At 68.5% G+C, this 55,859-nt stretch carries 51 protein-coding genes and 1 pseudogene (2 of these 52 only partly in view); 22 read left to right on the top strand and 30 right to left on the bottom strand.

Features of this window, described 5'->3' with window-relative positions:
- The 3 genes in view from ACWPN5_RS26345 to ACWPN5_RS26335 are tightly spaced (at most 55 nt apart) and all read left to right on the top strand, a layout consistent with a single transcriptional unit that may run on beyond the window.
- Positions 1–183 carry the final stretch of a tripartite tricarboxylate transporter permease gene (locus tag ACWPN5_RS26345; protein ID WP_014241796.1) on the top strand. Its footprint begins 1,353 nt before the window's first position, so the window shows 183 of its 1,536 coding nt (coding positions 1,354–1,536); its start codon lies off the left edge, out of view; it ends in the stop codon at positions 181–183.
- Positions 180–1,094: an SMP-30/gluconolactonase/LRE family protein gene (locus ACWPN5_RS26340; protein WP_492298298.1), complete on the top strand. Its 915-nt coding sequence runs from the start codon at positions 180–182 to the stop codon at positions 1,092–1,094. Before ACWPN5_RS26345 ends, ACWPN5_RS26340 begins: the two co-directional genes overlap by 4 nt.
- 55 nt (positions 1,095–1,149) lie before the next feature.
- The gene (locus ACWPN5_RS26335; protein WP_200476401.1) at positions 1,150–1,926 is read left to right on the top strand and encodes an SDR family NAD(P)-dependent oxidoreductase; all 777 of its coding nucleotides are present in this window, start codon (positions 1,150–1,152) and stop codon (positions 1,924–1,926) included.
- Positions 1,927–1,972: 46 nt separating this feature from the next.
- On the opposite strand, the gene ACWPN5_RS26330 is transcribed toward ACWPN5_RS26335, so the two are convergent.
- Both ACWPN5_RS26330 and ACWPN5_RS26325 read right to left on the bottom strand, forming a co-directional pair.
- Positions 1,973–2,410, bottom strand: a complete 438-nt coding sequence (locus ACWPN5_RS26330; protein ID WP_145681783.1) for a hypothetical protein — start codon at positions 2,408–2,410, stop codon at positions 1,973–1,975.
- Positions 2,407–2,667, bottom strand: coding sequence for a hypothetical protein (locus ACWPN5_RS26325; protein WP_247888189.1), 261 nt, complete (start codon positions 2,665–2,667; stop codon positions 2,407–2,409). The genes ACWPN5_RS26330 and ACWPN5_RS26325 overlap by 4 nt, the downstream gene beginning before the upstream one ends.
- Positions 2,668–3,069: 402 nt before the next feature.
- On the opposite strand from ACWPN5_RS26325, the gene ACWPN5_RS26320 reads away from it, so the two are divergent.
- The gene (locus ACWPN5_RS26320; RefSeq protein ID WP_492298295.1) at positions 3,070–4,299 is read left to right on the top strand and encodes a sensor histidine kinase; all 1,230 of its coding nucleotides are present in this window, start codon (positions 3,070–3,072) and stop codon (positions 4,297–4,299) included.
- A 37-nt stretch (positions 4,300–4,336) separates the two neighbouring features.
- On the opposite strand, the gene ACWPN5_RS26315 is transcribed toward ACWPN5_RS26320, so the two are convergent.
- From ACWPN5_RS26315 to ACWPN5_RS26295, 5 genes are all read right to left on the bottom strand, one after another.
- Entirely contained in the window at positions 4,337–4,744 is a 408-nt protein-coding gene (locus tag ACWPN5_RS26315; RefSeq protein ID WP_492298294.1) for a response regulator, read from the bottom strand.
- 42 nt (positions 4,745–4,786) lie between these two features.
- Complete coding sequence (locus tag ACWPN5_RS26310; protein ID WP_492298292.1) at positions 4,787–7,828, bottom strand: response regulator; 3,042 nt, start codon at positions 7,826–7,828, stop codon at positions 4,787–4,789.
- A 13-nt stretch (positions 7,829–7,841) separates the two neighbouring features.
- On the bottom strand, positions 7,842–8,678 hold the full coding sequence (locus tag ACWPN5_RS26305) for a substrate-binding periplasmic protein (RefSeq protein ID WP_492298290.1): 837 nt from the start codon (positions 8,676–8,678) through the stop codon (positions 7,842–7,844).
- Between the two features lie 7 nt (positions 8,679–8,685).
- Complete coding sequence (locus tag ACWPN5_RS26300; RefSeq protein ID WP_247888187.1) at positions 8,686–9,450, bottom strand: substrate-binding periplasmic protein; 765 nt, start codon at positions 9,448–9,450, stop codon at positions 8,686–8,688.
- A 278-nt stretch (positions 9,451–9,728) separates the two neighbouring features.
- Positions 9,729–11,165 carry a methyl-accepting chemotaxis protein gene (locus tag ACWPN5_RS26295; RefSeq protein WP_492298719.1) on the bottom strand — a complete coding sequence of 479 codons (1,437 nt, stop codon included), beginning with the start codon at positions 11,163–11,165 and terminating at the stop codon, positions 9,729–9,731.
- Between ACWPN5_RS26295 and ACWPN5_RS26290 the strand changes: the two genes are divergently transcribed.
- The 3 genes from ACWPN5_RS26290 to ACWPN5_RS26280 all read left to right on the top strand — a co-directional run bounded on the left by ACWPN5_RS26290 (position 11,062) and on the right by ACWPN5_RS26280 (position 12,539).
- On the top strand, positions 11,062–11,370 hold the full coding sequence (locus tag ACWPN5_RS26290; RefSeq protein WP_492298728.1) for a hypothetical protein: 309 nt from the start codon (positions 11,062–11,064) through the stop codon (positions 11,368–11,370). The genes ACWPN5_RS26295 and ACWPN5_RS26290 overlap by 104 nt on opposite strands.
- A 261-nt stretch (positions 11,371–11,631) precedes the next feature.
- Entirely contained in the window at positions 11,632–12,102 is a 471-nt protein-coding gene (locus ACWPN5_RS26285) for a MarR family winged helix-turn-helix transcriptional regulator (protein ID WP_247888568.1), read from the top strand.
- A 35-nt stretch (positions 12,103–12,137) separates the two neighbouring features.
- A complete protein-coding gene (locus tag ACWPN5_RS26280) occupies positions 12,138–12,539 on the top strand; it encodes a DUF1398 family protein (RefSeq protein ID WP_492298289.1) in 402 nt (133 codons plus the stop codon).
- A gap of 22 nt (positions 12,540–12,561) precedes the next feature.
- On the opposite strand, the gene ACWPN5_RS26275 is transcribed toward ACWPN5_RS26280, so the two are convergent.
- Positions 12,562–13,647, bottom strand: a complete 1,086-nt coding sequence (locus ACWPN5_RS26275) for a hypothetical protein (RefSeq protein ID WP_492298287.1) — start codon at positions 13,645–13,647, stop codon at positions 12,562–12,564.
- Positions 13,648–13,919: 272 nt separating this feature from the next.
- Here ACWPN5_RS26275 and ACWPN5_RS26270 point away from each other — a divergent pair, with 272 nt between their 5' ends.
- On the top strand, positions 13,920–16,010 hold the full coding sequence (locus ACWPN5_RS26270; RefSeq protein ID WP_492298285.1) for a methyl-accepting chemotaxis protein: 2,091 nt from the start codon (positions 13,920–13,922) through the stop codon (positions 16,008–16,010).
- A 24-nt stretch (positions 16,011–16,034) separates the two neighbouring features.
- On the opposite strand, the gene ACWPN5_RS26265 is transcribed toward ACWPN5_RS26270, so the two are convergent.
- Positions 16,035–17,186, bottom strand: coding sequence for a DUF2325 domain-containing protein (locus ACWPN5_RS26265; RefSeq protein ID WP_247888186.1), 1,152 nt, complete (start codon positions 17,184–17,186; stop codon positions 16,035–16,037).
- Positions 17,187–17,354: 168 nt separating this feature from the next.
- Complete coding sequence (locus ACWPN5_RS26260; protein ID WP_145681762.1) at positions 17,355–17,747, bottom strand: GreA/GreB family elongation factor; 393 nt, start codon at positions 17,745–17,747, stop codon at positions 17,355–17,357.
- Positions 17,748–18,043: 296 nt separating this feature from the next.
- On the opposite strand from ACWPN5_RS26260, the gene ACWPN5_RS26255 reads away from it, so the two are divergent.
- From ACWPN5_RS26255 to ACWPN5_RS26245, 3 genes are all read left to right on the top strand, one after another.
- On the top strand, positions 18,044–19,303 hold the full coding sequence (locus ACWPN5_RS26255) for a Glu/Leu/Phe/Val family dehydrogenase (RefSeq protein ID WP_492298283.1): 1,260 nt from the start codon (positions 18,044–18,046) through the stop codon (positions 19,301–19,303).
- 145 nt (positions 19,304–19,448) lie between these two features.
- Positions 19,449–21,107 carry an ATP-binding protein gene (locus ACWPN5_RS26250; RefSeq protein ID WP_492298282.1) on the top strand — a complete coding sequence of 553 codons (1,659 nt, stop codon included), beginning with the start codon at positions 19,449–19,451 and terminating at the stop codon, positions 21,105–21,107.
- Positions 21,091–21,717: a response regulator transcription factor gene (locus ACWPN5_RS26245; protein ID WP_145681757.1), complete on the top strand. Its 627-nt coding sequence runs from the start codon at positions 21,091–21,093 to the stop codon at positions 21,715–21,717. The genes ACWPN5_RS26250 and ACWPN5_RS26245 overlap by 17 nt, the downstream gene beginning before the upstream one ends.
- Before the next feature lie 100 nt (positions 21,718–21,817).
- On the opposite strand, the gene ACWPN5_RS26240 is transcribed toward ACWPN5_RS26245, so the two are convergent.
- The 3 genes and pseudogenes from ACWPN5_RS26240 to exbB all read right to left on the bottom strand — a co-directional run bounded on the left by ACWPN5_RS26240 (position 21,818) and on the right by exbB (position 24,053).
- Entirely contained in the window at positions 21,818–22,663 is an 846-nt protein-coding gene (locus ACWPN5_RS26240) for an energy transducer TonB family protein (protein WP_492298279.1), read from the bottom strand.
- Positions 22,660–23,083 (bottom strand): annotated as a pseudogene (gene exbD / locus ACWPN5_RS26235) (TonB system transport protein ExbD). The gene ACWPN5_RS26240 and the pseudogene exbD overlap by 4 nt, the downstream one beginning before the upstream one ends.
- A 4-nt stretch (positions 23,084–23,087) precedes the next feature.
- The gene (gene exbB / locus ACWPN5_RS26230; RefSeq protein ID WP_492298278.1) at positions 23,088–24,053 is read right to left on the bottom strand and encodes a tonB-system energizer ExbB; all 966 of its coding nucleotides are present in this window, start codon (positions 24,051–24,053) and stop codon (positions 23,088–23,090) included.
- 154 nt (positions 24,054–24,207) lie between these two features.
- Here exbB and ACWPN5_RS26225 point away from each other — a divergent pair, with 154 nt between their 5' ends.
- Positions 24,208–24,468 carry a hypothetical protein gene (locus tag ACWPN5_RS26225; RefSeq protein ID WP_145681753.1) on the top strand — a complete coding sequence of 87 codons (261 nt, stop codon included), beginning with the start codon at positions 24,208–24,210 and terminating at the stop codon, positions 24,466–24,468.
- Positions 24,469–24,492: 24 nt separating this feature from the next.
- On the opposite strand, the gene ACWPN5_RS26220 is transcribed toward ACWPN5_RS26225, so the two are convergent.
- From ACWPN5_RS26220 to ACWPN5_RS26205, 4 genes are all read right to left on the bottom strand, one after another.
- Positions 24,493–25,314, bottom strand: coding sequence for a hypothetical protein (locus tag ACWPN5_RS26220; protein ID WP_492298276.1), 822 nt, complete (start codon positions 25,312–25,314; stop codon positions 24,493–24,495).
- Between the two features lie 75 nt (positions 25,315–25,389).
- On the bottom strand, positions 25,390–25,746 hold the full coding sequence (locus tag ACWPN5_RS26215) for a Lin0512 family protein (protein WP_119508166.1): 357 nt from the start codon (positions 25,744–25,746) through the stop codon (positions 25,390–25,392).
- Positions 25,747–25,836: 90 nt separating this feature from the next.
- Positions 25,837–27,510, bottom strand: a complete 1,674-nt coding sequence (locus tag ACWPN5_RS26210) for a reprolysin-like metallopeptidase (protein WP_492298275.1) — start codon at positions 27,508–27,510, stop codon at positions 25,837–25,839.
- Between the two features lie 80 nt (positions 27,511–27,590).
- A complete protein-coding gene (locus ACWPN5_RS26205; protein WP_492298274.1) occupies positions 27,591–27,950 on the bottom strand; it encodes a hypothetical protein in 360 nt (119 codons plus the stop codon).
- A 269-nt stretch (positions 27,951–28,219) separates the two neighbouring features.
- Here ACWPN5_RS26205 and ACWPN5_RS26200 point away from each other — a divergent pair, with 269 nt between their 5' ends.
- From ACWPN5_RS26200 to ACWPN5_RS26175, 6 genes are all read left to right on the top strand, one after another.
- On the top strand, positions 28,220–28,678 hold the full coding sequence (locus ACWPN5_RS26200) for a septal ring lytic transglycosylase RlpA family protein (RefSeq protein WP_200477311.1): 459 nt from the start codon (positions 28,220–28,222) through the stop codon (positions 28,676–28,678).
- Positions 28,679–28,831: 153 nt separating this feature from the next.
- Complete coding sequence (locus ACWPN5_RS26195) at positions 28,832–29,242, top strand: hypothetical protein (protein ID WP_145681748.1); 411 nt, start codon at positions 28,832–28,834, stop codon at positions 29,240–29,242.
- A gap of 121 nt (positions 29,243–29,363) precedes the next feature.
- Positions 29,364–31,073, top strand: a complete 1,710-nt coding sequence (locus ACWPN5_RS26190; protein WP_145681746.1) for a sensor histidine kinase — start codon at positions 29,364–29,366, stop codon at positions 31,071–31,073.
- Positions 31,070–31,789 carry a two-component system response regulator BtsR gene (gene btsR / locus ACWPN5_RS26185; RefSeq protein ID WP_014241759.1) on the top strand — a complete coding sequence of 240 codons (720 nt, stop codon included), beginning with the start codon at positions 31,070–31,072 and terminating at the stop codon, positions 31,787–31,789. The genes ACWPN5_RS26190 and btsR overlap by 4 nt, the downstream gene beginning before the upstream one ends.
- 265 nt (positions 31,790–32,054) lie before the next feature.
- On the top strand, positions 32,055–33,866 hold the full coding sequence (locus tag ACWPN5_RS26180; RefSeq protein WP_035679491.1) for a carbon starvation CstA family protein: 1,812 nt from the start codon (positions 32,055–32,057) through the stop codon (positions 33,864–33,866).
- 229 nt (positions 33,867–34,095) lie between these two features.
- Positions 34,096–35,349 carry an MFS transporter gene (locus tag ACWPN5_RS26175; RefSeq protein ID WP_145681744.1) on the top strand — a complete coding sequence of 418 codons (1,254 nt, stop codon included), beginning with the start codon at positions 34,096–34,098 and terminating at the stop codon, positions 35,347–35,349.
- Positions 35,350–35,356: 7 nt separating this feature from the next.
- Here the strand turns inward: ACWPN5_RS26175 and ACWPN5_RS26170 are convergent, their stop codons facing one another.
- The 4 genes from ACWPN5_RS26170 to pdxR form a co-directional block, all read right to left on the bottom strand.
- On the bottom strand, positions 35,357–36,517 hold the full coding sequence (locus ACWPN5_RS26170; protein WP_492298273.1) for an osmoprotectant NAGGN system M42 family peptidase: 1,161 nt from the start codon (positions 36,515–36,517) through the stop codon (positions 35,357–35,359).
- 15 nt (positions 36,518–36,532) lie between these two features.
- Positions 36,533–38,314: an N-acetylglutaminylglutamine synthetase gene (gene ngg / locus ACWPN5_RS26165; RefSeq protein ID WP_492298272.1), complete on the bottom strand. Its 1,782-nt coding sequence runs from the start codon at positions 38,312–38,314 to the stop codon at positions 36,533–36,535.
- A gap of 7 nt (positions 38,315–38,321) precedes the next feature.
- Complete coding sequence (locus ACWPN5_RS26160; protein ID WP_492298271.1) at positions 38,322–40,097, bottom strand: N-acetylglutaminylglutamine amidotransferase; 1,776 nt, start codon at positions 40,095–40,097, stop codon at positions 38,322–38,324.
- Between the two features lie 313 nt (positions 40,098–40,410).
- A complete protein-coding gene (pdxR, locus tag ACWPN5_RS26155) occupies positions 40,411–41,853 on the bottom strand; it encodes a MocR-like pyridoxine biosynthesis transcription factor PdxR (protein ID WP_492298269.1) in 1,443 nt (480 codons plus the stop codon).
- Positions 41,854–41,953: 100 nt separating this feature from the next.
- On the opposite strand from pdxR, the gene ACWPN5_RS26150 reads away from it, so the two are divergent.
- On the top strand, positions 41,954–42,679 hold the full coding sequence (locus ACWPN5_RS26150; protein ID WP_492298267.1) for a pyridoxamine 5'-phosphate oxidase family protein: 726 nt from the start codon (positions 41,954–41,956) through the stop codon (positions 42,677–42,679).
- Between the two features lie 9 nt (positions 42,680–42,688).
- On the opposite strand, the gene ACWPN5_RS26145 is transcribed toward ACWPN5_RS26150, so the two are convergent.
- The 3 genes from ACWPN5_RS26145 to ACWPN5_RS26135 form a co-directional block, all read right to left on the bottom strand.
- Positions 42,689–43,156 carry a DUF4112 domain-containing protein gene (locus tag ACWPN5_RS26145; protein WP_145681736.1) on the bottom strand — a complete coding sequence of 156 codons (468 nt, stop codon included), beginning with the start codon at positions 43,154–43,156 and terminating at the stop codon, positions 42,689–42,691.
- Positions 43,157–43,355: 199 nt separating this feature from the next.
- Complete coding sequence (locus tag ACWPN5_RS26140; RefSeq protein WP_145681734.1) at positions 43,356–43,916, bottom strand: hypothetical protein; 561 nt, start codon at positions 43,914–43,916, stop codon at positions 43,356–43,358.
- Positions 43,917–44,026: 110 nt separating this feature from the next.
- Entirely contained in the window at positions 44,027–44,941 is a 915-nt protein-coding gene (locus tag ACWPN5_RS26135; RefSeq protein ID WP_492298265.1) for a LysR family transcriptional regulator, read from the bottom strand.
- Between the two features lie 125 nt (positions 44,942–45,066).
- Here ACWPN5_RS26135 and aptA point away from each other — a divergent pair, with 125 nt between their 5' ends.
- Complete coding sequence (gene aptA, locus ACWPN5_RS26130) at positions 45,067–46,428, top strand: omega-aminotransferase AptA (protein ID WP_492298718.1); 1,362 nt, start codon at positions 45,067–45,069, stop codon at positions 46,426–46,428.
- 16 nt (positions 46,429–46,444) lie between these two features.
- Positions 46,445–47,944: a CoA-acylating methylmalonate-semialdehyde dehydrogenase gene (locus ACWPN5_RS26125; protein ID WP_492298263.1), complete on the top strand. Its 1,500-nt coding sequence runs from the start codon at positions 46,445–46,447 to the stop codon at positions 47,942–47,944.
- A 138-nt stretch (positions 47,945–48,082) separates the two neighbouring features.
- Here the strand turns inward: ACWPN5_RS26125 and ACWPN5_RS26120 are convergent, their stop codons facing one another.
- The 6 genes from ACWPN5_RS26120 to ACWPN5_RS26095 form a co-directional block, all read right to left on the bottom strand.
- A complete protein-coding gene (locus ACWPN5_RS26120; RefSeq protein WP_145681726.1) occupies positions 48,083–48,841 on the bottom strand; it encodes a GntR family transcriptional regulator in 759 nt (252 codons plus the stop codon).
- A 36-nt stretch (positions 48,842–48,877) separates the two neighbouring features.
- Positions 48,878–49,564: a CBS domain-containing protein gene (locus ACWPN5_RS26115; protein ID WP_492298262.1), complete on the bottom strand. Its 687-nt coding sequence runs from the start codon at positions 49,562–49,564 to the stop codon at positions 48,878–48,880.
- Positions 49,565–49,922: 358 nt separating this feature from the next.
- Positions 49,923–50,627, bottom strand: coding sequence for a TerC family protein (locus ACWPN5_RS26110; protein ID WP_492298260.1), 705 nt, complete (start codon positions 50,625–50,627; stop codon positions 49,923–49,925).
- Positions 50,628–50,724: 97 nt separating this feature from the next.
- Positions 50,725–52,215, bottom strand: a complete 1,491-nt coding sequence (locus tag ACWPN5_RS26105) for a tripartite tricarboxylate transporter permease (protein ID WP_247888183.1) — start codon at positions 52,213–52,215, stop codon at positions 50,725–50,727.
- Positions 52,216–52,424: 209 nt separating this feature from the next.
- Positions 52,425–52,931, bottom strand: coding sequence for a tripartite tricarboxylate transporter TctB family protein (locus ACWPN5_RS26100; RefSeq protein WP_145681714.1), 507 nt, complete (start codon positions 52,929–52,931; stop codon positions 52,425–52,427).
- Between the two features lie 84 nt (positions 52,932–53,015).
- Complete coding sequence (locus ACWPN5_RS26095) at positions 53,016–54,089, bottom strand: Bug family tripartite tricarboxylate transporter substrate binding protein (protein WP_200477323.1); 1,074 nt, start codon at positions 54,087–54,089, stop codon at positions 53,016–53,018.
- Positions 54,090–54,597: 508 nt separating this feature from the next.
- Between ACWPN5_RS26095 and ACWPN5_RS26090 the strand changes: the two genes are divergently transcribed.
- Positions 54,598–55,859, top strand: partial view of a right-handed parallel beta-helix repeat-containing protein gene (locus ACWPN5_RS26090; protein WP_492298258.1) — the 5' portion only. 442 nt of this gene lie beyond the right edge of the window; only the first 1,262 of its 1,704 coding nucleotides appear in the window; its start codon is at positions 54,598–54,600; the stop codon falls past the right edge of the window.

Genomic DNA, 55,859 nt, shown 5'->3' with positions numbered 1-55,859 from the left:
CGCGCCCTGTCGCTGTCGGGCGGCAGCCTGGACTTCCTCTACACCCGTCCGATCACGCTCGGCCTGCTGACCGTCGCGGTCATCACCCTGGCGCTGCCGCTGCTGCGCTACTTCCGGGGCAACGGCGGCAACGGTCCGACCGCGGACGGCGCGGCCGCCGGCACCGTGGGGTCCGCGAAATGACGACCGTCACGAGTGTTGGCCTGGAGGCCGTCTTCGATCCCGAGTTGCGCAACGGCACTGGCGAGAACCCGGTCTGGGACGCCGAGCAAGGCTCGTGGACCTGGATCGACATCCCGGCGCGGACCATCCACCGGCTCGACCCCTCCAGCGGCGCCCACCGCCGCTGGACCCTGCCGGAGATGATCGGCAGCCTCGTCCTGCGTCCGGACGGCGGCGCGGTCTGCGCCTGCGAGACCGGCGTCTTCGACGTCGATCTGCCGGGCGAAGGCGGGGAGGCGGTGGTCACCGCCCTCGCCACCCACCGCTTCCCCAAGGAGGGCATGCGCTTCAACGACGGGCGCTGCGACCGGCAGGGGCGGTTCTGGCTGTCCAGCATGGTCATGGACATCAGCAAGGGCGACGCCTCCGGCCTGTGGCACCGCTTCACGCGGGCCGACGGGCTGACCGAAACCGGGACCGGCGGCTACATCATTCCCAACGGCTCCGCCTTCAGCCCGGACGGGCGCACGCTCTACGCGTCCGACAGCCACCGCGACGTGCGGATGGTCTGGGCCTGGGACTACGACACGGACACCGGCACCGCCGTCAGCCGCCGGCCCTTCGTCGACATGCGGGCGATGGTCGGGCGTCCCGACGGCGCCGCGGTGGACGTCGACGGCTGCTATTGGATCTGCTGCCTGGACGAGGGCTGCATCAAGCGCTTCACCCCGAACGGCGACCTTGACCGCCGCATCGAGGTGCCGATGCGCAAGCCGACCATGTGCGCCTTCGGCGGGCCGGACCTGCGGACGATGCTGGTCACCTCGCTCAGCCGCGGGCCGGCGGACCTCGCCGAGGACCCGCATGGCGGGCGCGTCCTGATGTTCGATCCCGGCGCCCAGGGCCTGCCGGAACCCCGCCTGGCTGTTTGAACCCTCTCCCCGGAGGGGAGAGGGAACGTCAAGACCAAGACACGAGAGGCAAGGAATGTTTGACGATCTGAAGGGCAAGCGCGTTCTCATCACCGGTTCCACCCAGGGCATCGGCCTGGCGGCGGTGGAGGCGTTCGCCCGCGCCGGCGCCAAGGTCGCCATGAACGGCCGCCGCGTTCCGGCGGACCTGGAGGCCACGCTGGCCCGTCTGAACGGGCTGGGCGGCGAGGTCGTCTTCCTCCAGGCCGACGTGTCGGACAGCGCGGCGTGCGGTACGCTCGTCGAGGCGTTCGTGGAGCGCTTCGGCGGCATCGACGTGCTCGTCAACAACGCGGGCGGCCTGGTCGCGCGCAAGCCGCTGCCGGAAATCGACGACGCGTTCTTCGACGCGGTGACCGACCTGAACTCCCGCTCCGCGCTGATGGTGACCAAGCACGCGTTGCCGCACCTGAAGGCCGCGGCGGCGCAGAACGGCACCACCTCCTCCGTGATCTCGGTCGGCTCGGTCGCCGGCTACACCGGCGGCGGTCCGGGCGCCGGCCTGTACGGCGCGGCCAAGGCGTGGCTGCACAACATCCAGAAGAACTGGGTGGCCTTCCACACGAAGGATGGCATCCGATTCAACATGGTGTCGCCGGGGACCTTCGACACGGCCTTCCACGCCGACAAGGACGAGGACACCAAGGCCCGCATCGGCGCCGGCTTCCCGATGGGCCGCTTCGGCCGCCCGGAAGAGTGCGCTCCAACCTTCCTGTTCTTCGCGTCGCACGCCTGCAGCGGCTACATCACCGGGCAGGTTCTCGACGTCAACGGCGGCCAGTACATGCCGTAACGGGCACAGGCCGCAATGATCGGCTGTCCCGTCCGTGTCCGCTTGCTCAAAGCGGGCGCGGCGGGATCGCGGCGGTGAAGGCCGCCGTTTTGGCGGCGATGGCCGGCAGGGTGGGGAAGGGCACGCCGTCCTCGCACCGCAACTGCCGGGCCACCGCGTGCAGGGTGCCGTGATGGCGGCGGCAGAGGATGCCGTCGGCGTCGCGGTCGTAGAGCCGGACGAACTGGACGGGCGCCGCGCCCTCCTCCGCATGGACCTCCACCTCCACCAGATGGGTGCAGAAGGAGCAGGCGGTCAGCGGGTCCGTCGAATCGAAGGCCACGCCGGCCTCCAGGCAGCGCCGCGCGAAGGCCTCCAGAAGCACCGACGCGCTGTCCACCGTCTCCAGCCCACGCAGGGCACGCACGACGTCACGCATCTGGCCGACCTCCGGCAGGATCAGCCCGGCGGCGGAATGGCGGTCGTGGATCACCAGCTTCATCATGATGCGCAGGCCGTCTCGAACAGGGTGGGCTCGAACTGGGTGGGGCGGTGGTTGGCCGTGCCGTTCGCAGCGGCATAGCCGGGCCGGCTCGACCAGACCCGCTGGCGGATGCGGATCTGCGTCCGGCAGTCCGCCGAGCAGTAGAGCGGGGCGGGGCCGCGGCCGGAGGCGCGGGTGAACGGACGCCCGCAGCAGGCGCAATGCAGCGTCTGTGCGGAGGCGGGCTGGATCATTCGGGTGTGTGTCGGCGTCGGCATGGCTGGATTCACGAGGCATTTCCAAAGTTGGACGGACTATACGAGCGGTCTGTGACAGTTTGACGGGTGGGGGCGGGCTACCACTTTTTCGCGCCGCGGCCGCCGCCTGCGGACACGGAAACGCCTCTGGGCGCCGGCCGGTTCCCCCGCCGGATATGGCGGTTTGTGAATTAGGGAGATGCGTAAAATTAAGTTGTTTTTTCTTCAGGTAATGAGAATTCGGGAGAGTGTTGCGCCCAACCGGCACCGATAAATTGTCTTGGACGATAAAAAATCGCGTTGTAAGGTCTCTTTCGGCGGACGAGGGTGTTTCTGCAGGCTGGAGAAGCGCTGGTTGTGGCCGGCGCCCCCAAGCGGGGGAGTGCCGGATCGTCTTTTCCGCCGCAAGAGGAAGGGGCGGATATGGGAGCACCGACGAAGGCGACGATTCTCATCGTGGATGACACCGCCGACAACCTGTCGCTGCTGAGCAGCCACCTGAAATCCATTTATACGGTCAAGACCGTGAACAACGGAGACGCCGCCCTGCGCATCGCCTTTTCCGACCAACCGCCCGATCTGATCCTGCTCGACGTCATGATGCCGAGCATGGACGGCTATGAAGTGTGCCGCCGCCTCAAGGCCGATCCGCGGACAAGCGACGTTCCGGTGATCTTCCTCACCGCGCGCACCTCGGTGGAGGACGAGAAGTTCGGTCTCGATCTGGGTGCCGTCGATTACATCAGCAAGCCGATCAGCCCCCCCATCGTCCTGGCGCGGGTGAAGAACCACCTGTCGCTGAAGGCCACCGCCGACTCGCTGCGCGCCACCGTCGAGGAGGTGCGGGCCGCGCACAGCCGGCTGGAGGAGACGCAGCAGCACCTGATCCAGACGGAGAAGATGGCGGCGCTGGGCCTGCTGGTGTCCGGCGTCGCGCACGAGATCAACACGCCGATCGGCGTGGCGCTGACCGCGGTCTCCCATCTCTCCGGACTGGTCGAATCGCTGGCCTCGCAGTTCCAGAGCGGGGCGATCCGCAAGTCCGACCTCGCCCGCTTCCTGGAGAACGCGCGGGAAGGGGCGTTGCTGGTCACCACCAACATCGTGCGCACGGCCAACCTGATCCAGAGCTTCAAGCAGGTGGTGGTGGACCGCGCCGGGTCGGAGCGGCGGGTGTTCGACCTGAAGGACTATCTGTCCGACGCGCTGTTCGGGCTCGATCCCCACCTGCGAGAAGGCGGGCACAGCCTCACCGTCTGCTGCCCCGCCGGCCTGACCATCGACAGCCATCCCGGCCCGCTGTCGGAGGTGCTGTCCATCCTGATCCGCAACGCCGTGGACCACGCCTTCCGTCCGGGTCAGAGCGGGCGGGTCACCCTGTCGGTGACACCGCGGGAGGAGGATTGGGTGGAACTGCGCCTGTCCGACGACGGCAAGGGGATCGACCCGGAACATCTGCCCAAACTGTTCGACCCCTTCTTCACCACGCGCCGGGGCATCGAGTTTCCGGGGTTGGGGCTCTACATCGCCTTCAACCTCGTCCATCAGGTGCTTCAGGGAACCATCGAGGTGGAAAGCCTGCCCGGCGGCGGCGCCACCTTCGTCGTGCGCATGCCGCGGCGGGTGTCCGCCCTGGCGGAGGTGTCGGCCTGAGGCTGGTTCGGACGGCGGCTGGCGCGAAGGGCGGCGGTCAGGATACCGGAAGCCGTGCGGCGACCCGCTGCAGCACCGTCGGCGGATCGACCGGCTTGGCGATGTAATCCACCGCCCCCAGGGCGAAGCCGCGCTCCCGGTCGGCCTCGTCGGCCCGCCCGGTCAGGAAGATCACCGGGATGTTCCGGGTTCCCGGCGCCTCCTTCAGGGCGGCGCAGACCGCGTAGCCATCCATCTCCGGCATGACCACGTCCAGAAGGATCAGGTCGGGCGCGGGCGACGCGCCGGCGATCTCCAGCGCTTTTCGCCCGTTGTTGGCGACCTTGATCCGGTAGCTGTCTTTCAGCAGGCCGCTGAGCAGCTTCAGGTTGTCGGGCGTGTCGTCCACGATGAGGATCGTGGCCTTCGGCGCAGCGGGGGCCGGTGCGGCCGATGCGATGTCCATGAAATCGTTCCGATGTGGGGGAGCCGGCGGGCCGGCGTCTGATCAGGAATGCGCGGCCACGCCGCGCCCGGCCAGGGCCGCGTCCAGGGTCGCGGCGGCCTCGTCGAAGTCGAAGTTGCGGATCTGGCTGGCGATGGCCTCGAACCGGTCGGGGAAGGCGGCTTGCAGCAGGCCGGCGTTCGCCGTCAGCGCCTCCTCGGCGTCCGGGTCGCTGTCGACCAGAAGCTGGCGGAGCCGGTCGCACAGGGCGCGGAGTTCGTCCGCATCGACCGCGATGGCGTCGGCTCCGGACGGCGTGCTGGCGCCCGCCGGTGCCAGCGCCGCCTCCAGATGGGCGAGGAGGGCGCCGAGCGGCGGCTCCAGCGTGGCCAGCCGCGCGTCGATCTCCGGGCGTGGCCGGGCGTTGCGGATGACCGCCTCCAACCGCTCGGCGGCGTCCTGGACGGGGTGGGCGCCGATGTTGCCGGCGGTCCCCTTCAAAGTGTGGGCGCAGCGCTCCGCCGTGGCGAGGTCGCCCGCGTCCAGCGCCGCGCGGATGGCGGCCGTCGCACCGCGCTGCCCGGCGGTGAACTTGCGCAGCAGGTCGAGGTAGAGGCGCCGCTTGCCCAGCACCCGGGACAGTCCGGTGGCGGTGTCCAGCCCGGGAACGCCGACGGGCAGGTCGCCCTCCTCCTCCGCCATCCGGACGGGGAGGGGAAGGGGAGCCTCGGCGCCGAGCCCCGGGCGGGGCATGATCCAGGCCAGCAGTGTGGCCCACAGCGCCTCCGGATCGATGGGCTTGGCCAGATAGTCGTTCATGCCCGCGTCCAGGCAGCGGTCGCGGTCGGCCTGCATGGCGTTGGCGGTCATCGCGACGATGGGCAGAGCGTCGAAGCCCAGCCGGCGGATTTCCAGGGTCGCGGCAATGCCGTCCATGACCGGCATCTGCATGTCCATCAGCACGAGGTCGTAGGATGCCGCCTGCACCATGGCCACGGCGATGGCCCCGTTCTCCGCGACCTCCACCACCAGTCCGGCGTCGCCCAGCAGTTCGCAGGCCACCTGCTGGTTCAGGTCGTTGTCCTCGGCCAGCAGGATGCGCGCGCCGCGCAGGCGCGACAGATCAGCGGCCGGCGCGTCGGCCGGCGCCGGGGCGACGTCCGTCGCCGCCTCGTCGGCGCCGAGAACCCGCATGATGCCGTCGAACAGGGCCGACGGGTTGACCGGCTTGAACAGAACCTCTTCGATGGCTGTGTTCTCGGCGCCCTTCAGCACCTCCTCCCGGCCGTAAGAGGTGACCATGATGTGGTGGGGGGCCAGTTCCAGCTCCAGCGCGGCGAGGCCGGCGGAGGTCTCCAGCCCGTCCATGCCCGGCATCTGCCAGTCGAGCAGAACGACGCGGAAGGGCCGGCCGTCGCGCGCCGCGAGCCGTGCCGCCTGGATGGCCGCCTGACCGGATTCGACGGCCTCGGCGGTGAAGGACATGGCCGCGAGCATGTCGGTCAGTACGATGCGGGCGTTCTCGTTGTCGTCCACCACCAGGCAGCGCAGGCCGCGCAGATCGGGCCGCGGCAGCAGAACGCGGCGCGGCTTGTCGCGGCCCAGCCGGGCGGTGAACCAGAAGCAGGAGCCGCGGCCCGGCGCGCTCTCCACCCCGACCGCGCCGCCCATCAGCTCGGCCAGCCGCTTGGAGATGGCCAGACCCAGGCCGGTGCCGCCGTATTTGCGGGTGGTCGAGGCGTCGGCCTGCTGGAAGCTCTGGAAAAGCTGGTTTTTCTGTTCGTCGCTCAGTCCGATGCCGGTGTCGCGCACCTCGAAGCGGACGAGCAGCTCCTCGCCGGCCTCCTCCTCCAGCCGGACGATGATGGCGATCTCGCCGCGCTCGGTGAATTTGACCGCGTTGTTGGCGTAGTTGACCAGAATCTGCCCGATGCGCAGCGGATCGCCGATGAGGTCGCTCGGCACGGTCTGGGCGACGTCGAAGATCAGCTCCAGACCCTTGGCTGCGGCCTTCTCGGCGATCAGGTCGGCCAGCGTGCCGAGCACCTTGTCGAGATGGAAGCCGGTGCGCTCGACGCTCAGCTTCCCGGCCTCGATCTTGGAGAAATCCAGGATGTCGTTGATGATGCCCAGCAGATGCTGGCCGGACTGGCTGATCTTGAGCACGTAATCGCGCTGGCGCGGCGTCAGGTCGGTCTTCAGCGCCAGATGCGACAGGCCGATCACCGCGTTCATCGGGGTGCGGATCTCGTGGCTCATGTTGGCGAGGAAGCTGGCTTTGGCCTCGGACGCCGCCTCCGCCCGGTCGCGGGTCAGGCGCAGCTCCTCGGCCTGGGTGCCCAGCCGGACGACGGCGTTCTGGATGCTGTCCAGCTCCTGCGTGCGGGCGCCGGGAAGCCGGATGTCGCGCTCGCCCTCGCCGATGCGGCGCAGGCCCTCGGCGGCGGCGAGCAGCGGGCGCACCACATGGCGGCGGATCAGCAGCCCGGCGGCGATGAAGATCGCCAGAACGGCGACGAAGGCGAACTGGATGACCTGCGACACCAGACGGGTGCGCTCCTGGATCTGGCCGAGGCGGCCGGCCGTCAATTCGGTGACGTCGACCAGCAGCCGGTCGCCGACCGCGTTCAGCTCGACCAGCGTCTGCGCCCATTTCTCGGCGAGGCGCTCCTCCTCGGCAGACGCGTTGACGTCGCCGGCTGTGGCGCCCTCCAACCGCCGGGCCTTCGCCGAGGAGACCTGCCGGATGACCGCATAGGCGTCCGTCACCTGCCGCTTCAGCGCGGGATCGAACTGGAAGGTCGGGTGGAAGGCCAGGGCCTGGGCGGCCAGCAGCGCCTCGCGGCGGCGGCGGGGATCGTCGGCGGAGAGGACGATCGCCCCCGACTGCTTCAGCCGCTCCAGATTCACAACGGCGCGCTGGCGTTCCAGGATCAGCGGCACCATGCGGTCCTGGCTGTCGGCGGCCAGCCGTTCCATCTTGCCCTGCTCCCCGACGATGCCGAGGAACAGCAGACCGATCAGCACCAGCAGGATAGCGCCGCCGGTGAGAATCGCCGGCTGCAGCCGTACGCGGGGATGCCTGCGGTCGCGGGCGGGCGTCATGGCCGGTTCCGGTTCAGTAGATGTCGAAGGGGAAGTAATTGCGGTTGATCCGCTGGTAGGTGCCGTCGTTGCGCAGGGCCGTCAGCGCCCGGTCCACCGACGCCTTCAGGTCGTGCTGACCGGGCGGGAAGACGATGTGCACGGTCCCGCCCAGCCCGTCCTCGGACATCGGGGTGCCGATGGTCTCGAAACCGTCCCCGGAGTCGGACAGAAGGAAATGCACCACGTTCAGCGTCGGGCCGATGGCCATCTCGCTTTGGCCGTTGCGCATGGCCTCCCACAGGTCGTCGAGCGTGGAGACGGGGACCACGTTGGCCTGCAGCGCCGGATCGGCGTCGGCGAGACGGAGCAGGGCCGCATGCTGCCGCGAACCGCGGATGGCGGCGATGCGCCGGCTGCGGATCGCCTCCTCCAGGCCCAGTTCCGGCACGCCCCGCCGCCCGACCAGGCTGGTGCTCGACCGCCAATAGGGAATGGAGAACAGGAGCCGCTGCTCGCGGTCCGGCGTGCGCAGGACATTGCCGAAGCCGATGTCGTAGCGGCCCGCGGCGACGTCGTCGATGATCTGCTTGAAGGGCGCCGCGTCGAAGCTGCACACCACGCCCAGCGACCGGCACAGCTCCCGCCCGAAGTCGATGTTGAAGCCGACCAGCAGACCGTCGGCGTCGCGGTCGCTGAAGGGCGGGGAATGGTCGATGACCACGACGCGCAGATGCGGCCGGCCGGCCGGCGGCGGCGCGTCGGCCCCGGCCGGCTGCGGCAGCGTGAGCCCGGCGAGCAGGACTGAGGCGGTCAGGACTGCGGCGGTCAGGATGGCGTGTGCCGTGGGGAAGCGCATGCGGAAACCCATGGGGGCCTCAGTACATCCGGAAGGGCAGGAAGCGGGAGCTGATGGCGTCGTAGCGCCCGTCCGCCAGGATGGCCCGCAACGCCATGTTGACGCGGTCGCGCAACTCCTCGCGCCCCAGCGGGAGGGCGATGGCCGACTCACCGCCCAGCCCGCTCTCGGTCAGCGGGTCGCCCACCACCTCCAGCGCCTCCCCCTCGGCGCTGGTCAGCAGATGGACGGTGACGGCGGTCGGGGCCAGGGCCAGATCGACCTGCCCGTCGAGGACGGCGCGCAGCGCCTCCGCCTGATCGTCGTAGATCACCACCGTGCAGCCGGTGTTCTTCGCGGTCAGGTAATCATACTGCTTCGACCCGCGGGTGACGGACACGCGCTTCCCGTTCAGGTCCGGCGCCACGCCCGGCGTCCATTCGCCGGCCCGCCCGATGTAGCTGGAGCTGGACCGCTTGTGGCGGTCGGTGAAGAGGTATTTCTTCATCCGCTCCGGAGTCTTCAGGATGCTGGCGACCGCAAAGTCGGCGGCGTTGCGGTCGAGCAGGTCCAGGACTTCCGGAAACTGCAGGGCGGTGATCTCGCAGCGGATGCCCATGGTGTCGCAGAGCGCGCGGGCGATCTCCACCTCGAAGCCGGTCAGCTTGCCTTGCTCGTCCACCATCGCGTAGGGAGCCATCCTCCAGGTCAGCACCCGGTAGACCTCGTCCGCCTCGGCGGACAGCACCGCCGGGACGGAGAGCAGGACGGCAAGCCACAAGGTCGCGACGGTGCGAAACGGCATCAGGCGGTGCATAGGCTGCCTCGGCATAGCGGAACGATGGAGCGCGGCGCCCGTCCGGCGTTCCATGGCCGGGGGCGCGCAGCGCTCCGATTGAACATCGGCGCGTCCGCCGGTTCAAATTCCGGCTCGGCCGTGACAATACCATCGCGGACGGACCGGTCAAGGCGATCATTAATCTTATAAGTTGCTAAAATTCCGGAGCATGCCGCCGAAACGGCGCCGATCGGATTTTATCTCTCCTTTCCCTCAATGCCCGCTGTCGTCTGTCGGGACGTTCATCAGGCCGCGAGGGTGCGCGACAGCGCCTTGACCTTTCCGGTCGATTGGGCGGCGTCTTCGGTGGCGCGGGCGATGCCGGCCATGTTGCCGCTGATCGTCGCGATGGCGTCGGCCGTGGCCTGCATGTGGGCGGAGATGTCGCGGACGACGGCACTCTGCTCCTCGGTGGCGGAGGCGATGGCGGCGGAGATGCCGTTCAGTTTGCGGATCGTCCCGCCGATCGAGCTGATGGCGCGGGCGGCGGAATCGGTGGCGCCCTGAACCTGGGCGATCTGCGAGGTGATCTGCTCCGTCGCCTTGGCCGCCTGGGTCGCCAGCGCCTTCACCTCCGTCGCGACCACCGCGAAGCCCTTGCCGTTCTCGCCGGCCCGCGCGGCCTCGATGGTGGCGTTCAGCGCCAGCAGATTGGTTTGGTTGGCGATGTCCGAGATCATCTTGACCACCAGGCCGATCCGCTTGGCGGCCTCCACCAGTTCCTCGACGGTCGCGCCGATCCGCTCGGCCTCGCCGACCGCCTCGTTCGAGATGACCGAGGCGGTGGCGGTCTGCTGGCTGATCTCGTTGACGGACGCGACGAGTTCCTCGGCCCCGGCGGCGACGGACTGGACGGTGTGGCTGGTCTGGGCGGCGGCGTTCGCGGCGGCGGCGGCCTGCCGGTTGGCATCGGCGATGGACTGGGTGATGTGGCCGAGGTCACCATCCACCGCGCGCCCGATGTCGGCGCGGTTCAACCGCTCTTTGACCCGCTCCGTGGTGTCGGTGGCGAACTTGACGACCTTGACCAGACGGCCTTGCGGGTCGAAGACGGGGTTGTAGCTGGCCTGGATCCAGACGTCGCCGCCATCCTTGCGGATCCGCCGGAATTCCGTCGTCTGATGCTCGCCGCGCCGGAGCGCGTCCCAGAAGCGGCGGTAGCCTTCGCTGTTGCGCTCCTCCGGCGCCACGAAGATGGCGTGATGCCGACCGGTGATCTCCTCCAGCCGGTAACCCATGATGGCGAGGAAGTTGGCGTTGGCCGTCAGGACATTGCCGTTGATGTCGAATTCGATGACCGCCTGCGATTTGTTGACCGCGGCGATCTGCCCCTCCTGATCGGCGGAGCGGTGTTTGCCGGCGGTGATGTCCACAGCGTAGGCCACGACCATGACCGTCCGTCCCGCGTCGTCGCGGATCGGGGTGAAGAGCGTGTGGACCCAGGTTTCCCGTCCCGCCTTGTCAACCAACAGGCATTCCCCGGACCGCGGTTCGCCGCGCCGCAGCGCATCCCACACGGCCTTGGGGTTGCCACCCTCCTCGCCTCGAAGGGAGAGAACGGACGACCAGGGACGACCCTTGATCTCATCCGGGCTGCAGCCAAGCGCGGCAATGAAATTTTTGTTTGCGGAAAGAACAATGCCGTCCGGCGAAAGTTCGATGATGGCCTGGGCGGCATCCAATGCCGCGAGCTTGGCTTTAGCTTCCGCGCGTCCCGCAGAGATGAGCTTGAACATGGTATCACCAGAGGCGTGTGAAGGTGGCTGGGTAACCGTATCCAAAATTGATTTAGGTAACACTAATCATGAATTTCAATTCAATTTATCGCAATGTGAGATTTCAAATGGTCATACTCTGATCGTTTACCGCGTTGGTGATACAAAATGAAACTGGAGTCCGGCACTTTGGCTCTGCATTGAAAAGTTCGATCCCGTTTCGCTTAATTTTCGCAGCATCGGCTGAACAGAAATTATAGGGAACGCTTTCAATTGGCTTCGGACCATTCGTTTCAACTTTGAAACAACACTATCCTCATGTGAGCGGCTGGGCGGGAGACGGTGTCGTTGCGCCGACAGAGCACCGATCCGGGAGAGTGTCCTCAAGAAGTTGACAAGGAAACCATCAGCCAGTTAGTTTCTAAGGAAACTCATGGAGGGTCTGTTGGCCGAGCCGAACATCAGCCCGCTCGACGCGCATCTCGGCTACTGGCTGCGCTTCGTGTCGAACCACGTGTCCCACGCCTTCGCCGCGATGCTGGCGGAACGGGGGGTGACCGTCGCCGAATGGGTCGTCCTGCGCGACCTCCACAGCAACGACGGCGTTGCGCCCAGCCTTCTCGCCGACCGGCTGGGCATGACGCGGGGCGCCATCTCGAAACTGGCCGATCGGCTCGCCACCAAGGGGCTGCTCACCCAAACCGCCGATGCGGACGACCGGCGTTACCAGACGCTGGCGCTCACCCCGCAGGGGCGGGCGCTGGTGCCCGATCTGTCCGCCATGGCGGACCGCAACGACGCGAATTTCTTCGGCCATCTCGACCACGCGGAGCGGGCGCGGATCGAGGAGACTCTGAAGGGCATCGTCCGCCGGATGGGGCTGCGCTCCATTCCCATCGATTGACCGCTCATTTGACCGCGACGCACGGATACAACGCCATGGACCCCCGAATCACCACCGTCCTGCAGGAGTGCAGCCGCGCGTCGGACGACGAGCGAATCACATTCCCCGAGGTCGTCGCGGCGCTGGCCGTCGCAGGGGTGGAGCGCTACCACACCGATCTCGTGCGCGCGGAAACGACCTACTATTTCCCGGACGGGACGACGGAGCGGGTGGAGGCCCGGCCGTCCAGACTGGCGCCGGCCGTGGATTTCTCGGCGGAGAGCGTGGAGTCCGCCGTCCGCGCCATCCAGGCCGGAGCGATCCGTTATGGCGGCTTCCGCGAGCGGCTGCTGCGGGCCGGCTGCGCCGGCTGGACGGTCAGCATCCTGGGCCGGCGGGTCGTCTATTACGGCCGCAGCGGCGACAGCCACACCGAGTGGTTCCCCGGCGTGCGCTGACTCCGCTGGGCCGTTTCCGCTCTCACCAGCCCAGGCGGCGGGACAGCACGGGGCCGAGGTCGCCGCGCCATTCCTTCAACTCGGCCTCCGTGCGCTCGACCGCCCGCTGGTCGCGGAAGCGCTTGAGCGCGCGGTTCGCGTCGCCGCGCGCCTCCATGGCGGCCAGGCGCTTGGCCACCTCCGGCTCCGACGCCACGGCCTGCCGCCAACGCTCCAGCCGCACCTCCGCCACCGCATCCACAATGGGCTGCAAAGCCGGCATGCGGCCCAGCTTCTTCACACCGGGCGCCAGCCGGGTCGCGGCGGCGGCGGCGGCCTCCTTGGGGATGCGCGGAAAGGCCCGCTGCACCGCCTTGGTCAAAGCGTCCTTGATGTCGTCGCCGCGCTGCTTGGCCTCGGCGCCCCGGCTCACCCGCGCGGCGGCGCGCGTCTGCTTCTTGGCGTGCCAGGACAGGATGCCGTCGGCGATCTCCCGCGCGTCGGCATCGAGCCAGACGACGCTCTCCGCCCCGTCCGCGAGCAGCGCTTTCGCCGCGTCGGGAAGCTCCGGGTCGTCTGCGGAGGCGGTTCCGGCGAGACCCAGCGCCTTCAACGACCGCAGGGAGCGCGCCCGTCCGTCGTCGCCGGCCAGCAGGACGGATTCCGCCAGGGTGCCGCCATCCAGCAGGCTGTGCAGAAGCTCCAGGTCACCATGGGTCCAGCGGCGGGCGGCGGTCAGCCGTTCCACCCGCAGGCGCAGCAGGTCGCGCACCGCCGGGCGGGCAGCGGCCGGAGCGCAGCTTTCCACGCGCCACACGCCGCCCTCGAAGCGCGCGACGGCCCACTGCGCGCCGTTCTCGACGGGCTGGTCGGTGGGGAAGGCACCATCCAGGTTCCAACGGTCGCTGGCCCGCAGGCACCCCTCTGGTGGACTCTGCCAGGGCGTTCCGGGCTTGGAATAGAAGCTTGGAGCTACCGCGTTGCGCAGGACGAAGCGCCAGCCCGCGACCTGCGCGGCGAGGCTGTCGGGCATGGTGGCCGGACGGGGCGCATCGCCCAGCTTCAAGAGAGGTTCAGGGGCATCCTGGTTGGGCAGAGAGGCTTCGGGCGACGGGTGTTCAGACGGCATGACGGCTCCTTCCGGCGGCACTGTAGCACAGGGCGCGGCGGCGCCCTGCAACTTTGCGGCCGTCCGTTATCGAAGAGTCCGTCGGCATGGCGTTTTGTTAAGGCTGGTCGGCAATGTTTAAAAACAACCATAGAAATATCTGTAACCTATCCATGATTTCAGCCTCCTGAACGTTCCGCATGGCAAATTACGATCTCTTGATCGAGGTCAAGGAGGAACGCCGTGGCGCAAACTCAAATTGACGAATGTTGTTCGTTGCCGCGAGAAGTTCCATGCGATTACTGTCGATCAAGGTCATTCTGCCGCAGATTGTCGGCGGACTCGCTCTTCTCGGAATTTTCATGTCCGGCGATGCCGCCTTCGAGGCCCTCCGCGGCGTCGAGACGGCCGCGGCCTACCGCAGGGTCAATCAGGTGGCCAGCGGGCTGGTGGTCGCCGCCGGGGACTTCGCCCAGGAACGGGGCGCCACCAACGGCGCGCTGAACAGCCCGGACCCGCTTCCGGCCGATCGGCGCGCCCGCCTGCAGCAGCGCCGCGACGGCGCCGACGGCGCCTTGGGGGCCGCGCTGGAGGCGTTGCGCGCCGCACCGGAGATGGTCCGGCACACTCCGCGCCTGGACGCGGTGGAGGCGTCGATGACCGCCTTCAAGGATTACCGGCGCGGTGTGGACGAGGCGCTGTCGCGCCAGCCCGCCGATCGCTCGCCGGACGTGGTGTCGGGATTCGGCGCGGTCATCACCGCGCACATCGAGCGGATCGGCTCCCTGCGCCTGTTGCTGGAGGCGGTGGCCCCGCCACCGAAGACGGCGACCTTCCAGCTGGTCCAGTTGCGCGGCTATGCGGCCGACATGGCCGAGCATGCCGGGCGGGAACGCGGGCTGTTCAGCGCCCTCGTCGCCGGCGGGCGGGCGGTCACGCCTGCACAGGCCGAAGCGCTGGCGCAGTCGCGCGGGCGGCTGGAGCAGGCCTGGGACGGCATCCGCGCGCTGCGCGCCCGCCCGGACCTCACTCCGGACCTGGCCCACGCCATCGACGGGATCGAGGCCGCCTATTTCCAAGGCTTCTCGGAGACCCGGCGGGCCGTTCTGAAGGCCGGTGCGGACGGTCGCTATCCCCTGACCGCCGACGAATGGTTGAGCCGGGCGACCGTGGGCATCGACTCCATCCTCACGCTGGCCGGAACGGTGGGCGCCGCCATCGACGCGGCGGTTGCGGAGGCCGCGGATGAGGCGCGCTCCGACCTGCTCGTCAGCCTCGCCGTCTTCACGCTCAGCCTGCTTCTGGGCGTGGGTGGCTCGTTGCTGGTGGTCCGGCGGATCGTCCGGCCGCTGACCGCGATGACCGGGGCCATGCGGCAACTGGCCGATGGCGATCTGGCGGTCGCCATCCCCGGCACCGGGCGCCGCGACGAGATCGGCGCCATGGCGCAGGCCGTTGAGGTCTTCCAGGAGCACGCCGTGGCGCGCGAGCGGCTGGAGGCGGAGCAGCGGCGCGACCAGGAGGCGCGCGAGCGGCGGGCGGCCGCGTTGGACCGGCTGACCCGCGGCTTCGAAGCCAAGGTGAGCGGGCTGGTCGGCACCCTGTCCTCCGCGGCGACCGAGATGGAGGCGACCGCCGGCTCCATGTCGACGGCGGCCCAGCAGACCAACCACCAGTCCTTCGCCGTGGCCGCCGCGTCGGAGCAGGCCTCGACGAACGTGCAGACCGTAGCGGCGGCGACCGAGCAGCTCACCGCCTCCATCCGGGAGATCGGCAACCGCGCCGCCCAGTCGCAGGCGATCACGACGCGGGCCGTTGCCGACGCCCGGCGGACGGACGAGACGGTCCGGCTGATGGCCGGCTGCGCCCAGCGCATCGGCGAGGTGGTCGGCCTGATCCAGGCGATCTCCAGCCAGACCAACCTGCTGGCGCTGAACGCCACCATCGAGGCGGCGCGCGCCGGCGACGCCGGCAAGGGCTTCGCCGTCGTGGCGCACGAGGTGAAGACGCTGGCGAGCCAGACCGCGCAGGCGACCGACGACATCGCGGCGCAGATCGCCCAGGTGCAGACCGTCACGCGCGACGCCGTCGCGGCGATCCAGGACATCGCCAGCGTGATCGGCGAAGTGAACGAGATCGCCACCGCCATCGCCGCCGCGGTGGAGGAGCAGGGCGCCGCCACCCAGGAGATCACCCGCAACGTCCATCAGGCGGCCGTCGGCACGCAGGAGGTCGCGTCCAACATCGCCGGCGTACAGCAGGCGGCCAACGACACCGGGGCGGCGGCGACCCATGTGCTGAGCGCGGCGCAGGAGCTGTCGCAGCAGGCGGAGCGGCTGACCGGCGAAGTCGGCGACTTCCTCGCCGGTGTCCGCAGCGCCTGACCGCAACAGGCGCCCGGGCGGCGCTCAGTGGTGGGCGGATTCCTCCCCGGCGCCGTCCTGTCCGAAGCTGTGCAGGATGCGGGCGAAGCTCGTGGCGCCGGCGCTGCGCATGGGAACGAAGGGCTTGCCCATGCGGCGGCACAGCCCCTTCACCCGCAGGCAGGCGTCGTGGCTGACGCAGTCGACCGGACAGACCACCACGTCGGCGCGCTCGACCAGCCCCTCCAGGCAGCGGGTGGTCTGCTCGAACCCGCCGTCATGGTGCAGCAGGCAGCCGTTGCGCGTTTCCACCGCCGCCCGCAGATGGGGCAGGCTCTTGGTCCGTCCGCCCACATAGAGGATGGCCCGCCCGCCGAGGTCGGTCGGGGCGTTCGTCCCGGCAACGGCGGTGCGGCGGAGCTGCGCGGCCGGCGGGTCGAGCAGGCGGCGCAGCCGCTCCACCTCCGCCTCGGCGTGGCGGGCGCGCATCCGCTCGCTGGCGACGCGGCGGTGCAGGGCGTCCATGGTGCGCAGAAGCCGCGCCTGGCCCGGCGCGCGGCCGGACGGCGCTTTCGGGGCGATCGGCGTTTCCAGAACCGCGGGCGCGGCCCGCTGGGCGGCGAGCTGAGCCTCCAGCTCCCGGATGCGGGCGTCCTTCTCGGCGACGCGCTCGGCGGCGGCGCGCTCCTGCTTGGCCAGCCGGGCGGTCATCTCCTCGCAGCGCCGGGCCAGATCGCGGTTTTCCCGCAATTGGCGGCGGTTCTCACCGCCCATGATGTGGGAGAGCATGTGCACGTCGGCGAAGGCGCGCACCCGCACCGCGTCGGGCATGGCGCCGTGGCTCAGCACGCCCCAGTAGGCGGCGGCAACGTCGCCCGAGGCCACCGCGGCGGTCCACAGCGCCATCCAGCCCTCTTCGGTCGTCTCGCGCGCGAAGCGCTTCACCGCGATGGCGAAGGTCTCGTCCAGCCGCTTGTGCATCAGCCGGGCTTCCGGCCCGTCTTCCGCGGCCTTCTCCACGAAATAGCGGTGGATGTCGTAGGGGCGGGCGTCCGCCGTGGGGACCAGCTTCAGCCGCCGGCACAGCCACGCCACATCCTCCGACGACAGGCAGGTGCCCACGATCGAGCAATGATACTCCGTGGGAATCGTCCACAGCTTCCGGCGCTTGGCCTGTCCCAGTACGCAGGATGGCACGGTCTTCCGACAACGCTCACACATCGTCTCCGCCCCCGATTGGCTTCGGCTGTTGAATCGCGGGTCCCGTCCGGAGCCAAGCGTGGCGGTGGAGCGGAACATGCTCCACTAATAGTGCGAATCATTCGCATTTGCAAATGAAGAGCGACGGCAGCCGTGCCGGCGGCGTCAGGTTGGGAGAATGCGGTCGATCGTCAGCTGGCGTGTGATTCCGTCGGCGTCGCTGTAGGGCATCCGGGCGCCTTCCCGGAGGCCGAGCATGGCCACCCCCAGAGGGGAGGCGACGGTGATCTGCTCTTCCTTGGGCGCTTGATCCGGATAGACCAGTTCTCCCCATTCCAGTGGCAGGCCGTCGTCGCGGCGGAACAGCACCCGGCTGCCCATTCGCACGATCGTCCGGGGCAGGTCGCTTTCCGGCCGGACAATCGCCCGCTCCAGCTCCCGCGACAGGAACGCCGAGACCTCCGGAGCCTGAACGGCCAGGCGGTCCATGGCCCGCAGCAGGCGGCCATACTCCATGCGCCCGATCCAGATCAGCGGCCGGTCGGTTCCCTCGGTCATCGATGCATCCTCGGCTGCGCGGCGACGGTGTGTGACGCTCCGATGAACTCTCGCCCACGCGGATTGTCCACGGCCATCCGTATGATTACGGAGCGTTCGCGGCGCGTTGGGCTGTAAAAAAATTATCGTTGTTTTCCAAAGCGTTGCGCGATTTCCGTAGTAATACGGATATTTTGATCCGGGTTATTCCCCAGTAGAAAAAGCCGTCATATGCCTTAGGGGCGGTGAGCAGAACCTTCCAGGAAGGAGATGCGGCCAACCTGCGGTGCTCCTGACCGAAACCATGGGGAAGAGTAATGGACGATCTGCTTTCGGGGGCGCTGAGCCGCCTGGATGAAGCCGCGAAGCACGTTGAGGTGGATTCCGAGGTTCTCGAGAAGCTGAAATATGCCAAGGAGACCCTGAGCGTCCGCCTGTCGGTGCGCATGGACGACGGATCGCGGCGCTCCTTCCCGGCGTGGCGGTGCCGCTACGACGACACCCGCGGCCCGACCAAGGGCGGCATCCGCTTCCATCCGAGTTCCAACCTGGAGGAGGTGACCACGCTGGCTTTCTGGATGACCTTCAAGTGCGCGGTGATGAACCTGCCTTACGGCGGGGGCAAGGGCGCGGTGAAGGTCGATCCGCACAGCCTGTCCAAGTCAGAGCTGGAGCGCCTGTCGCGCGCCTATGTGCAGGCTTTCGCCGGCATGATCGGACCCGACCGCGACATCCCGGCGCCGGACGTCTACACCAACTCCATGATCATGGGGTGGATGGCCGACGAGTACAGCTCCATCGTCCGCCAGCCGAGCCCGGCCGTGATCACCGGCAAGCCGCTGCCGCTCGGCGGATCGCTCGGGCGCGACGACGCGACCGCGCGCGGCGGCTACTACCTCATCAAGCATCTGGAGAAGGACCTGGGCCTCTCCGGATCGGCCCGCCGGGTGGTGATCCAGGGCTACGGCAACGCCGGCTTCCACATCGCGCGTCTGCTGCACGCGGACGGTTACCGCATCGTCGGCCTGTCCGATTCCCGCGGCGCCATCGTCTGCGCGGACGGGCTGGACCCGCAGGCCGTACAGGCGGCCAAGGAGCGCGGCGGCTCGGTGACCGCCTACACGGAAAACGGCGCCCGTGCGGTGACCGGCGACGAGCTTCTCGGCACCGATTGCGAGATCCTGGTCCCGGCGGCGCTGGAGGATCAGATCCACAGGGGCAACGCCGGGCTCATCAAGGCCCGCGTCGTCCTGGAACTGGCCAACGGCCCGATCACGCCGGACGCCGACCGCATCCTGAACGAGGCCGGCGTCATCGTCCTGCCCGACATCCTGGCGAACGCCGGTGGCGTGACGGTGTCCTACTTCGAGTGGGTGCAGAACCGCCAGGGCTACTATTGGGGCCTGAGCGAGATCCACGAGCGCCTGCGCGTGATCATGGAGACCGAGGGCCGCCGGGTCTGGGACATGGGAACGGCCCGGAACATCCCGATGCGCACCGCGGCCTACGCCCACGCGCTGGAGCGGCTGTCGAGCGCCATCGCCGCGCACGGAACGCAGCCGTTCTTCGTCGGCTGATCCGCGCGTTGTGGGGACGGGGGCCCATTGGGCGTTCGTCACCCGCATCGGCGCCCACCGCATAGGCGAACGCGCCGGTTGGACGGTATAGTCGATGCCCGCCACCCGTGCCGTTCGCCCGTGCAGCCCGAAAGACTGTTCTGAGATGCCTTTTCCACCCGCCAGCCGTGCGACGGGAACGCCGGCCATCCTGACCGGCCGGGACATGGTCCTGCTGTCGCTCGCCTTCCTGGCGGCCTATCTGCCCATCGACTGGCTGACCTTCATCCATCCCCGCCCGAGCCTCAACATCACGCCGTGGAACCCGCCGGCCGGGCTCTACATGGCGCTTCTGCTGTGGACCGGCGCGCGCGGCCTGCCGATGGTCTACGCCACGCTGATCCTGGCCGATCTGGTGGTGCGGGGGCATCCCGCCTCGATCGCCTCGCTGCTGCTCTCGAATCTCGCCATCGTCGCCGGCTACGGAGCCGCCGCCCATGTTCTGCGCCACCGGGTGGCGATCGGCCTGGCGCTGAACCGGGTGCGCGACGTCGGCTGGCTGGTCGGCGTCACCTTCCTGAGCGCCGCCGTGGTGGCGCCCGTCTTCGTCGGCGTGTTCGTCCTGGACGGGGCCTTGCCCGCGGCCGACCTGCCGACGCTGGCCTTCCAATACTGGCTGGGCGACGCCATCGGCATCGCCGTGGTCACGCCCTTCGTCCTCCTCCTGCATCATCCCGACAAGACGCCCGCCTGGAGCGTGCCGAAGACGCCCACCGCCGCCCAGACGGCGGCCATCGCCGCGGCCCTGCTGCTGGTCTTCCTGCCCATCGGCGACGGCCAGTTCAACCTGTTCTACGTGCTGTTCCTGCCCCTCGTCTGGGTCGCCGTGTCGCACGGCCTGCCGGGCGCGGTGCTGGCGGCCCTGGCCATCCAGAGCGGCCTGATCGCCGGTCTGCAGGCGATCGGCCTTCCCCTGGGCGCGGTGGTGTATCACCAGACGCTGATGCTCGCCCTGGCCATCACGGCCCTGTTCCTCGGCGCCCTGGTCAGTGAGCGGCGCGAGGTCGAGGCCCGGCTGCGCGAGCACCAGACCGAGTTGGCCCACCTCTCGCGCCTCACCGTCACGGGCGAGATGGCGTCGGCCCTGGCCCACGAGCTGAACCAGCCGCTGCTGGCCGCCATCAGCTACGCGCGCGCCGCCCAGCGCCTGCTGGAGGGCGACGACACGCCGCCGCGCGCCCACGAACTCATCGACAAGGCGGTGATCCAGGCGGAGCGCGCGGGCGAGGTCATCCGCGGGCTGCGCACGTTCCTCAGCAAGGGATCGCTCCAACTGGCGCCGGAATCGGCCACCGAGATCCTGCGCGAGACGCTGACCCTGGTGCGCGGGGACGCGGCCTACAACCGGGTCCAACTCAAGGTGGACATGGCGGAGCCGCTGCCACTCGTGCTGTGCGACCGCATCCAGATCGAGCAGGTCCTCCTCAACCTCGTGCACAACAGCATCGAGGCCATCGCCGCGGCCGACAGCCCGGTGCGCGAGGTCGTCCTGCGCGCCCAGGCGACACCGCCGGACGGCCTGACCTTCGAGGTCGAGGACAGCGGCCCCGGCGTGTCGCCGGGCATGGTCGAGCATCTCTACTCGCCCTTCGCCACGACGAAGCCGGCGGGCATGGGGCTTGGATTGCCCATCTGCCGCTCGATCATGGAAAGCCACGGCGGCAGGCTGTGGCTCGGCCGCTCCGGTCCCACCGGTTCCGTCTTCCAGGTCTTCCTGCCCGCAGCCCGTTCCGACAGCCGGCCATCCCATGACCCAGACCGATAAACCCTCCCTCGCCGAACCGACCGTCTTCATTATCGACGACGACGAGGCGGTCCGCGACGCGCTCTCCGTCCTCGTCGAGGTGGCCGGCCTGTCCGTGCGCACCTTCGTCAACGCGCTGGAATTCCTGCACCGCTGCGACCCGGAGCAGCCGGGATGCGTGGTGGCCGACCTGCGCATGCCCTTTATGGACGGGCTGGAGCTTCAGGAGGAGCTGACCCGGCGCGGCTGCGGGCTGCCGGTCATCATCATCACCGCCCACGGCGAGGTGAGCGCGGCCGTCACCGCTTTCCGGTCCGGAGCCGTCGACTTCCTGGAAAAGCCGTTCGACGACGGGGTCTTCCTGCGCCGCATCCACGAGGCCTTGCAACGCGACGCCCACCAGCGCCGGGACCGCTCCGCCGCGGCCTCCGCCCTGGCGAAGCTGGCCCTGCTCAGCCCGCGCGAACGCGACGTCGCGGCGCTGATGGTGGAAGGCTGCGCCAACAAGGCCATCGCGATCCGCCTCGGGATTGGCGTCCGCACAGTGGAAACGCACCGGGCGAACATTCTAACCAAGCTGGACATCCGGACGATTCCGGAGCTCATGCGCCTGTGGATGCACACATCGTGAGGGGCATCGTGAGGCACATCCGGGCGACCCGCATCCGGCGCTCCGGCGTCTGAGCGCCCGGACCGCGGCGCCCCCGCCGTCCGGCGGGGGCGCCGTCGGCTCAGCGCAGGAAGTACTGCACCGGCACCACCAGCTCCATGCGGTCCTGCGCAACCTCCGGCGGCGGGGCCGGGAGCGGGGAGGCGCGTTCGACCAGGGCGATCGTCTCCTCGTCCAGCGCTTCGAAACCGGACCCCTTGTGCAGCCGCACCGACACCACCCGGCCCAGCCGGTCGATGGTGATCGCCACCTGCGGGACGCCCTGCTGGCGCCGCATCTGGGCGATGCGGGGGTAGCGCTTGTAGCGTTCCAGATGGCCGAGCACGGCGCCGTGCCAAGTGGGCAGAGCGTTGCTGTTGCGCGGCACCGGCGCCGCCTGGGCCGGCGCGCCCGAGGGCGGGGCGGCGGCGGGCGCGGGGTTGGCCGGGGCTTCGGTGACCGGCTTCGGCTGGGCCTGCGGCTGCGGGCGCGGCTTCGGCGGTTCGGCCTTGGGCTTCGGCTCTTCCTTGGGCTTGGGCTTCGGCTTGGGCGGCGGTTCCGGCAGGGCGACTTCCGCCGGCACGGGCGGTGGCGGTTCTGGGGCGATCTCGGGGATGGGCTCCGGTTCCGGTTCCGGTTCCGGCTCGATCACCGGTTCGGGCGGCATTTCCGGCTCGGGGAGCATCGACTCCAGGGTCGGGGGCGGCTCGGCGGGCGGCGTTTCCGGCAGCGGCGGCAGGTCGAGCATCACCGCGGGCGGCATCGCCGGCGCCTCCTCCATCGCGACGTGCCAGGACAGCGCGCCGACCGCGACGAGGGCGTGGGCGCCCAGCACGACGAGCAGGCTGCCGCCCCAGCGCGCCAGGGCGGGCGCCGTGCGCTCGCCATCCTCCGGGAGGTCGTTGGGATCGACGGTCGCCACGCTCATTTCGCGGCCGCGCCTTCCAGCCCGACCAGAGCGATCTTCAGATAGCCGGCGGCGCGCAGCGCGTTCATCACCTCGGTCAGCGCGCCGTAATCCACGCTGCGGTCGGCGCGCAGGAAGACGCGCGCGCCCTTGTCGCCGTTCGTCACCCCGTCCAGCGCCGCCGCCAGGGATTCCCGCGCCACCGGCGTGTCGCCGACCGACAGGCTCTTGTCGGCCTGGATGGTCAGGAACAGCGGCTTGTCGGGCCGCGGCTGCGGCTGGGCGGTCGAGGCCGGCAGGTCCACCGGCACGTCCACCGTCGCCAGCGGGGCCGCCACCATGAAGATGATGAGCAGCACGAGCATCACGTCGATGAAGGGCGTGACGTTGATGTCGTGCGAACTCGGTGAGATCGTCGCCGTCGTCGAGACGCGCCGCCATGGCCTTACTCCGCCGCCTTGGACACGGCGCGCGGCAAGGCGCGGCGGTCCATGTCGCGGCTCAGCAGCCGCAGCACCGCCGCCGAGGAATCGCCGAGCTGGGCGCGGTAGCCGCCGATGGAGCGGGCGAAGCCGTTGTAGATGACCACCGCCGGGATGGCCGCGACGAGGCCGATGGCCGTCGCCAGCAGCGCCTCGGCGATGCCCGGCGCCACCACGGCGAGGTTGGTCGTCTGCGACTTGGCGATGCCGATGAAGCTGACCATGATGCCCCACACCGTGCCGAACAGGCCGACGAAGGGGGCCGTGGAACCGATGCTGGCGAGGATGCCGGTGCCGCGCATCATGCGCCGCCCCTCCGCCGCCTCGATCCGCTCCAGGCGCGAGGCCGCGCGCTCCTTCAGGCCGTCCTGCGAGGGGGCGTCGGCGGACTGGTGGGCCTCGGCGATCACGGCGCGCAGGAAGGCGGTGGCCGGGGTCTTCTCGAAGCCGATGCTCTCCGCCGCCTGGGTCAGCGACCGCGCCTGCTCCAGCGCCGCCAGGGAGGTCCGCGCCTTGCGCTTGGCCTTCGACAGCTCCAGCGACTTGGCGAGGAAGATGGTCCAGGTCGCCACCGAGGCCAGCGCCAGACCGATCATCACCGCCTGGACCACCGGGCTCGCCGCCATGAACATGCCCCAGGGGGACAGGTCGTGCGGCAGGATCGCCGTCGCGGCGGTCATGTGGTCCAGCCCGGCGGCCGCTCCAGCCGCAGCGTCCGGCGCGGCCAGCGGGGCGGCCAGCGCGTCGGCGGCGGGTGCCGTCATGGGCGCCGTTGCGGGCGCCGCCATGGGGGCCGCCAGAGGGGCCGGTGCCGCGGGTGCGGCGCCGTTGGTGGCGGGGGTGCCCTGCGCCCAGCCGAGTCCGCTCGACAGGAAGGTGCCGGCGGCGGCCATCGCGGCGATGGAACGGGTGTGAAGCGCTGTGAACATTGGCGGTTCAAACTTCTTTGCGGCTGACTTCCTTCCTGTATAGTGCGAACGACTCTCATTTGCACCCATAAAGTGCTATAGTGCTGCTATGCGACAAATGGGCAGCGCGGCGGTTGTTCACGGCGTGACCGATGAACCGCAAGGGGAGATTGCGATGCCCAACGTCCGGACCGTATCGGAACACGGCAGTTTCCGGCTGGTCGAGCGGGATGGATTCTACGCCGTGATCGAGGCGCGCGACGGCCAAGTCTACGGACTCCATGGGGCGGCGGGCAACCGTCCCAGCGCGCCGGACCGCCCGGACGCCGCCGAAGCCGTCGTCGCCCCCGGCGACTGGAGCGCCGAGGATGACGCCCGCCGCTGGTTCGCGGACCTGACCGCCCGCGGCGAGGAGCTGGCCCGTAAAATCTGGTGAGCCGAAACCGGGCGCTGGCCCGGCTCAGAAGGCCTGAATCGCCTGCGACGAGACCGTCCGCCAGCGGGCGTCGGCCTCCTTCAGCATGGTCTGGATGTGGCCGATGTGCACTTGGCCGTAGAGGATCAGGATGTTGCGGTCCGGCTCGGCCTTGATGGCCGCCACCACCTTCTCCTCGCGCAGAGTGGTCAGCGCCGGCGGCAGGGCCTCGCGCACCATGGAGCCCGAGGCGGTGGTCGCCAGCATGAGGCGGATGGCGGCCTGGACGCGCCGCTGCACCCAGCCCGGCAGCGTGTCGTACTCGTCCCGGAGCTGCGCCAGATCGATGGTCTCCTGGTCGGCCTCGTCCGGATCGTCGGGGGGCAGGGCGGCCAGCAGTTGCGACAGGGTGATGTCAACGTTGCGGGCGTCCGGCCCCGGCGGGCCGATCAGGGCGCGGTTGTCCTGCAGCACCAGCCCGTCGCCGAGCAGCTTCGCCATCATCTCGTAGGGATGCTGCTTGCTGTCCGGGTTCCAGTCGGCCCCCAGCCGGCGCAGCACGTCGGCCACACCGGCGGGGTTGGCGGTGTCGTCGGGACGGACCTCCTCGTAGAAGACCAGCCAGCCCTCCTGGCGCCGCTGCGCGATGTGCTTGGCGATCGCGCTGTAGAAGTCCGGTTTGGCGACATGGACCATGCCCTGCATCTCCACCTGCCGCCGCCCGTCGCTCATCACGACTCGCGAGAGTTCCAGTGGAATTTGGTCGGCAATCACCGGCAGGGCGGCCACCACCCCCACGGTCAGGGTGACGAGGCCGCCGGCGAGGATGCCGACGGCGATCAGGACGGTTCGGAGCGCGCGCTTCATGCCCGGACGCTGGCACGAAAAAGGGGCGGGGGCAACCGCTCCGGACTCAACAGGCCCGACGCCGGGCGCCGAGCCTCACACGCCGACCTCCACCGCGGCGTTGACGATGTAGATCATCTCGTTGCGGTCGTTCTTGTCGGCCAGGAAGATGCCGCTGGGTGCCAGCATGCCGCCGGACACCACGTTGAAGGACACCTGCCCATAGGGGAAGACGGCGCGGACGGCGTCCAGGTCCAGACGGTCGGCGTCCGCCGGAACGGCGAGGTGGACGCGGACCTGCATCCGGCTGGTGTCGCCGTCGACCAGCGCCCGCATGCCGGGCATGGAGTTGCGCTCGATGGCGTTGCGCACGGCGCGCACGGCGGCCTTGGTCACGTCCTGCCCATGCAGATCGGCGCCCATGCCGAGTTCGACGAACATCACCTGCTTCATGGTCGCGGCTCCTTCTTGTTCCCTGGGGCAACAATTGCGCCCAGAATGCGCGAGAGTGGCGCCGCCGCCGCGCCCGGACCAACCGCTTTTTCAAGCTGCGGAAACCGGTCCGCCGATCCGGAACGCAAGGTAGCCGTCCGCCCCGGCCTGCCCGGGACTGGTGACCAGTCCGCCGGGCGTCCGTCCGCCGAAGGTCAGGCTGAGATCGGTGCCGCCGTTGCCGTCCAGGTCGATGCGCGCGGTGGCCCCCTGATAACCGGCGGCCCCCGCCAGATCCTCCCAGGTCAGCGTGGAGACGGTGTCGGTCCAGCCCCAGGCGATCGCCCACTCCTCCGGTTGCAGGTCGGTGACGGTCGACCATGTGACGCTCTCGCCCCGTCCGTCGATGAAGAAGGTGTCCGCGCCGGCTCCGCCGCTCAGGAAGTTGGAGCCCGCGCCGCCGTCCAGGACATCGCCCCCGCCTCCGCCCTGCGCGGCGTCGTTGCCGCCGAGCAGGTTCATGAAGTCCCCCTGGTCGCTGCCGATGACCGCCTCGCCCGACGCCGTCCCCAGAAACTGGTTCCGCAGCCCGGCGACCGGGCCGTCGTAGGGCGCCATCCGCACCTCGTAGCTCCGGCTGCCATCCTGGACGAGGGCGCGCTCGTCCGGCGCCGCGCGGGACAGGGCTGCGGCGGCCTCCTGCCGGGCGACGATCCGGTCGCTGAAGACCAGGCGCTCGACGCCGCTCAGCCGGTCAGTGCCGCCGGCCCCGGTGACGATCAGGTCCGCTCCGTTCCCCGACGGATCAGCGGTCACGAAGGCGTTCGCGGAGGGAAAATCATAGACGGCCGTGTCGTTGCCGCTGCCGCCGTCGAGGAGGTCGTCGCCGGCCCCGCCGTCCAGCGTGTCGTCGCCCACTCCCCCCTCCAGGGTCTCGGCGAAGGCGGAGCCGGTCAGCCGATCACCCGCCGATCCCCCGACAACTCTCTCGATTCGGGTGCCGTGGCCGACGAAGAACTGGTTCTGGGCGAGGATCGACGATGCCTGGGCGGAGAACCAGCCCCAGCCGCCCGCCAGATCGACGGTGACGGGAACGTCCGACCCCGCCGCGGACAGGGTGTCGTTGCCCCCGCCGTCCCAGAGGTAGCGCCCCGGCGCTCCCGGCGTCAGGAGATAGAGGTCGTCGCCCGCCCGCACGGTGGGGTTGGGGCCGTAGAGGCGCTGGATCGCCGCGACGTCATAGACACCCAGCCCGCCGGGCCAGACGCCGTAATAGGACATGATCGTGTTGGTCCGGTTGTCCTCGGACGGGGGCAGGAAGGGCGGGGTGCCGCTGCCGGTGCCGTTGTAGTCGCCAGGATGCTTCAGTCCGAGCGCGTGCCCGATCTCGTGGATGTAGGTCCGGTAGCCGGCCGATTCGGGGTCGAGGTAGATGTAGGACCCCGCGGCGTTGGGGTAGTACGCCATGCCGGAGGCGCGGAAGACGTCCAACTGGCTCATGTGGAACTGGAGATTGGCGGTCATGGGGTCCGCCGCCTCCACGAAGGCGAGGTTGGCGACCGCGCTCCATTCCCCCATCGCCTGCAGCGCCATGGCCCGCTGGCCATCGTTGAGGGGCCGGAAGCCCGGCACGTAGCGGAGGCCGGCGTCCACCACCCAGCCGTAGGTCAGGGTGTAGGGCAGGGAAGCGGCGCCGTCCGGCGGAGCCCCCCAGCGGCGCCCGCTGTCGAAGGCGCGCAGAAACAGCGGGTCGTCGGGGCCGGGCGTCGTCCGTCCGGCCGTCACTGGGCCTGCAATACTATCATAGGCTGATTGATCGTCGCCGATTCCGTCTTTGTTCTCGCCAAGGCCGGGAATCCGAGAACTCACTCATCTGCGCAAGCTCCGTCGGGGTGGGCCGGTGTTTCGTTAAATTCGTTTCGAATTTCGATGATAATTGGCGAAAACGATCGGCGTTCGTCTTTCAATCGCTCAGTACTTATGACAAGCCGTTTGACGGCGTTCAATGGATCAGACGGCACCTTCAACATTGAAAGAGGAAAATTTTTCAGCGGATTTTCAGTGTCTTGTGGGCATGCCGGGAAATTCCATCCGCGCACTCGCGAAGCGGAGACGGGGCCGGGTTCTGCGTTGGAGGCAACTGGCAGGATTTTCGGAATGGCATCGAAAACAATAATTGAAAATGAAACGTGATGAGCATCGCTGCCTAACGAAGAAAAAAGCAAAATAAAATCGTTAAAGAATATTAAGACGCAATCCTGTCACAGCATAGGCGTGGATTCGCGGATTGACAGGATCGAGAGATTCCGCAACCGTGGCCGCAGAACAACAACGGGGGAGAAAAAGAGTGCGGTATGGCTGTGTTGCGCTCGCCATCTGTGCTGTTTCTGTTGGGGCATGCTCGTCCACGGCACAGATCGCCACCGTCCCGCCAGCGCCGCAGGACATCGCGTTCGAGGACACATCGGCACCGGTCGTTCCAGAGATCGAACCGGTGTATGTCCATAAGGGCAAGGCGTCCTATTACGCCGATTTCTTCCATGGCCGGACCACCGCGTCGGGGGAGCGCTTCAGCCAGAACCGGCTGACCGCGGCGTCCCGCCGGCTTCCCCTGGGCAGCCGCGTCACGGTGACCAACGCCGACAACGGGCGCAGCGTCGAGGTCGTGATCAACGACCGTGGACCCTACGTGAAGGGCCGGGTGATCGACCTGTCCCGCAAGGCCGCCGGCGAACTGGGCATGATTGAGGACGGCGTGGTGAATGTCCGCGTCGAGGCCCGGCCCTCCGACCAGCCGAACCGTTCGCTGCGGCAACGGCTGGAGCAGATGGTCGCCGCGCTCTACCCCGACCGCAAGCCCGACACCGAACCGCCCGTTACCGTCGCCGAGCGCCCTGAACCGGATTTGGATAGCACGAACTTCGGCGGCACGGATTTGGGCGCCGCCGAGTAACGGGACCGCGCCGCACCGGACGGTGGTTCCCGCCCGAACGTTCAACGCACGCAGGTTTCCGTCCGATTTCCGCCCAAAGGGCGCGGCGCCGCGAAGGCCGCCGACGCGCCCCGGCGGATGGCGGAGCCGTGCGCACAGAGGAGGTTTCACCCCATGCTGAAACTGGTCATCCGCGACACGCATCACGCCGCCGGCCTGTTCCTGGAGCAGGTGGACAACGTCCGCCAGCTCATCGCCGAATTGAAGGCGCTGAAGCGCGTTCCCTCCGCCTCGCTCTATCTGGAGGGACTGGCCGAGCGCTGCCTGCGGCGCGGCTGGACGGTGATCCCAGCCGATCCGCTGATCCGCGGCTGCACGTCGCGCACCCACATCGTCGAACTGCATCTCGACCCCAACCAGCCGGGCGCGCCCTTCGTCGGCATCTACGAGCCGGGGGAGGACGGCACCCCTTGCCGCCGCCTGCACGATTCCCTGGAGGGGCTGGCCAGCCGCCTGCGCCTGCCGCCCGTTACCGCCGCCACCGCTCCCTTGTCGGTGCAGCGGGTCCCGGCGCTGGCCGCCTGACGGCATCCGCGCGGCCTGCGTTCACAAGCCGCATCCATTGATTGGAATCATACCGCGGCAGGGCGGGCGGGGGTAGCCTGCGGGCCGGCAATCCCGCCGTCCGCTGCCCGTGCCCGTCCCCATGACCGTCGAGCATCTCAGCCTCGTCTTCCTGCTGCTCCAGCAGATGTGCGTGTATCTGGTCATCGCCTACATGCTGAGCCGGACGCCGCTGTTCCTGCCGGTGATGCACCTCACCGTGCGCTGGCCGCACAAGCTGGCCTGCTACGTCATCTTCTCCATGTTCTGCGTCATGGGAACCTATTTCGGGTTGCAGATCGACGATTCCATCGCCAACACCCGCGCCATCGGGGCCGTGCTGAGTGGCATCCTGGGCGGGCCGTCGGTGGGGCTGGCGGTCGGCTTCACCGGCGGTCTGCACCGCTATTCGCTGGGCGGCATGTCGGCGGTGGCCTGCGCCATCTCCACGGTGACGGAGGGGCTGATCGGTGGGCTGGTGCACCGCCACTTCGTCAACCAGGGCCGCATCGAGCCGCTGTTCGACCCGCTGCGCGTCGGCGCGGTCACCCTCGTGGCGGAAATCGCCCAGATGCTGATCATCCTGCTGGTGGCCAAGCCCTTCCCGGCGGCGGTCCATCTGGTCGAGGTGGTGGCTCTGCCGATGATCGTCGCCAACACGCTGGGGGCGGGGCTGTTCATGCGCATCCTGATGGACCGCCGCGCCCTGATCGACAAGCAGTCGAGCGCCTTCTCCGCCAAGGCGCTGAAGATCGCCGCGCGGGCCGACGGCGTGCTGCGCCAGGGCTTCAACGAAGAGAACAGCATGCGGGTCGCCCGCATCATCTACGAGGAGACGGGCGTCGGCGCGGTCGCCATCACCGACCGCGAGAAGCTGCTGGCCTTCATCGGCGTCGGCGACGACCACCATCTGCCGGGCACGCCGATCACCTCGCCCCAGACCTACCAGGCGATCGCCAACAACCAGGTGCTCTACGCCGACGGCAATCTGGTGTCCTACAAATGCTCAATCCACCCGAACTGCCGGCTGGGCGCCTCGCTGGTGATCCCGCTGGTCGGCGAGGACGATCGGGTGATCGGCACCGTGAAGCTGTACGAGCCGAAGACCAAGCTGTTCTCCACGATCAACCGCACGCTGGGGGAGGGCATCGCCCGGCTGTTGTCCAGCCAGATCCTCGCCGGGCGCTACGAACAGCAGAAGGCGCTGCTCGCCCAGTCGGAGATCAAGCTGCTGCACGCCCAGGTCAACCCGCATTTCCTGTTCAACGCGCTGAACACCATCTCCGCGGTCATCCGCAACGACCCGGAACGGGCGCGCCAGCTCGTGCAGAGCCTGTCGGTCTTCTTCCGCAAGAACCTGAAGCGCCCCAGCCAGGAAGCCACGGTGGCCGACGAGGTGGAGCATGTCAGCGCCTATCTCCAGATCGAGCTGGCGCGCTTCACCGGGCGCCTGTCGGTTGAGATCGACGTGCCGGACGAGCTGCGCCACGCCCGGCTGCCGGCCTTCCTGCTCCAGCCGCTCGTGGAAAACGCCATCAAGCACGGCACCTCGCAGCTCCTCGGCCCCGGCCATGTCCGCATCGCGGCGCGGCGGGAGGGTGGCGACCTGCGGCTGTCGGTGGAGGACAACGCCGGCCTTTACGAGGAGAAGCCGGGCGGCGACGGGCTGGGCATGTCGATCGTGGACCGCCGCGTCCGCAACCGCTTCGGCAACGGCTACGGGGTGGACGTCGCCTGCGAGGCCGACGTCTTCACCCGCATCACCCTGCGCCTTCCCCTGGACATCCCTGCCGTCGCGGAGACCGCGCCATGATGACCGTCCTGATCGTGGACGACGAGCCGCTGGCCCGCGAGGAGCTGCGGCGCCTTCTTGAGGAGTTCCCCGACCTTCAGGTCGCCGGGGAATGCGCCAACGCCATCGAGGCCATCGGCGCCATCAACCGCCAACCGCCCGACGTGGTCTTCCTTGACATCCAGATGCCGCGCGTCAGCGGGCTGGAAATGCTGAGTATGCTCGACCCGGAGCGGATGCCCCGCATCGTCTTCCTGACCGCCCACGACGAATACGCCGTCCAGGCCTTCGAGGAGCACGCCTTCGACTATCTGCTGAAGCCGGCGGATCCGGCCCGGCTGGCCAAGACGCTGCAACGGCTGCGCCGCGAGCGGGCGCCGCAGGACCTCGCCGTGCTGAAGGACGCCGCCCCGCTGCGGCTGATCCCCTGCACCGGCCACAACCGCATCTCCCTGCTGAAGCTCGACGAGGTGGAATGCGTGGCCTCCAAGGCGAGCGGCGTCTTCGTCGTCGGCGCCGATGGGGAGGAGCGCTTCACCGAGCTGACCCTGCTGACCTTGCAGGAGCGCACGCCGCTGGTGCGCTGCCACCGGCAATATCTGGTCAACCCCGACCGGATCCGGGAAATCCGTCTGATCGACAACGGTCTGGCGGAAATCCAGACGCTCGGCGGCCAGAGCATTCCGGTCAGCCGCCGCTTCCTCGGCCCGCTGAAGGAACGGCTGGGCATCGGGTGAATGTCATGGCTAAACCCTCTCCCCTCTGGGGAGAGGGTTAGGGTGAGGGGGTTGCGCTTGTGCCGGACAAAGCGCCATGCGCAACCCCCTCACCGGCCCTGCGGGCCACCCTCTCCCCGGAGGGGAGAGGGCTTATAAAATCCCCCCACCGCTCACCCCCGCATTCCGACCGCTCGCCACGCCATGGCGCCGCTCCGGGGAGAGCACCACATTGAGGCTGAAACCCGGCCTACCGTGACCGCAGTTCCTTCCAAGGAGAGCTGTCATGGATCACGCCCTAACATTTGTGATCGCGACACTCTGCATCCTCGCCCTCTGCTACCGCTTCTACGGCGTGTTCTTTGTGCGCAAGGTGCTCCGTGCCGATGATTCCGAGGTGACGCCGTCCCACATCCTGGCCGACGGGCGAAACTATGTTCCCACCAAGAAGTGGGTGAACGCCGGCCAGCATTTCGCGGCGATCGCCGCTGCCGGCCCGCTGGTCGGCCCCGTGCTGGCCGCGCAGTTCGGCTATCTGCCGAGCTTCCTGTGGCTGCTGATCGGCTGCGTCATCGGCGGCGCGGTGCACGACACCGTCGTGCTGTTCGCCTCGATGAAGCACAAGGGCCAGTCCCTGTCGGAGGTCGCCAAGGCCGAACTCGGCCCGGTCGCCGGCTGGTGCACCGGTCTGGCGATGCTGTTCATCATCACCATCACCATGGCCGGCCTGTCGATGGTCGTCGTCCATGCGCTGGAACGCAACGCCTGGGGCGCCTTCGCGGTCTTCATGACGATCCCGATCGCCGTCGCGCTCGGCCTCTACGAGAAGATCACCGGCTCATCCAAGGGCGCCACCCAGGTCGGCATCGCCGCCATCGCCGCCTCCGTCTTCGCCGGCCCCTACATCCAGGGCACGGTGCTGGGAAGCTGGCTGACGCTGCACGCCGAGACGGTCGCGCTGATCCTGCCGATCTACGCCTTCTTCGCCACGGCGCTGCCGGTGTGGATGCTGCTGACCCCGCGCGGCTACCTGTCGAGCTTCATGAAGATCGGCGTGTTCGGCGCGCTCGTCGTCGGCGTCGTCTTCATCAACCCGGAAATCCGCTTCCCCGCGCTCACCGACTTCATCCATGGCGGCGGCCCGGTGCTGGCCGGCCCGGTGTGGCCGTTCATCTCGATCACCATCGCCTGCGGCGCCATTTCCGGCTTCCACGCCTTCATCGGCTCGGGCACCACGCCGAAGCTGATCGACAAATGGAGCGACATCCGCACCGTGGCCTTCGGCGGCATGCTGGCCGAATGCGTGGTCGGCGTCATGGCGCTGATCGCCGCCACCTCCCTGCACCCGGCCGACTATTTCGCCATCAACTCCTCGCCCGCCGCCTTCCAGGCCCTGAACATGCAGGTTGTCGATCTGCCGCGGCTCAGCCAGGAAATCGGCCTCGACCTCTACGGCCGCACCGGTGGTGCTGTGACCCTGGCCGTCGGCATGACGGAAATCTTCACCCGCATCCCGTGGTTCGGCACGCTGGCCTCCTACTTCTTCCAGTTCGTCGTGATGTTCGAAGCGGTCTTCATCCTGACCGCGGTGGACAGCGGCACCCGCGTGGCCCGCTACCTGATCCAGGACCTGGGCGGCGACCTCTATGCTCCGCTGAAGCGTCTCGACTGGGTGCCCGGTTCGATCGCCGCGAGTGTGCTGGCCTGCGTGGCCTGGGGCTACCTGCTGACGTCGGGCGACATCAACTCGGTGTGGGCGCTGTTCGGGGTGTCGAACCAGCTCATGGCCTCGGTCGGCCTGATCATCGGCGCCACGATCATCCTGCGCCTCGGCCAGAAACGGGTCTACATGCTGACCTGCCTCGTCCCGCTGGCCTACCTGTTCGTGACGGTGAACTACGCCGGCTACTGGATGATCACCAACGTCTATCTGAACCCGCTGGCCAAGGGCTACAACGTCTTCAACGCCGGCATCTCGATCATCATGCTGTCGCTGGGCTTCGTGATCCTGATCGCCGCTCTCAAGAAGTGGAAGGAACTCCTGCGCATCCGCAAGGACACCCTGCCTGAGACGCTGATCGCCACCCCGGCGGAATAGCCGGACACCGGGCAAGCCGCCCGGAGACGACCAAGCGCTCAACCAGAAGAGGTGTCGCTGCTCCCCCAGCGGTACCTCTTCTGCATTTCTGTGGAATGGCTGGGACGGCCCCGATTCCGCGAATTACAAGGGTTGATTCGCCATCCGGCGGGTGCCATCCAAGGGCCGGCGCCGTGGCCTCCGGGCTGCGGCGCTGGTTTATCGTTGGATGGAACGGGTGGTCGGACATATGCCGCAGGTTGCACGGTCGGTACTTTCGCTCCTGCTCGGGGTCGCTTTCCTGATGCTGGGCAACGGCGCGCTCAGCACGCTCATCGGCCTGCGGCTGGCCGGCACGGAGTCCGGTGCGGTCGCGGTGGGCCTGATCACCGCGGCCTTCTACAGCGGGCTGACCGGCGGCTCCCTGTTCGCCCACCGAGTCATCACGCGGGTCGGCCACATCCGCGCCTTTGCCGCCTTCGCCTCCGTCCTGTCGGCGGCGGCGCTGTCCCACGCCCTGTTCGACGCGGTGCCGCTGTGGACCGTGCTGCGGCTGGCCGAGGGCTTCTGCATGGCCGGCCTCTACATCTGCATCGAAAGCTGGCTGAACGGCACCGCCAACAACGAGACGCGTGGGCAGATCCTGTCGCTCTACATGGTCACGCTCTACGCCGCCTCGGCGGTGGGCCAGCAGCTGTTGCAGCTGGACGACGAGGCGGGCGTGCGCATCTTCATGCTGATCGCCATCCTGCTGACGCTCGCCCTGGTGCCGGTGGCGCTGACCCGGACCACGCCGCCGACCTTGCCGAATGTGGAATCCTACGGGCTGCGGCGGCTGTACGAGGCGTCGCCGCTGGGCGTCGTCGGCGTCTTCATCAGCGGGACGGTCACCGGCTCCATCTACGGCCTCGCCCCGGTGTTCGGCGCGGCCTCCGGCTTCGGAGTGTCGGGGACGGCGCTGTTCATGAGCACCCTGATCCTGGGCGGGGTGGCGCTGCAATGGCCCCTGGGGCGGCTGTCCGACCGTTTCGACCGGCGCGCCGTCATCATCGGCCTGTCGGCGGCGCTGGCGCTGGTCAGCGTCGGCATGATCCTGGCGGATGGCAGCGGGCGGCAGGAGACGCTGCTGCTGGTGGCGCCGTTCTTCGGTGGACTGGCCTTCACGCTCTACCCGGTCTGCGCCGCCCACACGAACGACCATGCCGGGCCGGACAACGTGGTGTCGGTCAGCGGTGGCCTGATCCTCGCCAACTCGGTGGGGGCGATCATCGGGCCGCCGCTGGCGTCCGCCGTCATGGGCTTTGCCGGGCCGGAGGCGCTGTTCGGCTTCATCGCGGCGGGGGCGGGCTCGGCGACGCTCTACGGCCTGTGGCGCACGCGCATGCGCCCGCCGCCGCCCGCCGAGGCGCAGGCCAGCTTCCGCCCGCTGCCCCAGACGACGCCGACCGTCACGCCGCTCGACCCCGTGGGGACGCCCCGGCCGGAGTTGGCGGCTGGGGATTGAGGCAGCCTTACTCCTCGACCTTCGCCGGTGCGGTGGGCTGCCAGGGGAAGGCGCCCATCGGACCCATGCCGACGCGGTCGCGCGGGATCGCGACATCGCTCTGCATGTAGAGCGCGATCAGCTCGGCCAGCGAGCGCAGCGAGTCCGCGTGGATGCGCTCGTAGCCGTGGGAGCTGTCGATGCCGAAGCAGACCAGCGCCGTGCGGATGTCGTTGCCGGCCTCGATGGCGGCGGCGCTGTCGCAGCGGTAATAGCGGAAGACGTCGCGCTGGTGCTCGATCTCGTGCTGTTGGCACAGCGACAGCAGCTTGTGCGTCAGGTGATAGTCGAAGGGGCCGGTGCTGTCGGCCATGGCGACGGTCACGCCGAACTCGCGGCTGTTCTGGCCCATGGCGGTGGTGCCGTTGTCGATGGTGACCATCTCCGCCACATCCTTGTGCAACACCGACGAGGCGCCGGAGCCAACCTCCTCCGAGATGGTCAGCAGCAGGTGGCAGTCCACCGGCAACGGCAGCTTGGCGTCCAGCACCGCCTTGGCGGCGGCGAAGATCACCGCCACCCCCGCCTTGTCGTCGAGATGGCGGGAGTTGATGAAGCCGCTGGCGTCGAATTCCGCCTGCGGGTCGATGGCCACGAAGTCGCCGACGTTGAAGCCGTGGACCTGCAGTTCCGCCAGAGTCTCGCAACGGGCATCCACCCGGATCTCCAGGTTGGTCCAGGCCACAGGCTGGGTGTCGATCTCCTCATTGAAGGTGTGGCCGGACGCCTTCAGCGGCAGAATGGTGCCGCGGTAGCTGCCCTTGTCGGTGTAGACGGTGCAGCGCGCTCCCTCGGCGAAGCGCGCCGACCAGGTGCCGATGGGCACGACCTCCAGCCGGCCGTTCGGCTTCAGCATCTTCACCTGAGCGCCCAGCGTGTCGAGATGGGCGACCACGGCGCGGTCGGGGCTGTACTGCCGCCCCGCCAGATCGGCGCGGATCGCCCCGCGCCGGGTCAGCTCGAAGGGGATGCCCAGACGGTGCAGTTCGTCGCCGCAGAAATGCACGATCTGGTCGGTGTATCCGGTCGGGCTCGGGATCTCCAGCAGGCGGCGGAGAAGGCCCGTCAGATAGTCCATGTCGATGACCGGCCGGACGATTCCGGCCCGCGTCAAGGCTGCCTGCTCCATACCACCTCCTGAACGTCACGCCCGCGGATCGACCGCGGAGTAAGGGAAGAGAAGATCAAGGAAGCGTTCGGCGGTCGGCTGCGGTTCGTGGTTGGCAAGGCCGGGCCGCTCGTTCGCCTCGATGATCGCGTAATCGGACCCCATCAGGTCGGGGATCAGCAGATCCAGGCCGACCACCGGAATGTCGAGCGCGCGCGCCGCTTCCACCGCCGCTTCCACCACGCGGTGATGCAGGCGGTCGGTGATGTCGTGCAGCGTGCCGCCCGTGTGCAGGTTGGCCGTCTTGCGAACCGCCAGCGTCTGCCCTTCCGGAAGGACCGAGTCCATGGTGAAACCGGCGTCACGCACGCAACGTTCCGTTTCCTCGTCCATCGGGATGCGGCTTTCCCCGCCGGTGGCGGCGGCGCGGCGGCGACTCTGCGCCTCGATCAGCTGTGAAATCGTCCGCTCGCCGGTGCCGACGATCTCCGCCGGGCGGCGCACCGCGGCGGCGACGACACGGTAGTCGATGACCAGGATGCGCACGTCCTGGCCCTGCACGAACTGCTCCAGCAGGACGGTGTCGCAGATCTTCTTGGCCTTGCCGACGGCCCAGGCCAGAGTCTCCGCGTCGCGCACATCCACGGTGATGCCCTGGCCCTGCTCGCCGCGGGCGGGCTTCACCACGACGCTGCCGTGGCGCTCCAGGAAGGCGGCGTTGTCGTCCATGCCGTCCGCGGTCATCTGGTCCGGCACGGACAGACCGGCCCGCAGCAGCGTGCGACGGGTCACCGCCTTGTCGTCGCAACGGAACAGAGCCACCGCCGAGGTCAGCTCGCTGAGGCTCTCGCGGCACAGGATGCTGCGCCCGCCGAAGCTGAGGCGGAACAGGTTGGACTCCGCGTCCACCACCTCCACCCCGATGCCGCGGCGCCGGGCCTCGTTGATGATGATCATGGCGTAGGGGTTGAGGCTGGCCTCCACCGCCGGGCCGGCGAACAGCTTCTCGTTGATCGGGTTCTTGGTTTTCAGCGCGAAGACCGGCACACGCCGGAAGCCCAGCTTCTCATAGAGCGCGATGGCGTTGGCGTTGTCGTGCAGGACCGACAGGTCCATGAAGCTGCGCCCGCGCTCCTTGAAATGCTCGGCCAGCGCGCGGACCAGCGCCTCGCCGATGCCGGGGTAGGCCGCCTGCGGATCGACCGCCAGACACCACAGGGAGGAGCCGTTCTGCGGGTCCTTGAAGGCGCGGGCATGGTCCACCCCGGTGACCGAGCCGATGACCGCGCCGCTGACCGGATCGGTGGCGATCAGGTGGGTCAGCACGCGGCTGTCACGCTCCGACCAGCAGAATTCCGGGTCCATGGTGACCATGCCGCGGGCGCCATAGATGCGGTTCACGGCATCCACGTCCTGGCGGCCGCGCAGCCTTTCGATGGAAAAGCCGCGCGTCTCGCCACCGGGCCGGAAGCCGGCCAGCCGCAGGCGGTAGGTGTGGGAGGGGTCGAGGAACAGCTCGGTTGGCGCCTGGGCCAACGCCACGTGGGGGTCCTCCAGATACAGCGCGATGTCGCGCCGCCCCGGCCCCTCCTGGCGCATCGCCGCGATCAGCTCGCCGACATCGGGAAAGGTGTTGGCGAAGAGCAGGCGGCCCCAGCCGCAATTCACCACCGCGCGCGGCGTCGGCCCCTTTTCCGCTCCGGGATGCCCCGCCCCCGTCCGGCGGTTCGGGCGCGGCGAGTCCTCGTCCATCAGGGCGGAGACCAGGGCGCGTTCGATCCGGAAAGGCGTCTGGGTGCGATTCTGCATCGTCATCATGCGGTGTTCAGATCCCGTGGGTTTGCAGCCAGAACTCCAGCAGGGCGGCCTGCCAGAGCTTCGAACCGCGAAGCGGCGTGATGTGGGTTTCCGGATCGCTGAACAGCCGGTCGAGATAGGCCGGCTGGAACAACGCGCGCTCCCGCGCGGCGGGCTGGTTCAGCACGTCGCGCACCAGCTCCAGGTAGGGACCGCGCAGGTACTTCAGCGCCGGAACGGGGAAATAGCCCTTGGGCCGGTCGATGACCTCGGAGGGGACGACCTTGCGCGCCGCCTCCTTCAGCACGTATTTGCCGCCGTCGCGCACCTTCAGCTCCGGCGGGACGCGGGCGGCCAGTTCGACCAGATCGTGGTCGAGGAAGGGGACGCGCCCCTCCAGCCCCCAGGCCATGGTCATGTTGTCGACCCGTTTCACCGGGTCGTCGACCAGCATGACCGTGGTGTCGAGGCGCAGCGCCTTGTCCACCGGACGGTTGGCGCCGGGCCGGGCGAAATGGGCGGCGACGAAGGCGCTCGCCGCGTCCTCGTCGGCCAGATATTGCGGGTTCAGCGCCTCGGCCATCTCCGCGCGGTTGCGGTCGAAGAACACCTTGGCATAGGTGGACAGCGGGTCCGCCGCGTCCATCATCGGCGGGTACCAGTGGTAGCCCGCGAAGATCTCGTCGGCGCCCTGGCCGCTCTGCACCACCTTCACATGCTTGGCGACCTCCTGCGACAGCAGGAAGAAACCGATGGCGTCGTGGCTGACCATCGGCTCCGACATCGCCCGCACGCAGTCCTGGAGGGCGGGCAGGGCGCGGTTGCTGTCGATGAACAGTTTGTGGTGGTCGGTCTGGAAGCGCTGGGCGATCAGGTCGGAATACTGGAACTCGTCGCCCTTCTCCTGGCCCACCGTCTCGAAGCCGATGGAGAAGGTCTGCAGGCCGGTCTGGCCGGCCTCCGCCAGCAGGGCGACGATGACCGAGCTGTCCAGCCCGCCCGACAGCAGCACGCCGACCGGCACGTCGGCGACCAGACGCCGCTCCACCGCCTTGCGCAGCGTGGACAGCACGGCGTCCTGCCAGTCGCCCTCCGACATCCGTTCGTCGCCGGGCTGCGGGCCGAAGACCGGCTCCCAATAGGTTTCCTCGATGCGGCGCCCGTCCGGCTCCAGCGTCAGCAGGGTGGCTGGCGGCAGCTTGCGCACGCCCTTCAGGATGGTCCCCGGCGCCGGCACGACGGCGTGGAAGCTCATATACTGGTAGAGCCCCACCGGGTCGATCGCGGTGTCGATGTCGCCGCCGGCCAGCAGGGCGGGCAGGGTGGAGGCGAAGCGCAGCCGCCCCGCCGTTTCGGACAGGTAGAGCGGCTTGATGCCCAGCCGGTCGCGACCCAGCGTGACGCGTCCGCTGTCGCGCTCCCAGATGGCGAAGGCGAACATGCCGTAGAGCCGCTCGACGAAGCGGCGGCCCCAGGCGTGATAGGCTTTCAGCAGGACTTCGGTGTCGCCGTGCGAGAAGAAGCGGTAGCCCTTGGCCTCCAGCTCCGCCCGCAGTTCCGGGTAATTGTAGATGCAGCCGTTGAAGACGATGCCAAGGCCCAGCTCGGGGTCGGTCATCGGCTGCTGCGCCGCTTCGGACAGGTCGATGATGCTCAGCCGCCGGTGGCCGAAGGCCATCCGGCCATGGGCGAAGACGCCTTGCCCGTCGGGGCCGCGCAACGCCAGGGCTTCGGTCATCGAGCCGACCGCGGACGCGGAGGCCGGGCGAGAATCGAAGCGGATTTCCCCGCTGATGCCGCACATTGTAAGAAATATCTCCGTATTCGAATGGACTGGACGCCGGCAAAAGACGCCGCGAAACGGCGAAGGACCGGCGCCACCCCTCAACAGGCATGCAGCTTGATCGTCGCAAGGTTGGGGCCTGCCTTGCACAGGGTATCGGGGGTAGGGCGCGCCGAACGACCGGAGGGGAGCGGTCCGAAAAGGGAGTATCGGGGCTACCCCATGGGGCCAGGATCGCCGCGCAGCCGGAGAAAGCCAAGGGGCGCGGCGCCTCAAGGCGCATTGGTGGGAACAGGCTTTTTCAGATTAACTCTTTTGCGCCCAACAATGAGGATTAGACGTCTAATCGCGCAGCCGTCAACGCTGCGCCGAGTTCCCGGGCGGCGTGGCGAAGGGCGCCCGGCCCGTGGCCGGTGAAGCCCAGCATCAACGCCTGCAGGGGCGGGGCGGCGATGTGCATCGGGCTGACCGGGCGGACGGCGATGCCACACCGGTCAGCCACCGCCTCCACGGCGCGGTCCGACAGGCCAGGGCGCAGCCGGGCGATCAGCTTCATGCCCTGCTCCGGCACCTCCGCCTCCATCCAGGGGGAGAGGTGCGCGCCGATGGCCTCGGCCAATGCGTCGCGCGCCGCCATGTAGCGCTGGCGCATGCGGCGCAGATGCGGGCCGAAATGCCCCTCTTCCAGGAAGTCGGTCACCACGCCGGTGTAAAGCGTCGCCGGGTGCCAGTCGGTCAGGCGGCGCATGGCGAGCACGGGGTCGAGCAGTTCGGGCGGCAGCACGGCGTAGCCGAGCCGCAGGCCGGGGAAGAGGACCTTGCTGAAGGTGCCGACATAGATGACCCGTCCGCCGCCGTCGATCCCCTGGAGCGAGGCGAGCGGACGGCCCGCGTAGCGGAACTCGCTGTCGTAATCGTCCTCCAGCACCCAGGCGCCGGCCGTGCGCGCCCAGGCCAGAAGCTCCATCCGCCGCGCCATCGACAGCACCATGCCCAGAGGATAATGGGAGGAGGGGGTGACATAGGCCAGCCGGGCATCCGGGGCCACGGCGACGCCCGCCGCCACCGTCATGCCCTGCCCATCGACGGGCACCGGCACGACGCGCGCCCCTGCCGCCTCCAGCGCGGCGCGCACCGCGGGATAGCAGGGGTCCTCCAGCCACACCGGGTCGCCGGGGCGCAGCAGCACCCGCAGCACAAGATCGATGGCCTGCTGGGCGCCGGCGGTGATCACCACCTGTTCGGGCTCACAGCGCACCGCCCGCGCGCTCTGAAGATAGCGGGCAATGGCCTCCCGCAGCGCCGGCGGTCCACCAGGCTCGCCGTAGCCGAGCATCTCCGGGTCGGGACGCTGCAAATGCCGCAGGGTCAGGCTGCGCCAGATCCGCAGGCTGCGCTCGTCGAGCGCGCACCGTCCTGTGCTGAAGGGAAGGGTGCCGAAGGGGGTGGGCGATTGCGGCGGCGAGGGCGTGCGGCGGGGTGGTTCCGGCGGCGGGAGGTCCAGCCCGTCCGGCAGGTCGCCGGACACGAAGCTGCCCGCTCCGACGCGCCCCTCGATGAAGCCTTCGGCCAGCAACTGCTCATAGGCGGCGACCACCGTGTTGCGGGCGACGCCGACCCGTTCGGCGAGCGCGCGGGTCGGTGGCAGCTTCCCGCCGGGCGGCAGGGCACCGGACAGGATGGCCCGGCGCAGCGCGCCGTAGACCTGCCGCAGCAGCGGCTCCCCGCCCGTCCGGTCGATGGGGAGAAGCATCAGGTCGGACAGATCGGCGGGCATCAGATTGGTCCAGTCGACAAGGTCGGAATTGGCTCTCACGCCGGACCAATGGCTAGGCTCTAATGGTGCCGTTGTCCACCGCCGCGAAGCGAGTTCCGCGATGTCCGAGACCATTCCGTCCGACAGCTATCCCGTCACCGACCGCAACCGGGTCAAGCGCCTGCACGAGCGGGGGCGCTACGACCGGGAGTCGGTCCACGCCATCCTCGATGGTGCGATGATCGCGCACATCGCCTACGTGATCGATGGGCAGCCCTACTGCACGCCCACGGCCTTCTGGAGGGAGGGCGAGCATCTCTATTGGCACGGTTCCGCGGCCAGCCGGATGCTGCGGGCGCAACGCGACGGCCTGCCGGTCTGCCTGACCGTGACGCATCTCGACAGCCTCGTGCTGGCGCGCAGCGGATTCAACCATTCGGCCGATTACCGGTCGGCCATGTGTTTCGGCACCGCGCGCATCGTCGAGGAGGCCGACGCCAAGGCCCGCGCGCTCGACGCCATGGTCGACCGCTTCTATCCGGGGCGGAGCGCCGAGCTGCGGGCCAGCACGGCGCAGGAGATCAAGGCGACCATGGTGGTCGGGATGGAAATCGAGGAGGCGAGCGCCAAGGTCCGGGGCAAGGGCCTGTCCGACGAGGGTGAGGACATGGACCTGCCCATCTACACCGCCCGCTACCCGGTGGTTCAGGTGATTGGCGCCGCCGAGCCTTGCCCGCGGCTGCCCGCCGGCACACCGGTCCCGCCGGGGCAGGCGGGCTTCACCGCCGGCCGCCGGCTGGACGAGCTGATGCTGGAGAACCACCGCATCAGGTTCGGTGGGGAGTGACGCGTCCCGTTACCGTGTCCGGCGCCACTCGCCGTCGATGGTGTAGGGCGCCGAGCGGCGGCGACGGTGCGTCCGATCGCCGTGCGGTGGATGGCCGTCCAGATGCTCGGCCAGGATCGCCATGTTCTTGCGGTTGGCCTTCCAGAACACGTCGGCGATGTTGCCGGCGACCGGGACGGCGCTGATCAGGCTGTCCATCGCCACGTTGCCGACCATGCGCAGCAGCTTGCCGCGCGGCACGCCGAGCCGCCAGGCCTCGCGGATGAGATAGCCGGACACCGCGGTGGTGGCGAGGTTGCCGAAGCCGGGAACCAGACCCAGCACCGCGTCGGCGCCGAAGGTGATGTTGGTGCCCGGCACGCGGATGGCGCTGTCCATCATCCGCGCCAGCCATTCGAGACGCTGGCGCGCCGCAAAATGCGCCGTCTCGCCGTAGGCGGAACCGTACTGGAAAGAGGAGAAAGAAGTCGCGGTCATACGGACCCTCCAGAAGGGGGCGGCTGCGCCGTCCGCTCAAGTGAAGGGCTCCGACATCGCGGTCCGTACCATGTGGACCGCCAGAGGGGCCCGGAGCCAGTCCCGCACAGATGGCCCGGTGGTCCCGCCCACGCAAGACCCGCCCGTTGCATTTTCCTATGAGTACGGTGGATTCATCCCCGGTTTTTTCGGGGGTCCGTCACAGCAGCATCAGGAAGGCCGGCAGGCCGCCCAGGACCGCTCCCTGGGAGCCGCCCCACAGGACGTCGCCCTGCTCGACCGACCGGCGCAGCGCCGGGTTGGTGCCGCGCAGCTGGCAGAGGGCGAAGATGGCGGCGTTCAGCGGGCCGGCCAGGGCGAACCACAGGATCCAGGACGGCATGCCGCCAAGCCAGACAGCCGGGGCGAGCATCAGGGCGGTGCGCCCGGTCCAGGACAGGCCGCGGAACAGCAGCGCCTCCCACGACCAGGAGCCGGCTTGGCCGACCGGGCCGAAGGGCAGGAGATGCTGCCCGACGAGAGTCGCCCCGGCGGTGGCGACCCCGACCACCAGCGCCTGATTGGTCGGCATGGCCAGCGACCACAGGGCGGTGCTGAGCAGGGTCGCCGGGACGCTCCACATCAGCAGACGGGACAGGGCGCCCGTCTGGCGGCTGAGCGCGCTGAGAAAGAAACTGCCGAGCAGGGAGCAGGTGACGGTGAGCAGGACAGCGGCGAACAGCAGATAGTCGATGACGAACTGTTCGGTCAGCATCACCATGGCCGTCCTCCCCCATCCGTTCTTTGTTCGTATTCCCCTCAATTACGGTGGGGCGCGACCGGGCCGGCGTCAATGGAAATCACCCTGATTTTTGCCGGGCCGGCCTCCCCTCACTCCGTGCGCCGCAGCAGGTCGAAGAAGCGTTCCAGCACGAGGTTGGGCCGGGCGCCCTTCTTGGTGACCGCCTGGAACTCCTGGGCGTAGTGGAAGCGCTCCGGCAGCAGGGCGCGCATCGCCCCGCGCTCGACCCATTGCCGCGCGTAATGGGTGGGCAGGAATCCGACGTAGCAGCCGGTCAGGATGAGGAATGCCACGCCTTCGCGGTCCGTCGCGGTGGCGGTGGTTGTCAGCGCCCGCTGCACCCCCGCCGCCTCCGGCACCTGCTGCGCCTCGGTCGGGGCCACCGCGTCGGCGGCCTCCACCGCCGCGTCGGGCACCGTCTCCGCGTCGAACAGCGGGTGGCCGCGCCCGCAATAGAGGCGTGACTCCTCCTGGTAGAGGGGATAGCGGTCCAGGCCGGGCAAGGCGCGCCGCGCCGGCACCACGCCGACGTGCAGGCGTCCGTCCAGCACGCCGCGCTCGATCTCGTTGGGCGGGATCATGCGGATGTTGACCCGCACCTCCGGCCCCTGCTGCTTCAGGCCGCGCAGGGCGTCGGTCACCCGCATCTTCGGCATCGTCACGAGGTTGTCGGTGATGCCGATGTTCAATTCCCCGCGCAGCCGCCCGTGCGCAGCATTGATCTCGCTGCGGAAGCTCTCCAGCCCGGCGAACAGGCGCAGCGCCGCCTCGTAGGCCATCCGCCCCTCATCGGTCAGCAGGAAGCCCGCCCGCCCGCGCCGGCACAGGCGCAGCCCCAGCCGCCGCTCCAGATCGGCCATGTGCAGGCTGATGGCGGCGCGGCTGATGTTCAAATCCACCTCCGCCGCGGAGAAACCGCCGCACTCCACCACCGTCGTGAAGACGCGCAGCAGGCGCAGGTCGGCGTCGTTGAGGCCGCTCAAGGGACGGGCGGGCTTGGTCATGGATAGGTAAGCCAACGCTTGTGTAAGGTTTGAATGGTTTGGATTTAATCGCAACCAAGCCTTTGCGCACACTGTTTTCCGAGACGATCCCCGACGCCCACCCCAGCCAGCAGGAGTGCCGCCCGATGCCGCCGTTGGACGAGAGCCAGAAAGCCGGAACCGCCCCGACCGCCGGGCTGACGCGCGCGGAGCTGGACGCCCACTGGATGCCCTTCACGGCGAACCGCGAATTCAAGGCGAACCCGCGCCTGATCGCCCGCGCCGAGGGCGCCTGGTACTGGGACGCCGAGGGGCGGAAGATCTACGACAGCCTGTCCGGCCTGTGGTGCTGCGGCGCCGGTCACAGCCGCCGCGAAATCAGCGAGGCGGTGGCCCGCCAGATCGGGGAACTGGACTACAGCCCGGCCTTCCAGTTCGGCCACCCCGCCGCCTTCAAGCTGGCGCATAAGCTGGCCTCGATGACGCCGGCCGGGCTGGACCATGTGTTCTTCGTCAATTCCGGGTCGGAGGCCACCGACACGGCGCTGAAGATGGCGCGGGCCTATTGGCGGCTGAAGGGCCAGCCGGCCAAGACCAAGCTGATCGGTCGGTCCAAGGGCTATCACGGCGTCAATTTCGGCGGCATCAGCCTGGGCGGCATCGGTGGAAACCGCAAGCTGTTCGGCTCGGGCGTCGAGGCCGACCATCTGCCGCACACGCTGCTGCCGCAAAACGCCTTCACCAAGGGCCTGCCGGAGCAGGGCGCCGAACTGGCCGACGCGCTGGAGGAACTGGTCGCCCTGCACGACGCCTCCAACATCGCCGCGGTGATCGTCGAGCCGCTGGCCGGATCGGCGGGCGTGCTGCCGCCGCCCAAGGGCTACCTGCAGCGGCTGCGCGCGCTGTGCGACAAGCACAACATCCTGCTGATCTTCGACGAGGTCATCACCGGCTTCGGCCGCATGGGCGCGGCCTTCGGCGCCGACGCCTTCGGCGTGGTCCCCGACATCATGAACGTCGCCAAAGGCCTGACCAACGGCGCGGTGCCGATGGGCGCGGTGGTCGCCAACCGTGAGATCTACCGGACCTTCATGGACAACGGCGGCGCCGACTACATGGTCGAGTTCCCGCACGGCTACACCTACTCCGCCCACCCCGTCGCCTGCGCCGCCGGCCTCGCCGCGCTGGAGCTGTTCGAGCGGGACAAGCTGGCCGAAAAGGCGGCGGCGCTCGCCCCGCATTTCGAGACGGTGCTGCACGGGCTGAAGGGGCTTCGCCACGTCACCGACATCCGCAACTACGGGCTTGCCGGCGCGGTGCAGATCGCGGCCCTGCCGGGCGAGCCGGCCCGCCGGCCCTACGAGATCGCCATGCACTGCTGGAAGGCGGGCTTCTACGTCCGCTTCGGCGGCGACACGCTGCAGTTCGGCCCGCATTTCATCAGCGAGCGCGAGGATCTCGACCGGCTGATGAACGCCGTTGCCGACGCCATCCAGGCGACCGCTTGAGGAGGATGAGAACGCCATGACCCTCGTTCCGCACCTCATCGGCGGCACGGCCGACGCCCCCGCCGACACCCGCAGCGCCGACATCGTGAACCCGGCCACCGGCGAGACCGTGGGCCGCGTTCCGCTCGCCGGCCGCGCCACCGTGGAATTGGCCATCGCCGCGGCCGAGGCCGCCTTTCCGGCGTGGCGGGCGACGCCGCCGGGCAAGCGGGCGCGGGTGATGTTCCGCTTCCGCCAACTGCTGGAGGACAACGCCGACCGCATCTGCGCCGTGATCACGCGGGAGCACGGCAAGACGCTGGAGGACGCCCGCGGCGAGCTGGGCCGCGGCATCGAGAACGTCGAATACGCCTGCGGCATCGCCGATCTGCTGAAGGGCGAGCATTCCAAGAATGTCGGGCCGGGCATCGACAGCTGGTCGGAGTTCCAGCCGCTGGGCGTCGTGGCGGGCATCACGCCCTTCAACTTCCCGGCCATGGTGCCGCTCTGGATGTTTCCGGTCGCCGTGGCCTGCGGCAACGCCTTCATCCTGAAGCCGTCGGAGCGCGACCCCAGCGCCTCCCTGCTCGTCGCCCAGCTGGCGCAGGGGGCGGGGCTGCCGCCGGGCGTGCTCAACGTCGTCCACGGCGACAAGGAGGCGGTGGACACGCTGCTGACCGACCCGCGCGTCCAGGCGATCAGCTTCGTCGGCTCCACCCCGGTCGCCGAATACGTCTACGCCACCGGCACCGCCCACGGGAAACGGGTGCAGGCGCTGGGTGGGGCCAAGAACCACGCCATCGTCATGCCCGACGCCGACCTCGACAACGCGGTCAGCGCGATCATGGGGGCGGCCTACGGCTCCTGCGGGGAGCGCTGCATGGCGATCTCCGTGGTCGTCGCGGTGGGCGACGCGACCGCCGACCGCGTGGTGGCGATGCTGGCGGAGCAGGTGCGTGGCCTGAAGGTCGGGGCGGGGACCGGCACCGGTTGCGACATGGGGCCGCTGGTCACCCGCGCCCATTTCGAGAAGGTGAAGGGCTTTGTCGACCAAGGCGTCGCCGAAGGGGCGGAACTGGTGGTCGACGGCCGCGGGCTGGTGGTGCCTGGGAACGAGGGCGGCTTCTTCCTCGGCGGCTGCCTGTTCGATCGGGTGACGCCGGACATGAGCGTCTACCGGGAAGAGATCTTCGGTCCGGTCCTCTGCGTCGTGCGCGTGAACACGATGCAGGAGGGCATGGACCTGATCGACGCCCACGAGTACGGCAACGGCACCTGCCTGTTCACCCGCGACGGCGAGGCCGCGCGCTACTTCACCGACGCGATCAAGGTCGGCATGGTCGGCGTCAACGTGCCGCTGCCGGTGCCGGTGTCCTACCACAGCTTCGGCGGCTGGAAGCGGTCGCTGTTCGGCGATCTGGCGGCCTACGGGCCGGACGGCGTGCGCTTCTACACCCGGCGCAAGACGATCACCCAGCGCTGGCCGGCGGGCGGCGTGCGCGAAGGCGCGCAGTTCTCCTTCCCGTCGATGAAGTGAGGGACAGGTAAATCCCCTCTCCCCTCCGGGGAGAGGGTTAGGGTGAGGGGGTTGCGCAGGCGGCGCGTCCGGCACAAGCGCAACCCCCTCACCGGCCCTCCGGGCCACCCTCTCCCCGGAGGGGAGAGGGCTAAGCGGCTACATCAGCGGCAGGCCGTCCTTGAAGGCGGCTTTCATGTCGGGTCCCCGCACCTCGGCCAGCCGCAGCCAGTCGAGGAAGTCGCCGTGCCGCTCGACATGGGCGGCCAGACCGAGCGTGTGTTCGCGCGCCAGCCGCTCGGCCAGTTCGCCGTCGCGCCGCTCCAGCGCCCGGATGATGTCGCGGTGCTCGTGCATCGACTGTTCGGCCCGGTTGTCCTGCCGGATCGACAGCTTGCGGATGGCCCGCATGTGGATGAACAGGTTGTCGGTCAGCGTTTCCAGGATGCGCGCCCGGCTGAGGCGGATGATCGCCTTGTGGAACTCGATGTTGGCGTCGGAATATTCCTGGATGTTGTCGGAGGGTGCCTGCTCCTCGAAGCTGCGGAAGATGTCCCACAGCGTGCCGATGTCCTCCTCGGTGGCGCGCTCGGCGGCGAGGCGGGTCGCCATGCTCTCCAGCGCCGCCCAGGCGATGATCATCTCGATGATCTCGGTCTTGGTCTTGCGAACGATGTAGATTCCCCGCCGCGGCTCCAGCCGCACCAGACCTTCCTGCTCCAGCAGGGTCAGGGCTTCGCGGATCGGGGTTCGGCTGACGCCCAGCAGACCGCTGAGCTGGCGTTCGTCCAACCGGACGTCGCCGGGGTGGTCGTAGATGTCCATCTGGATGATGGCCTGCTTCAGCCGTCGGTAAACCTGGTTGCGGAAAGTGGCTCCGGAATCCAGCGGCTGCACGGACAGTTCGGGTGGCGGCATCGGGCTGCTCCTTCGATGGGGCGGATGGCCGGGGGATCACCCGACGAAGCGGTTCCGGTTCAGATGCTCCTCCACGCGCTTCACGCCGCTCACGCCGCTCGCCGCGGTGTGGAGGGCGCGGCGCTGCTCCTCGCTGTCGACCATGCCCCAGAGCTGCACGACCCCGTCGTTGACGACGATGTTGATCCGATCGAGGTCCACCCAGGACTGTCCCTCCAACGCCTCCAGCAGGGCGGCGCGGATCGCCTCGTCGCCGGACGCGCCGAAGCCGGTCCCGCCGCGTCGGTTGCGGAGAAGCCCGTGCAGCAGGTTGGCCCGGCTGATGATGCCGACCGGGCGGCCGTCGACCAGGACGGGGGCGCGTTTGATCCGCTTGCTCTCCATCAGGTCGGCGATCTCGGCGATCTCCGTATCCGGCGAGACGGCCTGGACCGGGCGCGACATGACGTCGCGTGCGCAGCGCCCATGGGTCTTCAGGAAGTCGGCGGCCTGCACGTTGCGGCCCACCAGCATCTCCAACCAGCGGGCGCGCGGGCGGTCGGTCCCCGTCTCCACCCGGCGCAAGAGGTCCCCCTCGCTGATGATGCCGACCGCGCGGCCGTCCTGGTCCACCACCGGCAAGCCGCTGATCCGATGGGTCAAAAGCAGTTCGGCGATGTCCGGCACGGGGGTGTCCAGCGCCACCGTGATGACCGGCGATGTCATGACGTCCTTCGCTTGCATCTCGACGTTCCTCCCTGAACTGGCGGTGCGGAGCCTGTGTCCGGCTCCTGCTGCGTATCTGGCATACGAAATGCTATGTTTCTTATCCCTTGCTCTCCAACGGACTTTGCGCCATCTCTGCTGCAACGCAGCATAAGTGTGGCCAAAGCCCGGAGTTCCCGATGTTGGAGAGTCTCTGCCGTCGTGTTCGCCCTGGCCGGGTTGGCCGCCGTGGTGACGGAGATTGTGCGGAACGATCCGGGCCTCATCTCCGAGATCACCAGCGACGTGCGCGCCATGGCCTTGCCGAGCCGCTTCCGGGCGGTGCGGGGTGGTCGCTGCCGCGAGCCCCGTCGCCCCTCATCCTGCTGACGGCTCCTCAGGCGGGATCGGTTTCCACCACGGCGCGGCGGCGGTTGATGCTGCGGGCCATCAGATAACCGGCGGTCATCACCCCCAGCGCCGCGACGAAGGGCGCCGTCCCGGTCAGCACCGGCAGGCTTTCCGTCACGTGGGAATGGATGCTCGGGTCGGTGAGGATGACCTCCGCCGCGATGTAGCCGAGCAGTCCGGCGCCGGCATAGACCAGGGCCGGCAGCCGTTCGATCGCCTTCAGGATCAGCGTGCTGCCGAAGACGATCAGCGGGATGCTGATGGCGAGCCCGAGGATCAGCAGGACCGTGTTGCCGTGCGAGGCGGCGGCGATGGCGATGACGTTGTCCAGGCTCATCACCGCGTCGGCGATCACGATGGTGCGGACCACCCCCCACAGCCCGGCGGAGGTGCCGGAATGCGCCGCCTGATCCTCCTCCTCGGTGGGCAGCATCAGCTTGATGGCGATCCAGAACAGCAGCGCCCCGCCGATGATCTTCAGGTACGGGATGGCCAGCAGATAGGCGATGATGACGGCGAACAGCACGCGCAGCACGATGGCCGCCCCGGTGCCGAGGAAGACGCCGATTTTCTGTTGTTTCGGCGGCAGCGAGCGGCAGGCCAGCGCGATGACGAGCGCGTTGTCGCCGCTCAGCAGGATGTCGATCCAGATGATCTGGAGCAGAGCGATCATGAAATCGGACGTGTCCATCGTCCCGAACCCCCCGATGTGAGAAGAAATCCCCCCGCCGGTCGTCCCGTCCCGGACGCCGGCGGGGGAGTGGGTGGAGCTATTTCACCGGGATGACCTATTTCACAGGGATCACCTGGGTCCCACCGTCCTGCCGGGACTGGCGCTTGCGCAGCAGGGCGGAGATCACCGGCCAGAACAGCATGACCAGCGCCAGCGTGACGATGCTGCCGACCAGCGGGTTGGACCAGAAGATCGCCAGATCGCCCTGCGACACCAGCATGGCCTGCCGGAAGGAGCTTTCCGCCATGTCGCCCAGCACCAGGGCCAGGACCAGCGGGGCCAGCGGGTAGGACAGCTTCTTGAAGACGTAGCCGACGACGCCGAACACCAGCATCATGACGATGTCGAGGAAGGCGTTGTGCACCGTGTAGGCGCCGACCGCGCAGATCACCACGATGACCGGTGCGATGATGCTGAAGGGGATGCGCAGGATCGAGGCGAAGACCGGCACCGTGGTCAGCACCACGATCAGGCCGGCGATGTTGCCCAGATACATGCTGGCGATCAGGCCCCAGACGAACTCCTTCTGCTCGATGAACAGCAGCGGGCCGGGCTGGAGACCCCAGATCAGCAGGCCGCCCAGCAGCACCGCCGCGGTGGGCGAGCCGGGGATGCCCAGCGTCAGCATGGGCAGCAGCGCGCTGGTGCCGGCGGCGTGGGCCGCGGTTTCCGGGGCGACCACGCCCTCCATCTCGCCGTTGCCGAAATTCTGGCGGTTCTTGGAGAAGCGCTTGGCGAGGCCGTAGCTCATGAAGGAGGCCGGGGTGGCGCCGCCCGGCGTGATGCCCATCCAGCAGCCGACGATGGAGCCGCGGATGGCGGTCACCCAGTAGCGGGGCAGGCTCTTCCAGGTCTCCCACACGACCTTGGCGTTGATCTTCGCGGCCTTGCCCTTGAAGGCCAGCCCCTCCTCCATGGTCAGGAGGATTTCGCCGATGCCGAACAGGCCGATGACCGCGATCAGGAAGTCGAAGCCGCGCAGCAGCTCCACCGAGCCGAAGGTCATGCGCAGTTCGCCGGTCACGCTGTCCAGCCCGACCGCGGCCAGCGCGAAGCCCAGCATCATGGCGCACAGCACCTTGAAGGGGGATTCGCTGCCCATGCCGACGAAACTGCAGAAGGTCAATAGCTGGACCGCGAAGAACTCCGCCGGGCCGAAGCGCAGGGCGAAGCCGGCGATCACCGGGGCCAGGAAGGTGATGAGCAGAACCGCCACGAACGCCCCGAAGAAGGACGAGGTGAAGGCCGCCGTAAGCGCCTCGCCCGCATGGCCCTTCTGCGCCATGGGGTGGCCGTCGAAGGTGGTCGCCACCGACCAGGGCTCGCCCGGTATGTTGAACAGGACCGAGGTGATGGCCCCGCCGAACAACGCCCCCCAATAGATGCAGGAGAGCATGATGATGGCGGAGGTCGGCGACATGCTGAAGGTCAGGGGCAGCAGGATCGCCACCCCGTTCGCCCCGCCCAGCCCCGGCAGCACGCCGATCAGGACGCCCAGCGTGATGCCGATGAACATGTAGGCGATGTTCATGGGGTCGGCGAGCACGCCGAACCCCTGTATGAGTGACCCGAGCGCTTCCAAGTTTCCCTCCCTTTCCGGCATCCGCGCCCGTTCCGTTTGGAAGCGTCGCGTCTTGAGCGCGCAGGGCGGGGTTCGTCCCCGCCGCATGGGCTGGTTCGTCGCGGATGCCTGCCGCTGCTTCGGTGTGCGCGGCCGTTCCCGCGGCCGCTCCGGCTTTTAAAAAACTGGACTGGTCAGTAGCCGAACATCGTCTCCACCGGTCCCTTGGGAAGCGGTACCAGGAACCAGATCTCGAACATCACGAAGAGGCCCGCGGGCACGAGGATTGAGACGGGCAGGATCGTCTTGAGCGGATACTTGCCCACCCAATGCATGAAGAAGGCGATGAACAGCACCGCCGACAGATAGATGCCCAGGAAGGCGGTCAGGACCACGAAGACCACGCTGGGAACCAGCACCTGGAGAACCAGGGCGAGCTGGTGTTTCTCGACGAAGGCGGTGCGCTCGCCGCTGTGGCGCCAGATGTTGACGGCCAGGGTGGCCAGACTGCTGACCAGCATGATGAGGCCGACATAGAAGGGGAAGTAGCCGGCTTTCGGTCCGTCGGACCCCCAGCCGTTGCCGACGCGGACGCTGTCGGCCATCACCACGACGGCGACGAGCGCGAACAGCCCGGCGACGACGATCTCCATGGTCCGGTTCGAGACGACCGGATCACTGTTCTGTGTTCCATGCTCCATGGCTCACTCCCACAAGAAACCCAAACGGTGGGGGAGGACGCCCGGGGCGCGATGCCCCGGGGGCCGCGCGTCGGACGAGGAGGGCTATTGCTTGGTGAAGCCCGCCTTGTCCATCAGGGTCTTGTGCTGGGTTTCCGCCGCGGTCAGCCAGGTCTTGAACTCGTCACCCGTCTTGAAGCTGACGTTGAAGGCCCCCTTGGCCATGAAGTCCTTCCACTCCTCCGTCTCGCGGACCTTCTTGAAGAGGTCCACATAATAGGCGACCTGGTCCGGCGTGACGCCCGGTCCCATGAAGATGCCGCGGAGCATGGTGTATTCCACGTCCAGCCCGGATTCCTTGCAGGTCGGGATGCTGTTCCACGACTTGTTGTCGACCACCGGTTCCTTCAGCGGGATGCGCTCCTTGTCGAAGACGCAGAGCGGACGCAGCGCGCCGGCCCGCCATTGCGACACCGCTTCGATCGGGTTGTTGACGCTGGCGTTGATGTGGTTGCCGACGAGCTGGGCCGCGACGTCGCCGCCGCCCTTGTAGGGGACGTAGGTGAAGGTGACGCCCGCCGACTGCTCGATGGCGGCGGTGATGATCTGGTCCTCCTGCTTGGATCCGGTGCCGCCCATCTTGAAGCGGTTGGCGCCGCCCTCCTTGGCGGCCTCGACGAACTCCTTGGGCGATTTCTGCGCGGCCTCGCTGTTCACCCACAGGACGAAGTTGTCCAGCGCCAGCATCGCCACCGGGGTCATGTCCTTCCAGGAGAAGGGAACGCCGGTCGCCAGGGGCGTGGTGAACAGGTTGGACAGGGTGATGATGATCTTGTGCGGGTTGCGGTTCGACGACTTGACGTCGAGGAAGCCTTCCGCACCGGCGCCGCCCGACTTGTTGATGACGACGATGGGCTGGCCCATCAGGTTGTTCTTCTGAATGATGCCCTGGATCATCCGCGCCATCTGGTCGGCGCCGCCACCGGTTCCCGCCGGGACGACGAATTCGACCGATTTGGTCGGCTCCCAGGCGGCCTGGGCCGCCGCCGGGACCAGCAGAAGCCCGAGCGCGCCGGCCAGGGCCGTTCCCCCGGCGAGCGTTCTTCTTGGCGTGTTTTTAAAAGCGAAGGAGTCAAAAGGGGTCTTCCGCGCGCAGCGCGGGCGCTGTACGTCCTTCATGCCTCATTCCTTCCCTTTTGGGTGGCCGGGCTTCCGTCGGCACGGCTCATCATTTTTGGATTGTCTGGCGAGACGGATTGTTTGTTATGCAAACTGTCCGTGTGGCGTATGGTATGTGGCATCCCAGCTTTCTACAACAGGAATGTCACAAGGCGACCGGGCCCAATCTTTGGGTGCGGCGCAAGAACACATCAGGAAATCGCGGCTAAATTCTTGTAGTTCTAAGCAATTTCAGGAATTTACCGAAAGAATTACCCCGTTCGTGCTAGCGCTTAAATTCGTGGAACTACTCCTTTCGTTGGGGTAATTCCTGTGATGGATTTGGCGCACTTCAAAACCTAATTATCCTAAAATCGAACCATTTAAGGCCACACGGGGCTGGCTAGGCTCCGGTCCTGTCGAAAACGATTGAGCGCACAGCAAGCGGGACGGCGCGATCCGCGCACATTCCCGCCCACCGCCACAAACGTGGCGCTGTAAAAAGGAAAGAGTGAAGACCATGGATCATATGGCCATTGAGCTTGATCATCAGAACCACGCCGACACGACCGGTTTTGTCGGTGATTCTGCTGCCGATCCGTTTCAGGCTGTTGTCGACAGCATCACCCCGGTGACCGCCGACACCGCCGCGACGCCGGACTCAATTCTCCATCTCCAGGCACTCCAGACCACCGCACAGCCTCTGGCGCTGGCCGACGCCACGGCCGCTGCCGCCGCCACCGCCAAGATCGTCGTGAACGCCTCCGGCACCGCCGCGGGCGGCGTGTCGCCCCATTTCAAGCTGCTGGTGGACGGCGCCGTGATCGGCGAAGGCTCCGCGGGCGGCGACGCCAAGGATTTCTCCTTCGACGCCAACGTGACCGCCGATCAGGCGCACAAGATCCAGATCCAGTACGACAACGACGGCGCCGTCGATGGGCAGGACCGCAACCTGACGGTCAACGCCATCTCCATCAACGGCCACAAGGTCGCTCCGACCGACCCGTCCGTCACCTATGACAAGGGCGCGCTCGACGGCAAGGACGTCGTCCCGGGCCAGGCCAACATGTGGTGGAACGGCACGCTGGCCGTCGCCGCTCCCAAGGAATTCTTCGCGACGACCGCCGCCGCGGCGCCGGCCGCCCCCATGGCGCCGACCTCCGGCACGTCGGACTATCCGTCCACCCCGGCCTCGCAGATCTACTACGTCGATGCGACCAACGGCAGCGACAGCAACTCCGGCCATGACGCGAACCAGGCCTGGAAGTCGCTGGACAAGGTGAACTCGACCACCTTCGCCCCGGGCTCGCTGGTCCTGTTCGAGCGTGGCGAGACCTGGCACGACAGCCTGCTGGCCTCGACCTCCGGCACCTCCGACAAGCCGATCATCTACGGCGCCTACGGCACCGGCGCCAACCCGGTGATCGAGGCGTCCAGCGGCGCCAGCTACGCCGTCAGCCTGAACAACAAGGACAACATCACCTTCGACAGCCTGACCATGAAGGGTTCGGGCGACGCCGGCCTGCTGCTCAACGGCGGCGCCGACAACGTGAAGGTCACCAACTCGCAGATCGTCGACAACCGCGGCTCGGGCGTCGTCATCAGCGGCACCTCGCACGGGCTGCGGATCGACGGCTCCACCATCGACGGCAACGGCGCCTACGGCATCGTGCATTACTCGGCCGACAACGCCGACCAGTACTTCACCAACAACACCATCAGCGACAACGGCTGGCGGACCGACGGTGTGTATTCGGGCTGGAACGGCCGCATCCTGAGCGGCGAGATCGC

The organism is Azospirillum sp. UENF 211521 (assembly GCF_058780535.1).
Note: the sequence above shows the minus strand (reverse complement) of the source record. Positions and strands in the feature narration are given on the sequence as shown.

Bases quoted from the DNA above. Each gene is read 5' to 3' on its own strand.
- ACWPN5_RS26285 (WP_247888568.1), top strand. From the start codon at position 11,632: ATGGAGGGTCTGTTGGCCGAGCCGAACATCAGCCCGCTCGACGCGCAT.
- ACWPN5_RS26275 (WP_492298287.1), bottom strand. From the start codon at position 13,647: ATGCCGTCTGAACACCCGTCGCCCGAAGCCTCTCTGCCCAACCAGGAT.
- ACWPN5_RS26320 (WP_492298295.1), top strand. From the start codon at position 3,070: ATGGGAGCACCGACGAAGGCGACGATTCTCATCGTGGATGACACCGCC.
- ACWPN5_RS26135 (WP_492298265.1), bottom strand. From the start codon at position 44,941: ATGACCAAGCCCGCCCGTCCCTTGAGCGGCCTCAACGACGCCGACCTG.
- ACWPN5_RS26255 (WP_492298283.1), top strand. From the start codon at position 18,044: ATGGACGATCTGCTTTCGGGGGCGCTGAGCCGCCTGGATGAAGCCGCG.
- ACWPN5_RS26120 (WP_145681726.1), bottom strand. From the start codon at position 48,841: ATGCCGCCACCCGAACTGTCCGTGCAGCCGCTGGATTCCGGAGCCACT.
- ACWPN5_RS26125 (WP_492298263.1), top strand. From the start codon at position 46,445: ATGACCCTCGTTCCGCACCTCATCGGCGGCACGGCCGACGCCCCCGCC.
- ACWPN5_RS26270 (WP_492298285.1), top strand. From the start codon at position 13,920: ATGCGATTACTGTCGATCAAGGTCATTCTGCCGCAGATTGTCGGCGGA.
- ACWPN5_RS26325 (WP_247888189.1), bottom strand. From the start codon at position 2,667: ATGCCGACGCCGACACACACCCGAATGATCCAGCCCGCCTCCGCACAG.
- ACWPN5_RS26310 (WP_492298292.1), bottom strand. From the start codon at position 7,828: ATGACGCCCGCCCGCGACCGCAGGCATCCCCGCGTACGGCTGCAGCCG.
- ACWPN5_RS26145 (WP_145681736.1), bottom strand. From the start codon at position 43,156: ATGACCGCGACTTCTTTCTCCTCTTTCCAGTACGGTTCCGCCTACGGC.
- ACWPN5_RS26240 (WP_492298279.1), bottom strand. From the start codon at position 22,663: ATGAGCGTGGCGACCGTCGATCCCAACGACCTCCCGGAGGATGGCGAG.
- ACWPN5_RS26190 (WP_145681746.1), top strand. From the start codon at position 29,364: ATGACCGTCGAGCATCTCAGCCTCGTCTTCCTGCTGCTCCAGCAGATG.
- ACWPN5_RS26180 (WP_035679491.1), top strand. From the start codon at position 32,055: ATGGATCACGCCCTAACATTTGTGATCGCGACACTCTGCATCCTCGCC.
- exbB (WP_492298278.1), bottom strand. From the start codon at position 24,053: ATGTTCACAGCGCTTCACACCCGTTCCATCGCCGCGATGGCCGCCGCC.
- ACWPN5_RS26280 (WP_492298289.1), top strand. From the start codon at position 12,138: ATGGACCCCCGAATCACCACCGTCCTGCAGGAGTGCAGCCGCGCGTCG.
- ACWPN5_RS26330 (WP_145681783.1), bottom strand. From the start codon at position 2,410: ATGATGAAGCTGGTGATCCACGACCGCCATTCCGCCGCCGGGCTGATC.
- ACWPN5_RS26110 (WP_492298260.1), bottom strand. From the start codon at position 50,627: ATGGACACGTCCGATTTCATGATCGCTCTGCTCCAGATCATCTGGATC.
- ACWPN5_RS26160 (WP_492298271.1), bottom strand. From the start codon at position 40,097: ATGTGCGGCATCAGCGGGGAAATCCGCTTCGATTCTCGCCCGGCCTCC.
- ACWPN5_RS26115 (WP_492298262.1), bottom strand. From the start codon at position 49,564: ATGCAAGCGAAGGACGTCATGACATCGCCGGTCATCACGGTGGCGCTG.
- ACWPN5_RS26245 (WP_145681757.1), top strand. From the start codon at position 21,091: ATGACCCAGACCGATAAACCCTCCCTCGCCGAACCGACCGTCTTCATT.
- ACWPN5_RS26335 (WP_200476401.1), top strand. From the start codon at position 1,150: ATGTTTGACGATCTGAAGGGCAAGCGCGTTCTCATCACCGGTTCCACC.
- ACWPN5_RS26095 (WP_200477323.1), bottom strand. From the start codon at position 54,089: ATGAAGGACGTACAGCGCCCGCGCTGCGCGCGGAAGACCCCTTTTGAC.
- ngg (WP_492298272.1), bottom strand. From the start codon at position 38,314: ATGATGACGATGCAGAATCGCACCCAGACGCCTTTCCGGATCGAACGC.
- ACWPN5_RS26170 (WP_492298273.1), bottom strand. From the start codon at position 36,517: ATGGAGCAGGCAGCCTTGACGCGGGCCGGAATCGTCCGGCCGGTCATC.
- ACWPN5_RS26340 (WP_492298298.1), top strand. From the start codon at position 180: ATGACGACCGTCACGAGTGTTGGCCTGGAGGCCGTCTTCGATCCCGAG.
- ACWPN5_RS26150 (WP_492298267.1), top strand. From the start codon at position 41,954: ATGTCCGAGACCATTCCGTCCGACAGCTATCCCGTCACCGACCGCAAC.
- ACWPN5_RS26140 (WP_145681734.1), bottom strand. From the start codon at position 43,916: ATGGTGATGCTGACCGAACAGTTCGTCATCGACTATCTGCTGTTCGCC.
- ACWPN5_RS26300 (WP_247888187.1), bottom strand. From the start codon at position 9,450: ATGCCGTTTCGCACCGTCGCGACCTTGTGGCTTGCCGTCCTGCTCTCC.
- ACWPN5_RS26250 (WP_492298282.1), top strand. From the start codon at position 19,449: ATGCCTTTTCCACCCGCCAGCCGTGCGACGGGAACGCCGGCCATCCTG.
- ACWPN5_RS26315 (WP_492298294.1), bottom strand. From the start codon at position 4,744: ATGGACATCGCATCGGCCGCACCGGCCCCCGCTGCGCCGAAGGCCACG.
- ACWPN5_RS26225 (WP_145681753.1), top strand. From the start codon at position 24,208: ATGCCCAACGTCCGGACCGTATCGGAACACGGCAGTTTCCGGCTGGTC.
- ACWPN5_RS26175 (WP_145681744.1), top strand. From the start codon at position 34,096: ATGCCGCAGGTTGCACGGTCGGTACTTTCGCTCCTGCTCGGGGTCGCT.
- ACWPN5_RS26220 (WP_492298276.1), bottom strand. From the start codon at position 25,314: ATGAAGCGCGCGCTCCGAACCGTCCTGATCGCCGTCGGCATCCTCGCC.
- ACWPN5_RS26215 (WP_119508166.1), bottom strand. From the start codon at position 25,746: ATGAAGCAGGTGATGTTCGTCGAACTCGGCATGGGCGCCGATCTGCAT.
- ACWPN5_RS26305 (WP_492298290.1), bottom strand. From the start codon at position 8,678: ATGGGTTTCCGCATGCGCTTCCCCACGGCACACGCCATCCTGACCGCC.
- ACWPN5_RS26195 (WP_145681748.1), top strand. From the start codon at position 28,832: ATGCTGAAACTGGTCATCCGCGACACGCATCACGCCGCCGGCCTGTTC.
- pdxR (WP_492298269.1), bottom strand. From the start codon at position 41,853: ATGCCCGCCGATCTGTCCGACCTGATGCTTCTCCCCATCGACCGGACG.
- btsR (WP_014241759.1), top strand. From the start codon at position 31,070: ATGATGACCGTCCTGATCGTGGACGACGAGCCGCTGGCCCGCGAGGAG.
- ACWPN5_RS26100 (WP_145681714.1), bottom strand. From the start codon at position 52,931: ATGGAGCATGGAACACAGAACAGTGATCCGGTCGTCTCGAACCGGACC.
- ACWPN5_RS26260 (WP_145681762.1), bottom strand. From the start codon at position 17,747: ATGACCGAGGGAACCGACCGGCCGCTGATCTGGATCGGGCGCATGGAG.
- aptA (WP_492298718.1), top strand. From the start codon at position 45,067: ATGCCGCCGTTGGACGAGAGCCAGAAAGCCGGAACCGCCCCGACCGCC.